44 protein-coding genes and 1 pseudogene are annotated in these 51,723 nt (G+C 66.8%); 25 read left to right on the forward strand and 20 right to left on the reverse strand.

Annotation, left to right across the window (positions count from 1 at the left end):
• Window positions 1–210, forward strand: a pseudogene (gene garD, locus RR928_RS07555) (galactarate dehydratase); the annotation flags it as partial.
• Between the two features lie 65 nt (window positions 211–275).
• The gene (locus tag RR928_RS07560; RefSeq protein WP_332535897.1) at window positions 276–1,271 is read left to right on the forward strand and encodes a Bug family tripartite tricarboxylate transporter substrate binding protein; all 996 of its coding nucleotides are present in this window, start codon (window positions 276–278) and stop codon (window positions 1,269–1,271) included.
• Window positions 1,272–1,333: 62 nt separating this feature from the next.
• On the opposite strand, the gene RR928_RS07565 is transcribed toward RR928_RS07560, so the two are convergent.
• Both RR928_RS07565 and ypfJ read right to left on the reverse strand, forming a co-directional pair.
• A complete protein-coding gene (locus RR928_RS07565; RefSeq protein ID WP_332682028.1) occupies window positions 1,334–2,761 on the reverse strand; it encodes a DEAD/DEAH box helicase in 1,428 nt (475 codons plus the stop codon).
• A 113-nt stretch (window positions 2,762–2,874) separates the two neighbouring features.
• Complete coding sequence (gene ypfJ, locus RR928_RS07570) at window positions 2,875–3,747, reverse strand: KPN_02809 family neutral zinc metallopeptidase (RefSeq protein WP_332535894.1); 873 nt, start codon at window positions 3,745–3,747, stop codon at window positions 2,875–2,877.
• A gap of 256 nt (window positions 3,748–4,003) precedes the next feature.
• On the opposite strand from ypfJ, the gene RR928_RS07575 reads away from it, so the two are divergent.
• On the forward strand, window positions 4,004–5,740 hold the full coding sequence (locus RR928_RS07575; RefSeq protein ID WP_332547796.1) for a sensor domain-containing diguanylate cyclase: 1,737 nt from the start codon (window positions 4,004–4,006) through the stop codon (window positions 5,738–5,740).
• Between the two features lie 15 nt (window positions 5,741–5,755).
• Here the strand turns inward: RR928_RS07575 and RR928_RS07580 are convergent, their stop codons facing one another.
• The 4 genes from RR928_RS07580 to RR928_RS07595 form a co-directional block, all read right to left on the reverse strand.
• Window positions 5,756–6,073, reverse strand: coding sequence for a hypothetical protein (locus RR928_RS07580; protein ID WP_332535891.1), 318 nt, complete (start codon window positions 6,071–6,073; stop codon window positions 5,756–5,758).
• Window positions 6,074–6,253: 180 nt separating this feature from the next.
• Entirely contained in the window at window positions 6,254–6,820 is a 567-nt protein-coding gene (dcd, locus tag RR928_RS07585; protein WP_332535889.1) for a dCTP deaminase, read from the reverse strand.
• 50 nt (window positions 6,821–6,870) lie between these two features.
• Window positions 6,871–8,154 (reverse strand): guanine deaminase, encoded by a 1,284-nt coding sequence (guaD, locus tag RR928_RS07590; RefSeq protein ID WP_332547795.1) that lies wholly within the window; start codon window positions 8,152–8,154, stop codon window positions 6,871–6,873.
• Window positions 8,155–8,195: 41 nt separating this feature from the next.
• Window positions 8,196–9,293, reverse strand: a complete 1,098-nt coding sequence (locus RR928_RS07595) for a BMP family ABC transporter substrate-binding protein (RefSeq protein ID WP_332535885.1) — start codon at window positions 9,291–9,293, stop codon at window positions 8,196–8,198.
• A gap of 165 nt (window positions 9,294–9,458) precedes the next feature.
• Here RR928_RS07595 and RR928_RS07600 point away from each other — a divergent pair, with 165 nt between their 5' ends.
• Complete coding sequence (locus RR928_RS07600; RefSeq protein ID WP_332547794.1) at window positions 9,459–9,899, forward strand: HIT family protein; 441 nt, start codon at window positions 9,459–9,461, stop codon at window positions 9,897–9,899.
• A 177-nt stretch (window positions 9,900–10,076) separates the two neighbouring features.
• On the opposite strand, the gene RR928_RS07605 is transcribed toward RR928_RS07600, so the two are convergent.
• The 7 genes from RR928_RS07605 to RR928_RS07635 form a co-directional block, all read right to left on the reverse strand.
• Window positions 10,077–11,135 carry an adenosine deaminase gene (locus tag RR928_RS07605; protein ID WP_332535882.1) on the reverse strand — a complete coding sequence of 353 codons (1,059 nt, stop codon included), beginning with the start codon at window positions 11,133–11,135 and terminating at the stop codon, window positions 10,077–10,079.
• Window positions 11,135–12,106, reverse strand: a complete 972-nt coding sequence (locus tag RR928_RS07610) for an aromatic ring-hydroxylating dioxygenase subunit alpha (protein WP_332535880.1) — start codon at window positions 12,104–12,106, stop codon at window positions 11,135–11,137. The genes RR928_RS07605 and RR928_RS07610 overlap by 1 nt, the downstream gene beginning before the upstream one ends.
• Before the next feature lie 72 nt (window positions 12,107–12,178).
• A complete protein-coding gene (locus RR928_RS07615; RefSeq protein WP_332682032.1) occupies window positions 12,179–13,336 on the reverse strand; it encodes a BMP family ABC transporter substrate-binding protein in 1,158 nt (385 codons plus the stop codon).
• A 127-nt stretch (window positions 13,337–13,463) separates the two neighbouring features.
• Complete coding sequence (locus tag RR928_RS07620) at window positions 13,464–14,609, reverse strand: BMP family ABC transporter substrate-binding protein (protein WP_332535876.1); 1,146 nt, start codon at window positions 14,607–14,609, stop codon at window positions 13,464–13,466.
• Window positions 14,610–14,647: 38 nt separating this feature from the next.
• Entirely contained in the window at window positions 14,648–15,568 is a 921-nt protein-coding gene (locus RR928_RS07625; protein ID WP_332547793.1) for an ABC transporter permease, read from the reverse strand.
• Window positions 15,568–16,665 (reverse strand): ABC transporter permease, encoded by a 1,098-nt coding sequence (locus RR928_RS07630; RefSeq protein ID WP_332535874.1) that lies wholly within the window; start codon window positions 16,663–16,665, stop codon window positions 15,568–15,570. Before RR928_RS07630 ends, RR928_RS07625 begins: the two co-directional genes overlap by 1 nt.
• Window positions 16,652–18,229, reverse strand: coding sequence for an ABC transporter ATP-binding protein (locus tag RR928_RS07635; protein WP_332535872.1), 1,578 nt, complete (start codon window positions 18,227–18,229; stop codon window positions 16,652–16,654). Before RR928_RS07635 ends, RR928_RS07630 begins: the two co-directional genes overlap by 14 nt.
• A 398-nt stretch (window positions 18,230–18,627) precedes the next feature.
• Here RR928_RS07635 and xdhA point away from each other — a divergent pair, with 398 nt between their 5' ends.
• A complete protein-coding gene (gene xdhA / locus RR928_RS07640) occupies window positions 18,628–20,136 on the forward strand; it encodes a xanthine dehydrogenase small subunit (RefSeq protein WP_332547791.1) in 1,509 nt (502 codons plus the stop codon).
• Between the two features lie 65 nt (window positions 20,137–20,201).
• The gene (xdhB, locus tag RR928_RS07645) at window positions 20,202–22,487 is read left to right on the forward strand and encodes a xanthine dehydrogenase molybdopterin binding subunit (protein ID WP_332535910.1); all 2,286 of its coding nucleotides are present in this window, start codon (window positions 20,202–20,204) and stop codon (window positions 22,485–22,487) included.
• A gap of 226 nt (window positions 22,488–22,713) precedes the next feature.
• Here the strand turns inward: xdhB and RR928_RS07650 are convergent, their stop codons facing one another.
• The 4 genes from RR928_RS07650 to RR928_RS07665 form a co-directional block, all read right to left on the reverse strand.
• Window positions 22,714–24,828: a diguanylate cyclase domain-containing protein gene (locus RR928_RS07650; RefSeq protein WP_332535868.1), complete on the reverse strand. Its 2,115-nt coding sequence runs from the start codon at window positions 24,826–24,828 to the stop codon at window positions 22,714–22,716.
• 130 nt (window positions 24,829–24,958) lie between these two features.
• Window positions 24,959–25,591, reverse strand: coding sequence for a Crp/Fnr family transcriptional regulator (locus RR928_RS07655; RefSeq protein ID WP_332535866.1), 633 nt, complete (start codon window positions 25,589–25,591; stop codon window positions 24,959–24,961).
• A gap of 44 nt (window positions 25,592–25,635) precedes the next feature.
• Window positions 25,636–27,009: a glycerate kinase type-2 family protein gene (locus RR928_RS07660; RefSeq protein ID WP_332535864.1), complete on the reverse strand. Its 1,374-nt coding sequence runs from the start codon at window positions 27,007–27,009 to the stop codon at window positions 25,636–25,638.
• Between the two features lie 44 nt (window positions 27,010–27,053).
• Window positions 27,054–28,301, reverse strand: coding sequence for a urate hydroxylase PuuD (locus RR928_RS07665; RefSeq protein ID WP_332535862.1), 1,248 nt, complete (start codon window positions 28,299–28,301; stop codon window positions 27,054–27,056).
• Window positions 28,302–28,755: 454 nt separating this feature from the next.
• On the opposite strand from RR928_RS07665, the gene RR928_RS07670 reads away from it, so the two are divergent.
• The 5 genes from RR928_RS07670 to RR928_RS07690 all read left to right on the forward strand — a co-directional run bounded on the left by RR928_RS07670 (window position 28,756) and on the right by RR928_RS07690 (window position 33,005).
• Window positions 28,756–29,568, forward strand: coding sequence for an IclR family transcriptional regulator (locus tag RR928_RS07670; RefSeq protein ID WP_332535860.1), 813 nt, complete (start codon window positions 28,756–28,758; stop codon window positions 29,566–29,568).
• 11 nt (window positions 29,569–29,579) lie between these two features.
• Entirely contained in the window at window positions 29,580–30,287 is a 708-nt protein-coding gene (pepE, locus tag RR928_RS07675; protein ID WP_332535858.1) for a dipeptidase PepE, read from the forward strand.
• A 12-nt stretch (window positions 30,288–30,299) separates the two neighbouring features.
• On the forward strand, window positions 30,300–31,226 hold the full coding sequence (locus RR928_RS07680) for a DUF1177 domain-containing protein (protein ID WP_332682037.1): 927 nt from the start codon (window positions 30,300–30,302) through the stop codon (window positions 31,224–31,226).
• A gap of 11 nt (window positions 31,227–31,237) precedes the next feature.
• Window positions 31,238–31,915, forward strand: coding sequence for an AroM family protein (locus tag RR928_RS07685; protein WP_332535855.1), 678 nt, complete (start codon window positions 31,238–31,240; stop codon window positions 31,913–31,915).
• 118 nt (window positions 31,916–32,033) lie between these two features.
• Window positions 32,034–33,005: a Bug family tripartite tricarboxylate transporter substrate binding protein gene (locus tag RR928_RS07690; RefSeq protein ID WP_332535908.1), complete on the forward strand. Its 972-nt coding sequence runs from the start codon at window positions 32,034–32,036 to the stop codon at window positions 33,003–33,005.
• Window positions 33,006–33,027: 22 nt separating this feature from the next.
• On the opposite strand, the gene xdhC is transcribed toward RR928_RS07690, so the two are convergent.
• On the reverse strand, window positions 33,028–33,858 hold the full coding sequence (gene xdhC, locus RR928_RS07695) for a xanthine dehydrogenase accessory protein XdhC (protein ID WP_332547788.1): 831 nt from the start codon (window positions 33,856–33,858) through the stop codon (window positions 33,028–33,030).
• 168 nt (window positions 33,859–34,026) lie between these two features.
• On the opposite strand from xdhC, the gene RR928_RS07700 reads away from it, so the two are divergent.
• Entirely contained in the window at window positions 34,027–34,479 is a 453-nt protein-coding gene (locus tag RR928_RS07700) for a hypothetical protein (RefSeq protein WP_442881457.1), read from the forward strand.
• A gap of 208 nt (window positions 34,480–34,687) precedes the next feature.
• On the opposite strand, the gene uraH is transcribed toward RR928_RS07700, so the two are convergent.
• The gene (uraH, locus tag RR928_RS07705; RefSeq protein WP_332535850.1) at window positions 34,688–35,038 is read right to left on the reverse strand and encodes a hydroxyisourate hydrolase; all 351 of its coding nucleotides are present in this window, start codon (window positions 35,036–35,038) and stop codon (window positions 34,688–34,690) included.
• 93 nt (window positions 35,039–35,131) lie between these two features.
• Between uraH and RR928_RS07710 the strand changes: the two genes are divergently transcribed.
• From RR928_RS07710 to RR928_RS07735, 6 genes are all read left to right on the forward strand, one after another.
• Window positions 35,132–35,809 carry a GntR family transcriptional regulator gene (locus tag RR928_RS07710; RefSeq protein ID WP_332535848.1) on the forward strand — a complete coding sequence of 226 codons (678 nt, stop codon included), beginning with the start codon at window positions 35,132–35,134 and terminating at the stop codon, window positions 35,807–35,809.
• Between the two features lie 11 nt (window positions 35,810–35,820).
• Complete coding sequence (puuE, locus tag RR928_RS07715) at window positions 35,821–36,777, forward strand: allantoinase PuuE (RefSeq protein ID WP_332547787.1); 957 nt, start codon at window positions 35,821–35,823, stop codon at window positions 36,775–36,777.
• A 4-nt stretch (window positions 36,778–36,781) separates the two neighbouring features.
• Window positions 36,782–38,557, forward strand: coding sequence for a 2-oxo-4-hydroxy-4-carboxy-5-ureidoimidazoline decarboxylase (gene uraD, locus RR928_RS07720; RefSeq protein WP_332547786.1), 1,776 nt, complete (start codon window positions 36,782–36,784; stop codon window positions 38,555–38,557).
• Window positions 38,554–39,822: a M20 family metallopeptidase gene (locus tag RR928_RS07725; protein ID WP_332535844.1), complete on the forward strand. Its 1,269-nt coding sequence runs from the start codon at window positions 38,554–38,556 to the stop codon at window positions 39,820–39,822. The genes uraD and RR928_RS07725 overlap by 4 nt, the downstream gene beginning before the upstream one ends.
• Window positions 39,823–40,003: 181 nt before the next feature.
• Window positions 40,004–41,491 (forward strand): nucleobase:cation symporter-2 family protein, encoded by a 1,488-nt coding sequence (locus RR928_RS07730; RefSeq protein WP_332535842.1) that lies wholly within the window; start codon window positions 40,004–40,006, stop codon window positions 41,489–41,491.
• 169 nt (window positions 41,492–41,660) lie between these two features.
• Window positions 41,661–43,958, forward strand: a complete 2,298-nt coding sequence (locus RR928_RS07735; RefSeq protein WP_332535840.1) for an NADP-dependent malic enzyme — start codon at window positions 41,661–41,663, stop codon at window positions 43,956–43,958.
• Window positions 43,959–44,248: 290 nt separating this feature from the next.
• On the opposite strand, the gene RR928_RS07740 is transcribed toward RR928_RS07735, so the two are convergent.
• Window positions 44,249–44,890, reverse strand: a complete 642-nt coding sequence (locus tag RR928_RS07740) for a flavin reductase family protein (protein ID WP_332535838.1) — start codon at window positions 44,888–44,890, stop codon at window positions 44,249–44,251.
• Window positions 44,891–45,247: 357 nt separating this feature from the next.
• Here RR928_RS07740 and RR928_RS07745 point away from each other — a divergent pair, with 357 nt between their 5' ends.
• The 7 genes from RR928_RS07745 to RR928_RS07775 all read left to right on the forward strand — a co-directional run bounded on the left by RR928_RS07745 (window position 45,248) and on the right by RR928_RS07775 (window position 51,624).
• On the forward strand, window positions 45,248–46,273 hold the full coding sequence (locus RR928_RS07745; RefSeq protein ID WP_332535836.1) for an ABC transporter substrate-binding protein: 1,026 nt from the start codon (window positions 45,248–45,250) through the stop codon (window positions 46,271–46,273).
• Window positions 46,274–46,309: 36 nt separating this feature from the next.
• On the forward strand, window positions 46,310–47,338 hold the full coding sequence (locus RR928_RS07750) for an ABC transporter substrate-binding protein (protein ID WP_332535835.1): 1,029 nt from the start codon (window positions 46,310–46,312) through the stop codon (window positions 47,336–47,338).
• 38 nt (window positions 47,339–47,376) lie between these two features.
• Window positions 47,377–48,207, forward strand: coding sequence for an ABC transporter ATP-binding protein (locus RR928_RS07755; RefSeq protein WP_332535834.1), 831 nt, complete (start codon window positions 47,377–47,379; stop codon window positions 48,205–48,207).
• Between the two features lie 22 nt (window positions 48,208–48,229).
• Window positions 48,230–49,000: an ABC transporter permease gene (locus RR928_RS07760; RefSeq protein WP_332535832.1), complete on the forward strand. Its 771-nt coding sequence runs from the start codon at window positions 48,230–48,232 to the stop codon at window positions 48,998–49,000.
• A gap of 50 nt (window positions 49,001–49,050) precedes the next feature.
• Window positions 49,051–49,569, forward strand: coding sequence for a nucleoside deaminase (locus RR928_RS07765; protein WP_332535830.1), 519 nt, complete (start codon window positions 49,051–49,053; stop codon window positions 49,567–49,569).
• Between the two features lie 71 nt (window positions 49,570–49,640).
• On the forward strand, window positions 49,641–50,471 hold the full coding sequence (locus RR928_RS07770; protein WP_332682043.1) for an urease accessory protein UreD: 831 nt from the start codon (window positions 49,641–49,643) through the stop codon (window positions 50,469–50,471).
• A gap of 85 nt (window positions 50,472–50,556) precedes the next feature.
• Window positions 50,557–51,624, forward strand: coding sequence for a 6-phosphofructokinase (locus tag RR928_RS07775; RefSeq protein WP_332535907.1), 1,068 nt, complete (start codon window positions 50,557–50,559; stop codon window positions 51,622–51,624).
• The last annotated feature ends 99 nt before the right edge of the window (window positions 51,625–51,723 follow it).

Genomic DNA, 51,723 nt, shown 5'->3' on the forward strand with positions numbered 1-51,723 from the left:
GCCACGCGCAGCGATCTCGCGCGCCGCTGGCATGACCTGATGGACGTCAACGCCGGACGCATTGCCGACGGCGAGGCGACGATAGAGGACATGGGCTGGGAGCTGTTCCATCTGATGATTGAAATCGCCAGCGGCCGCAAGAAGACCTGGGCCGAGCACTGGAAGCTGCACAACTCGCTGGTGCTCTTCAACCCCGCCCCGGTGACCTGACAACTACATCCCCTGCACGCCTGAAACAACAGGCGGCATTTCATTTCAACCAGGAGACAAATCTCATGCAACGTCGACAACTACTCAAGGCCGCGGCCGCTCCGCTGGCCCTGGCCTGCATGCCTGCGGCCGTGATGGCACAGAGCAACTGGCCCAAGGCCAAGGTCATCACTTACATGGTGCCTTTCGCCGCAGGCGGCACCACCGATCAGCTCGGACGCCTGATTGCCCAGCAACTGGGCCCGGCGCTGGGCACGACGGTGGTCGTCGACAACAAGGCCGGCGCGGGCGGCAGCGTGGGCTCCGAGCTCGCCTCGCGCACCGCGCCCGATGGCTTCACCATCCTGGGCGGCACGATCAGCTCGCATGCGATCAACGTGAGCCTGTACCCCAAGCTGGGCTATGACCCGCTCAAGTCGTTCACGCCGATCACGCTGATAGGCACCAACCCGCTGGTGCTGGTGGTTCCGGCCAACAGCCCGTACAAGAGCCTCAAGGACGTGCTCGAAGCTTCGCAGAAGAAGTCGGGCGGACTGTCGTCAGCCTCGGCTGGCGCGGGCACGTCGCAGCATCTGGCGCTGGAAATGCTGGCCTGGAAGTCGGGCGTCAAGTTCACCCATGTGCCTTACAAGGGCAGCGGCCCGGCGATCCAGGACGTGATGGGCGGTCAGGTCGACATGATGTTCGACACCACCGTGGTTGCCGCACCGCACATCCAGAGCGGCAAGCTGCGCGCGCTGGCGGTGACGTCCAAGCAGCGCATCGAGTCGCTCAAGGACGTGCCCACGGTCGCGGAATCGGGCCTCAAGGGCCTGGGCGACTTCGAGGTCACCTCGTGGCAGGCCATCTTCGCGCCGACCAATACGCCGGACGCCATCGTCCAGCGCCTGCACCAGGAAATCGCCAAGATCCTGGCCACGCCCGACATGCAGGGCCGCCTGAAGACCATGGGCATGGAGCCGTCGACGCTGTCGACCACCCAGGTCGCGGCATTCCAGAAAGCCGAAGTCGCCAAGTGGGCAACGGTGATCAAGGAAGCCAACGTCAAAGTCGATGGCTAAGCCGCCCGCCCAGACACAAAAAAAGCGCCTCACGGCGCTTTTTTTGCGTTGGCGTCAGCCGATCAGGACTGGGCAAGCTCCGGCGCGCGGAACAGGGCCGCGACCTTGCGCTTGGACTTGATCGAAGGGCGCGAAGCGGGCTGGCGCGTGTCGTCCCAGGTGGCCGCGGGGGCCGCGGCCGCAGCCACGTAAGGCCGGTCGAAAAACGGATCGGCCGCGGGGCGCGAGGCCGGACGCGAGGAACGCGGTGCCGGAGCCGGGCGACCAACGACGCCGCGCGCCGTGTCTTCGCCTTCGCCGCGCCAGGCGCGGCGGCCGTCGTTCATGCGGCCCTGCTGGCGCGGCTGCTCGAGCTGCAGCGCCTCGACGTCGATCTTCTTCTTGATCAGCTTCTCGATTTCGCCGACCTGGCGCGCGTCGCGCGAGGACACCAGCGTGACCGCCAGGCCCGAGGCGCCCGCGCGGCCGGTGCGGCCTATGCGGTGCACATAGTCTTCGGCGTTGAACGGCACGTCGTAGTTGAACACCGCGGGCACGTCCTTGATGTCCAGACCGCGCGCGGCGACGTCGGTGCAGACCAGCAGGTCGACATTGCCGGCCTTGAAGGCTTCGAGCGCCTTGAGGCGTTCATCCTGGCTCTTGTCGCCATGCAGCGCCGTGGCGCGCAGGCCGTCGCGCTCGAGCGTGCGCGTCAGGCGGGCGCAGCCCAGCTTGCTGTTCGAGAAGATGAAGGCCTGGCGGATGCCGCGTTCCTTGAGGATCTTGTGGATGGCCAGGCGCTTTTCGTCTTCGTCGGCGGCGCTGAAGAAGCGCTGCTCCACGGTGGACGCGGTCTCGTTGGGCCGTGCGACTTCAATGGTCACCGGGTCCTGCAGGTAGCTGCCGGCCAGGCGCTTGATTTCAGGCGAGAAGGTCGCGCTGAACAGCAAGGTGGTGCGGGTCTTGGGCAGGTAGGACAGGATGCGCTGCAGATCGGGCAGGAAGCCGATGTCGAGCATGCGGTCGGCTTCGTCGAGCACCACGTATTCGACCTGGTTGAGGATGGCGGTCTTGGCCTCGATGTGGTCGAGCAGACGACCCGGCGTGGCCACCAGCACTTCGACGCCCTTCTTGAGCTCGGCCGTCTGGGGCTTCATGTCCATTCCGCCGAACACCACCATGCTGCGCAGCTTGGTGTATTTGGCGTACAGCGCGATTTGCTGGGCGACCTGGTCAGCGAGCTCTCGCGTCGGCAACAGCACCAGCGCACGCACCGGATGGCGCGCGGGCGAAGTCGAACTGTTTTCGTGCTTGAGAAGACGCTGCAGCAGCGGCAGCGAGAACGCGGCCGTCTTGCCGGTACCCGTTTGGGCGGCGCCCATCACGTCCTTGCCAGTCAAGACAACGGGAATGGCCTGCGCCTGAATGGGCGTCATCGACTCATAGCCCATCTCGGCAACGGCACGGGCGAGGGGTTCCGACAGGGATAAATTGGAAAAAGAACTTGTCATTTAGCCTACTATTGTCGCACCTAGCGGCGAACCCACCTATTTGCCCCGGCGATTCAAGGGCTTCATGCGCAGCTTATGCACGACAAACCCCTGCGCGCAGGGGTGTCGTGGCGTCACAGTTGCCTGGCGCTGAACGTGTCGCAGCCCTTGAGTTCGCCGCGTTGCAGGCCGCTGTGGAACCAGCGCTGGCGCTGCGCGCTGGAACCATGGGTGAAGCTGTCGGGCACGACGGCACCGCCCGCGGAGCGCTGCAATGCGTCGTCGCCGATCTTGGCGGCGGCGTTCATCGCCTCTTCCACGTCGCCCTGCTCGAGGATCTGGCGCGCATTCTGCGCATGGTGGGCCCAGACGCCGGCCAGGCAGTCGGCCTGGAGCTCGAGCCGCACCGACAGCTGGTTCTGCTCGGCCTTGCTGACGCGCCCGCGCATGCTGTCGACCTTGTCGGTGATGCCCAGCAGATGCTGCACATGGTGGCCCACTTCATGCGCAATCACATAGGCCTGGGCGAAATCGCCGGGCGCTCCCAACTGGTCCTTGAGCGTCTGGTAAAAGCCCAGATCGATATAGACCTTTTGATCAGCAGGGCAATAGAACGGCCCCATGGCCGACTGGCCCGTGCCGCAGGCAGTCTGCGTCGCGCCGCGAAACAGCACCAGGCGCGGCTGCTGGTAGCTGCCGCCATTCTTGCGAAACAGGTCTCCCCAGACGTCTTCGGTGTCGGCCAGCACGGTCGACACAAAGCGCGCCATGGTGTCGTCGGCCGGCGCCCGGCCCGCCGGCGCGGGCTGCTGCACCGCGACCGGGCTGCCGCCGCCGCTGAGCATGCCCAGCAGCGTCAGCGGGTTGATGCCCAGCACCCAGCCGCCGATCAGCGCCACCACGATCGTGCCTATGCCTATGCTGCGGCCGCCGAAGACCGGTGAGCCGCCTCCCTGGCCGCGTCTGTCTTCGATGTTTTCCGATTCCCGGTTGCCGTCCCAGCGCATAAAAACTCCTTTTGCGCCGGCATGCGCGGCGCGATCAACGGCATATTACGTCGGCGCAGGCCCGGGCGCAGCGCCCGCCGCGCAAATTGCGCCAAGCAGGCCCAAGCTCCTACAAGCGCTGCGGACTTGACCTGTGTACATTCGAGGCCATGCACCTCCTCACTGCCCGCCGCTCAGCGCCGCTGCGGATGTTCCTGCGTGGATACCATGGGGCCGTCGCCCGCGCGGCCCCGGCCGCCGCGATCGGGGTGCACATATGAGCCAGCCCTTGCCGCCGCACTCCCACCCGCCGCCCCCGCGCCGCCCCTGGAGCCTGCGCACGCAGATTGCGGTGGTCTTCGGCAGCCTGGTCGCGCTGGTCGCCGTGCTGCTGTCGCTGGCCTTTGGCGAGCTGCTCAAATGGCGCATACAGCAGGAGGCCGCGGCCTCGCTGCACATGGTCGCCCACAACGCGGCCAAGGTACTTGCCGAAGGCCTGTTCGAGCGCAGCCGGCTGATGCAGGTACTGGGCTCGTCCCAGGACCTCTGGGAAAAAGGCATAGACGCACCGGAAGTGCTGCCGCTGCTGCAGCGCATGCATTCGAGCCGCCCCTACAGCCGCTGGATAGGCGTGGCCGATATCCACGGCCATGTCCCGACCGACTCCAACCGCATTCTGCAAGGCAAGAACGTAGCCGATCAGCCCTGGTTCCAGGCCGGCCTCAAGGATCTCTATGTCGGCGACGTGCATGCTTTCGAAGGGCTGGCCAGCAGACTGCCGCCGAGCAGCAGCGGCGAGCCGCAGCGCTTCCTCGACTTTTCCGCACCGATTTTCCGCCACGGCGAGACCGTAGGCGTGCTGGGCATGCATCTGAGCTGGGACTGGGCGCGCGATGTACTCGAAGAGCTGCGCCCCACCTATGCCGACCATGCACAAATAGAACTGTTCGTGTTCGACCGCCGCGGAGAAATTCTCTATGCGCCCGATGGCCGCATCGCGCCCTATGTGGCGCTGGGCCAGAAACTGCCGCAGACCGAACAGCCGTCCGCGAGCGCACGCGACAGCATGACCACGCCGGGACTCGCGGGCCTGGCGCAATGGGAGGATGCCAGGACAGCTTTCCTGACGGCAGTGACGCGTCTGCCGGCGCGCAACCTCGCCAGCGACCTGGGCTGGAACGTGGTCGTGCGCCAGCCCGTGGCCACGGCTTTCGTCGGCGCCGACACCGCCGTGCTCCAGGCGCTGGCGGGCGGCATCGCGGCCGCCATGCTGGCCGCGCTGATCGCTTCGCTGGCCGCGCGCCGTCTCAGCGAAGACCTCAACAGCCTGTCGCGCGCCGCGCTGCACATCGAAGCCGGCACACCCGGCGCAGTCGTGCCGCAGGCCGACAGCACGCGCGAAGTGCAGCGCCTGTCGCGCACGCTGGATCACATGACGCGCCGCCTGCTGACCATGAACGAAGAGATGGAGGTAGTCGTGCGCCAGCGCACGCTGGAGCTCCAGCACGCAAACCAGGAGCTCGAGCGCCAGGCCAGCAGCGACCCGCTGACCGGGCTGCTCAACCGCCGCGGCTTTGACGCGCGCCTCGCGACCGCGGTCGCGCTGGCCCAGCGCAGCGGCCGCCCACTGAGCGTCATCACCATCGATGTGGACCACTTCAAGCGCGTCAACGACACCTATGGCCACGAAGTCGGCGACAACGTGCTGCGCACGCTCGCGCAGCAACTCAAGACCAGGCTGCGCGCATCGGATGCCGTGGCCCGGCTCGGCGGCGAGGAGTTCATCGTGCTGCTGGCCGACACCGCGCCCGTGACAGCACTCGAGATGGCCGAACAATTGCTGGTGGTCGTCGCGACACTTGCAAGGGACGACGCGGGCACGGTCACCATCAGTGCCGGTGTGTCGGCATTGCGACCCGAAGACGAAAATGGAAACGCGATGTTGCGCCGCAGCGACGCAGCGCTTTATGCAGCCAAGACCGCAGGGCGCAATCGCGCCGTGATGCACCTGTGAATACGGCCCCGCCCTTCAATGGGTTTCGGCGGTACGCGCGCAGGGAGGATGATTGAAATAGGCCGACAGCCGCACGCTCAGTGCGCGCAGTTCTGGACAATCGATCTCGGCGGCCGCAGCGAGCTGCTGGCGCGCGTAGCCCAGATCGCCCAGCATCATTGCCGCATGTACGGCGCGCCCATGGCCAGCCATCTTCAAGATGAAGGTGTCGAGTTCGTGCTGCGGCCAGTAGGCGCTGTGACAGCGCTCGGCGCGCCAGGGATTTTCAGGCGCGGCACGCATGCCGCAGTCGGGGTCCGCAGCGAGAACAGGTGCATGCAGACCGCGGTTCATGGGCGCACGCCACGCAAACTTGAACATCGCCAGCATAAGACCTCCTGATCGTTCCGGCACACCCCATGTCTGCCATATAGACAGTGCATGGTAAGAGTTGTGTGTGACAGAAACATACGGACAAATGCGCTGACCGATGTCGGAAATAGCCTATAGGCGGGCAACGCCCCGGTCAGAGATTCAGGCGCGTGGCAGAGTGACGCCGCTTTGACCCTGGTACTTGCCGCCGCGGTCCTTGTAGCTGGTCTCGCAGACTTCGTCGCTTTCGAAGAACAGCACCTGGGCACAGCCTTCGCCCGCATAGATGCGCGCCGGCAGCGGCGTGGTGTTGGAGAACTCCAGCGTCACATAGCCTTCCCACTCGGGCTCGAACGGCGTCACGTTGACGATGATGCCGCAGCGCGCATAGGTGCTCTTGCCCAGGCAGATCGTCAGCACATTGCGCGGAATGCGGAAATACTCGACGGTGCGCGCCAGCGCGAAGCTGTTGGGCGGAATGATGCAGCTGTCGCCTTCGAAATCGACAAAGCTCTTCTCATCGAAGTTCTTGGGATCGACCACGGTGCTGTGGATGTTGGTGAACACCTTGAATTCGGGCGCGCAGCGGATGTCGTAGCCATAGCTGCTGGTGCCGTAGCTGATGATCTTGCGGCCTTCGGCCTCGCGCACCTGGCCGGGCTCGAAGGGCTCGATCATTCCGGTGCTTTCCGCCATGCGACGGATCCACTTGTCGCTCTTGATGCTCATGGGAATTCCTGCAAATACTGCTCAGACGCCTGAAAACCAAGCGTAACAGGCTATTTTGCTTGAGAAATAATGGTTTGCTCGACCACCCGGTCATCTCCGAGCACGATCAGCGCGAACAGCAGTTCATCGAGATTGCGCGCGGCGCGGGTCTTGCGCGCCAGCAGCGGCGTGGCTTGCGGGTCGAGCACCACGAAGTCGGCTTCGCAGCCCGGCAGCAGATTGCCGACCACGCCGCCCAATCCCATGGCCGCGGCCGCGCCGCCCGTGTGCTGCCACCACAGATCCGCGGGCGCGAGGCTCAGCCCGCGCTTGGTCTGGCCTTCGCGCCCCACCGCATAGGCCGCGAGCATGGTGTGAAACGGCGAAAAGCTCGTGCCCGCGCCGACATCGCTGGCCAGGCCATGGGCAAAGCCGGCCTCGCGCGCGCTGGCATAGTCGAAGAAACCGCTGCCCAGGAACAGGTTGCTGGTCGGGCTTACGGCGGCGGCCGCGCCGCGCGCGCGCATCAGCGCGCGGTCCTCGGCGTCGAGATGGATGCAGTGCGCATAGACCGCGCGTTCGCGCAGCAGACCGAAGTCGTCGTAGACCGACAGATAGCTGCGCGCCTGCGGAAACAGCGCGCGCACCCAGCTTATCTCGTCGAGGTTCTCGGCGACATGCGACTGTATCCAGACATCGGGATAGCGCGCCGCGAGTTCGCCCGCGCCGCGCAGTTGAGCCTCGGAGCTCGTCGGCGCAAAGCGCGGCGTGATCGCGTAGCCGAGCCGGTCCACGCCGTGCCAGCGCTGTATCAGCGCCTCGGTGTCGAGCAGGCTTTGCTCGGTCGCATCGCGCACGCCGTCGGGCGAATTGCGGTCCTGCAACACCTTGCCCGTGACCAGGCGCATCTGCGCTTTCTGCGCCGCGCCCATCAGCGCATCGACCGAGGCGGGATGGCTGGTGGCGAACGCCAGCGCCGTGGTCACGCCGTTGCGCAGCAGTTCGGCAATGAAGAAATCGGCGACTTCCGCGCTGTAGGCGGCGTCGACGAAACGCTGCTCGTGCGGAAAGGTGTAGTTCTCCAGCCAGGGCAGCAGGCCGTCGGCGGGCGCGCCGATCACATCGGTCTGCGGGTAGTGGATATGCAGGTCGACAAAACCCGGCGCGATCAGCCGCCCGGCAAAGTGCTGCACGGGCAGGCCCGCATAAGCGGGCGACAGCGCAGCCCAGCTGCCCGATGCCTGCACGCGCGCGCGGCCATCGGGCGTGCGCGCCACGGCCAGCAGCCCGTCTTCGTCGTACAGGGGCTGGCCTTCGGGGGTGAAGCGCAACAGGGCGCCGCGATAGATATGCATGCGAGAAGCTTAACGGCAGGCGGTGAAAAACCGTGTTGTATTCAATGGCCCAGCGTGCCTTGCACGCCCTCGACCAGCCATTTCATGTCGAGGATCTGCGCATCGCTGAGCTGGCTGCCCTTGGGGATCACCACATGGCCGGCGTTGTCGCGCACATCGGCCTTGGCAGCGGCAAACGGCTGGATACGGCCCTGTGCCATCAGCTGCTGCTGCGCCAGCACTTCCTTTTGCACGGCAGCGGGCACCTTGCGGCCAAACGCTTCGAGGCGGATCATTCCGTCCTTGACCCCGCCCCAGACATCGCCGCTGGTCCAGCTGCCGTCGCGCACGGCGCGCGCGCGCCGCGTGTAGTAGTCGCCCCACTGGTGGGTCACGGCCAGGATCTGCGCATCGGGCGCGACCTGGCGCATGTCGGAGTGGTAGGCGATGGCGAACTTGCCGCGCTCCTGCGCCGCGACCATGACCGCATTGGTCGCCGAATGGAACGCGAGCACGTCCGCGCCCTGGTTCATCAGCGTCATCGCCGCATCGCGCTCCTTCGCGGGATCGAACCAGGTGTCGAGCCAGATCACCTTGACCTGGGCGTTCGGCTTGACCGAGCGCATTCCCAGCGTGAAGGCGTTGATGCCTTGCAGCACCTCGGGGATGGGAAAGCCCGCGACATAGCCCGCGACGCCGCTCTTGCTCATGCGCGCCGCGGCAATGCCCGACAAATAGCGGCCTTCGTAGTAGCGCGCATTGGCCGTGGCGACATTGGCCGTGCGCTTGTAGCCCGTGATCGATTCGAATTTCACATCGGGAAAATCGCGCGCCACGCGCAGCGCGGGCTCCATGTAGCCGAAGCTGGTGGTGAAGATCAACTTGTGGCCATTGCGCGCGAGATCGCGCAGCACGCGCTCGGCGTCCGGCCCTTCGGCGACATCGGCGACCACGGTGGTCTTGAGCTGCCCGCCCAGCGCGGCCTGCGCCGCCTTGCGGCCCGCGTCGTGCTGGTGCGTCCAGCCGGCGTCGAACACCGGCGTGACATAGACGAAGGCCGCCCACAAGGGCTTGTCGGCGTCGATCTTGGCCGCAGTCTGGGAAGAAACGGGAGCGAAAAAACAGGCGGCCGCGAGCGCGGCTGCGAGGTTTTTGTACATGGTGGTCCTCTACATGGCCCGGAAAAAACAAGGCCTGCCCCAGCGGGCACTGGAAGCAGGCGGGGCGGATTCTAGCCTGCGCCGCAGATGCCGACCGGCGCAGGGTTTCTGCGCTGGCACGGCGGCCACGGCGCGTCCTATCCTCAAGCCAAAGGAGATAGAAACATGCCTGAGTTTGTCGACCGTTCGCCCCCGGGCGAGTGCATTTTCTGCCGCATCGTGCGCAACGAACTGCCCGCGGCGCGCGTGCATGAAGATGCACTGACGCTGGCCTTCATGGACATAGGCCAGGTCACGCCCGGCCATGTGCTGGTCGCCACCAAGCGCCATGCGGCCACGCTGCTGGACCTGACCGAGGCCGAGGCCGCGGCCGTGATGCAGACCGCGCAGCGCCTGGCCAGGGCCCAGCAGGCCGCGTTTTCGCCCGACGGCATCACCTTGCTGCAGGCCAATGGTGCAGCCGGCGGCCAGACCGTGGGCCACTTCCATGTGCATGTGGTGGCACGCCACACCGGCGACGGCGTGAGCTTTGCCTGGCCGCGCAAGGAGCCGGGGCCGGAGGTGATTGCGGGCTATGCGGCCCAACTGCGTGCGGCGCTGGGCTGAGCCCCGGACAGCCAGTCCTCATTCCCGAAGCGCAGGGCGAAGTGGGAAAGCCGTTCATGGTGAGCCTGTCGAACCATGAACGCCCGATCCTCAAGCCGCCAGGCCGTTCATCCTTTGAGGCGGCCAGCGAGGCAAGCCAGGGACCAATGAATCAACCATTCTCCCAAGCCCAACGCTTCACTGCGCGGCAATCGCATCCTCGGCGCCATGGCGCACAAAGCACTCGTCGAGCTGTTCGATCCAGGCGCGCTTGCGCGCCTCGCCGACGAAGCTGGCCTCGAGGCTGTTGCGCGCCAGCTGGTAGGCCTGGGCCGCGCCCATGCCGGTGGCGGCAAACAGCTGCGCGAAGTTCTCGTTGATGTAGCCGCCGAAATACGCCGGGTCGTCGGAGTTCACCGTGACCATCAGGCCGGCGTCCAGCATCTGCGGCAGGTTGTGCTGGGCGAGATCGGGAAACACCTGCAGCTTCTGATTGGACAGCGGGCACACGGTGAGCGCAATGCGCTCGCGCGCCAGGCGCTGCATCAGCGCGCTGTCGTGCTGCGCCTGCACGCCATGGTCTATGCGTTCCACCTGCAAGGTGTCGAGCGCGCCCCAGATATAGGCCGGTGGCCCCTCTTCGCCCGCATGGGCGACAAGGTGCAGGCCCAGCTCGCGGCATTGCGCGAACACGCGCGCGAACTTTTCGGGCGGGTGGCCCAGCTCGCTGCTGTCCAGGCCCACGCCGATGAAGCGGTCGCGCAGCGGCATGGCCTGGGCCAGCGTCTTGAACGCATCGTCCTCGCTGAGGTGGCGCAGAAAGCTCAGGATCAGCGCGCAGGAAATGCCCCAGTCGCGCTCGGAGTCGCGGCAGGCGCGGTACAGGCCGTTGATCACCGAGGCCATGGGCACGCCGCGCGAAGTATGGGTCTGGGGATCGAAGAAGATCTCGGCATGCACGACATGGTCGCTGACCGCGCGCGCGAGATAGGCGCGCGCCATGTCGTAGAAGTCCTGCTCGTGCAGCAGCACGCTCGCGCCCGCGTAGTAGATGTCGAGAAAGCTCTGCAGATCGGTGAACGCATAGGCCCGGCGCAGCGCCTCGACGTCGGCGTAAGGCAGCTCCACCTTGTTGCGCGCGGCCAGCGCGAAGATCAGCTCGGGCTCGAGCGAGCCTTCGATGTGGATATGCAGCTCGGCCTTGGGCATGTCGCGCAGCAGGGCCGCCAGGGACGCATCGGTCAGGGCATGGGACATCAGCAGACTCCAAAGGAAATGCCGCGCGACTTGAGATAGCGGCGATAGGCAACCGACATGCGGTCGGCGGCGGAGTTCAATTCTGCGCGCGGATCGAGCGGCAGGCATTTGGGTTGTTGCGATTCCAGCACCGGCTGGTCCTGCGTGAAGATGGTGTGCTGGAACGCCTGCAGCTGCGCGTCGGCGGTCTCGAAGTCGGCGACCGCGAGACGGAACCAGACACGGCTGGATTCGGGCGTGACCGGGCAGATGAACAGGCCTATCGATTCATACCAGCCATCCTTGCTCGTGCCCTCCTCGGGCAGCTTGTTGAGCAAGGCCGTGTAGGGATCGGTGACTTCGTAGGTGTAGTGCACGTCGGCCGCGGCCGTGGAATGCAGGTTCGACTGCGGCTGGCGCACCTTGCAGTTGGTTGCCTTGACGCCCGTGGGCGTGGTCTCGACGCCATAGCGCTCCATGGCCGTGGCGTCGCGCGAGCCCAGCCAGCCTTCGTGCACGAAGCCGAAGTGCGACATGTCGAGGAAGTTCTCTATGATGCGCGGCGCGCTCGCGGCCACGTCGTAGGGGCCGCAGTTGAGCTTGCGCAGGCGCGCGTCGTCTTCCGCGGGAAACTGCGGCAGCGGGATCTCGGCGGCTTCGAGCTGCACCCAGACCAGGCCATGGCGCTCCTGCAGCGCAAACGCGCGCACGCAATGCGCGGGCGGCGGCACGAAGTCGGGCACGGCAGGCACTTGCGCGCAATGGCCGTCGCCTTCGAACTGCCAGCCGTGGTACGGGCATTCGAGCCGGTCGGCCTGCACGCGGCCCATCGACAGCCGCGCTCCGCGGTGCGGGCAGCGGTCGACAAACGCATGGGCCTGCCCGGCCAGATCGCGCCACAGGACCAGGTCCTGTTCCAATAATCGCACGGCCAGCGGCGCATGCACGACGGCTTCGGTCAGAGCCACCGGATGCCAGAGAGATTTTTCCATCGCGCCGAGTGTATTCGCCAAGCATAAGGGCTGCCGACGGCAGCCCTTATGACCTGGCGTTCAGGTAAAGACTTACTTCTTGTCGCCGCCGGGAACGTTGCCTTCCACGCCCTTGACGTAGAAGTTCACGCCCGACAGGAACTTGTCATCGGCCACGGTGTCGGCGGCAACGACGGGCTTGCCGTCCTGGCCGACGATGGGGCCCTTCCAGATCGTGAAGCTGCCGTCCTTGAGGCCGGCCTTGACTTCCTCGACCTTGGTCTTGATCTCGGCCGGCACGTCTTCGGCGATGGACACCAGGTCGATCGCGCCTTCCTTCACGCCCCACCAGCTCGAACCCGTGGCCCAGCTGCCGTCCAGCGCTTCCTTGGTGGCCTTGCTGTAGTAAGGCGCCCAGTTGATGATGGCCGAGCCCAGGTGGGCCTTGGGGCCGTAGGCGGTCATGTCGGAATCCCAGCCGAAGGCGCGCTTGCCTTTTTCCTGCGCTGTCTTGAGCACGGCGGGCGAGTCGGTGTTCTGGAACAGCACGTCGGCGCCGCCGTTGATCAGCGAAGTCGCGGCTTCGGTTTCCTTGGGCGGGCTGAACCATTCGTTGACCCAGACCACCTTGGTCTTGATCTTGGGATTGACCGACTGCGCGCCCAGCGTGAAGCTGTTGATGTTGCGTATCACTTCGGGAATCGGCACCGAGCCGACCACGCCCAGCGTGTTGCTCTTGGTCATCGCGCCGGCAATGATGCCCGCCAGATACGCGCCTTCGTAGGTGCGGCTGTCGTAGGTGCGCACGTTGGCCGCGGTCTTGTAGCCCGTGGCGTGCTCGAACTTCACGCCCGAGAAATCGGGAGCGATCTTCTGCAGCGCTTCCATGTAGCCGAACGTGGTGCCGAAGATCAGCTTGTTGCCCTGGCCGGCCATGTCGCGCAGCACGCGCTCGGCGTCCGGACCTTCGGGCACGCTCTCGACATAGCTGGTCTGGATCTTGTCGCCGAACTCCTGCTCGAGCTTCTTGCGCGCCTGGTCGTGGGCATACGACCAGCCGCCGTCGCCGACCGGACCGACATACGCAAACGCGATCTTCAAGGGCTCGGGCTTGGCCGGCGCAGCGGCTTCGGGCGCGGCCACGGGCGCGGGCGCGGGCTCTTCCTTCTTGCCGCAGCCGGCCAGGGCCGCGGCGGCGACGGCCGTGAGCGCCGCCAGCTTGAACATCGAACGCTTGTGCAGATCAGTCATATTTCTTCCTTGGAAAAAAGCAAAGTCAAAACAACGGGAACATGGCCGGAGCCCGGGCCGTGGGGCGCGCCCCTGCCAGGTCGCCTGGATGCAAAGCAACTAGCAAGTAACGCGCCTGCCATGGCAGTTACTTGGTGGCTCCGGGCACGTTGCCGTCGATGCCGGCCACGTAGAAGTTGATGCCGCTCAGGAAGGCATGGTCGCCGTTGGCGCCTTCGGCCAGCAGTTCCTTGCCGGTGTTGTCCTTGAGCGGGCCCTTCCAGATGTGGAAGCTGCCGTCCTTGAGGCCGGCCTTGGCGGCGGCGACCTTGTCCTTGAGGTCCTGTGGAACGTCTTCGGCAATGTTCACCAGATCCATCGCGCCTTCCTTCACGCCCCACCAGTCCTGGCCCGTGGTCCAGGTGCCGGCCAGCGTGTCCTGCGTGATCTTCTTGTAGTACGGCAGCCAGTTGATTTCCGCCGAAGCCAGGTGGGCCTTGGGCGCGTAGGCGCTCATGTCCGAATCCTTGCCGAAGGCGCGCACGCCGCGCTCCTGGGCGGTCTTGAGCACCGCGGGCGAGTTGGTGTTCTGGTAGAGCACGTCGACGCCGCCGTTGATCAGCGTGGTCGCGGCTTCGGATTCCTTGGGCGGGCTGAACCATTCGTTGACCCAGACCACGCGCGCCGTGATCTTGGGGTTGACGCTTTGCGCGCCCAGCACGTAGCTGTTGATGTTGCGCAGCACTTCGGGAATCGGCACCGAGGCGACGACGCCGATCTGGTTGGACTTGGTCATGCCGCCCGCAATGATGCCGGCCAGGTAGGCGCCTTCATAGGTGCGCGCGTCATAGGTGCGCACGTTGTCGGCGGTCTTGTAGCCCGTGGCGTGCTCGAACTTCACGCCCTTGCTGTCGGCAGCGACTTTCTGCACCGGCTCCATGTAGCCGAAGCTGGTGGCAAACACCAGCTTGTTGCCCTGGCCCACCATGTCGCGCAGCACGCGCTCGGCGTCCGGGCCTTCGGGCACGCTTTCGACCAGCGAGGTCTGGATCTTGTCGCCGAACTCGGCCTGCAGCGCCTGGCGCGCCTTCTCATGCTGGAAGGTCCAGCCGCCGTCGCCCACCGGGCTCACGTACATGAAGCCGATCTTCAGCGGTTCGGCGGCAGCGGCCGCCACGGGTGCGGCAGCGGGCGCAGCGGCCTCTTCCTTCTTGCCGCAGCCGGCCAGCACGGCCAGGCTCACGGCCGACAGCGCGGCGGCTTTGAGAAGGGAGCGTTTTTGCAGGTTCGTCATTCTTGTTCCTCGGATTGCTTGTTATGGAAAGTACCGCTTCAGGAGCCGGGGTAGAACGGCTTGCCCAGCGAGGCCGGCATGTTCGCACGAATCCAGGCCGGATTGCGCGAAATCAGCACCAGCACGACGATGGTCGCGAGGTACGGCAGCATGCTCAGCAGCTGGCTGGCCAGCTGCACGCCCGAAGCCTGAAGATGGAACTGCAGCATGGTCACGCCGCCAAACAGATACGCGCCCAGCAGCACGCGCGCCGGCCGCCAGGTGGCGAAGGTGGTCAGCGCCAGCGCGATCCAGCCGCGCCCGGCCACCATGCCCTCGACCCACAGCGGCGTGTAGACCACGGAGATGAAGGCCCCGGCCAGGCCGCACATCGCGCCGCCGAACATCACCGCCGCCAGGCGTATGCCGCGCACGTTGTAGCCCAGCGCATGCGCCGACTCGGGCGACTCGCCCACGGCGCGCAGCACCAGGCCGGCGCGCGAACGGTAGAGGAACCAGATCATCGCGATCGCCAGCAGCACCACGATGTAGACCAGCGGATGGTGGCGAAACAGCGCGGGGCCCAGCAGCGGAATGTCGGCCAGGCCGGGAATCGCGTACTTGGGCAGCTCGGGCAGCTTGGCCTGCACATAGTTGAGGCCGGCAAACGCCGAGAAGCCGGCGCCGAACAGCGTCAGCGCCAGGCCCGTGGCCTGCTGGTTGGTGTTGAGCCAGATGACCAGCAGACCGAACAGGCCGGCAAGCAGCGCGCCCGCGGCCATGCCCGCGCCAAAGCCCACCCAGGTGTTGCCCGTGTGGACCACGGCCGCGAAACCGGCAATTGCCGCGCACAGCATCATGCCTTCGGCGCCCAGGTTGATGATGCCGGCCTTCTCGTTGATCAGCAGGCCCAGGGCCGCCAGGGCCAGCACGGTGCCGGCGCTCAGCGTGGAGCCGAACAGCAATGCATACGACTCCATTACGCGCCTCCCTTGGCCACGGCGGCGGCTGCCGCGCGCGGCGTGCGCTGCCAGCGCAGGCGGTAGCTCACCAGCGTGTCGCAGGCCAGCAGCGCGAACAGCAGCAGGCCCTGGAACACGCCGGTCAGGGATTTGGGCAGGCCCAGGCGCGACTGCGCGAGCTCACCACCGATATAGAACATGCTCATGAGAATGGCGGAGAAGATCATGCCCACGGGGTGCAGACGCCCGACGAAGGCCACGATGATGGCGGCGAAACCGTAGCCGGCGGGAACATAGGGAGTGAGCTGGCCCATGGGGCCGGCGACTTCGAGCGCACCGGCAAGTCCCGCCGCGCCCCCGGAGATCAGCAGCGCGGTCCAGAGCGCGCGGCGCGAGGAAAAGCCCGCATACAGCGCGGCCGCCGGCGCCAGGCCGCTGACCTGCTGGGCAAAGCCGGCACGCGTGCGCGCCAGGAACGCCCACAGCAGGCCCGCGCCCAGCAGCGCCAGGATCACGCCGATGTTCATGCGCATGCCGTCGATCAGCTTGGGGATCTGCGTCACGCGCTCGAAGGTCTTGCTCTGCGGAAAGTTGTAGCCCTGCGGGTCCTTCCACGGGCCGTAGACCAGATAGCCCAGCACCAGGATGGCGACATAGACCAGCATCAGGCTGACCAGGGTTTCATTGGCGTTGAAGCGGTCGCGCAGGAAGGCGACGATGCCGGCCCAGACCATGCCGCCGAGCACGCCGGCCACGAGAATCGCCGGAACGATCCAGGGCCCGGTGTTCTTGTCGGCCAGCAGCGCCAGCCCGCCCGCGGCAATCGCGCCCATGACGAACTGGCCTTCGGCGCCGATGTTCCAGACATTCGAGCGAAAGCACACGGCCAGGCCCAGCGCCACCAGCAGCAGCGGCGTGGCCTTCATCACCAGTTCGCCCAGCGCATAGCCCGACTTGATCGGTTCCCAGAAGAACGCCTGCAGGCCGCGCACCGGGTCCTTGCCCAGCAGCATGAACAGCGCCACGCCGATCAGCACGGTGATCGCCAGCGCCAGCACCGGCGAGGCATAGGTCCAGACCTTGGAGACCTGGGGGCGGGGTTCAAGCTTGAGCATGTGCACCTCCCGCGGCCGCGCCATGCGCGGGTTCGTCATGCCACAGCCCGCTCATCCATTCGCCTATGCGCTGCACCGTGGCCTGGGCCCGGGGCACGGAAGGCGACAGCTGGCCCTTGGCCACGACATGCAGTCGATCACAGATTTCAAACAATTCGTCCAACTCCTCACTGAGCACCAGCACGGCGCAGCCCGCATCGCGCAGCGCCAGGATTTCGCCGCGGATCTGCGCGGCCGCGCCCACGTCCACGCCCCAGGTCGGCTGCGAGATGATCAGCAGCTTGGGCCTGGCTTCGATCTCGCGGCCGACAATGAATTTCTGCAGGTTGCCGCCCGACAGCGACTTGGCCGCCGAATGCGGGCCGCCGGCCTTGACCTTGAAGCGCTCGATGATGCCGCGCGCCTGGCTGTGCAGCACATCCATGCGCAGCCAGCCGCCGCGGCCCACGGCGTCGTCGCGCGTGAGCAGCAGGTTGTGCGCCAGGCTCATCGACGGCACGGCGCCCCGGCCCAGCCGCTCCTCGGGAACGAAATGCAGGCCCAGCGCGCGGCGCTGGCGCGGCGACATGCGGCCCGCGTCCCGGCCCGAGACCTGGACCATGGCCGGCGCGGCGCGCCGGTCTTCGCCCGACAGGCTGTAGAGCAGCTCCTTCTGGCCGTTGCCCGAGACGCCCGCGATGCCCACGACTTCGCCGGCGCGCACTTCGAAATCGATGCCGGCGAGATCAACGCCGAAATGGTCGGTGCGCGCCAAGGTGAGGCCCTGCACGCGCAGCACGGTGGCGCCGGTGGCGACTTCGCGGTGCGTGAGCGCGGGCGGCTCGGCGCCAATCATCAGCCGCGACAGCGAGGCGTTCGATTCCTCGCCCGGACGGCATACGCCCGTGACCTTGCCGCCGCGCAGCACCGTGCAGCTGTCGCACAGTTCGCGGATTTCATGCAGCTTGTGGCTGATATAGAGAATGCTGCAGCCTTCGGCAGCGAGTTTGCGCAGCACCACGAACAGCTTCTCGACGGCTTGGGGCGTAAGCACCGAGGTGGGCTCGTCGAGAATCAGCACGCGCGGGCGCGTGAGCAGCGCGCGGATGATTTCAACGCGCTGCATTTCACCGACCGACAGGCTGTGCACCGGGCGCTGCGGGTCTATGGACATGCCGTAGAGGCTCGCGGTTTCGTCGATGCGGCGCACCACTTCGGCCAGCGCGATCTGCTTGTCGAGGCCCAGCCAGACGTTTTCCGCCACCGTGAGCGTGTCGAACAGGCTGAAGTGCTGGAACACCATGGCAATGCCCAGCTGGCGCGCTTCCTGCGGATTGCGGATCTGCACCACCTTGCCATCGACCTGCAGCAGGCCTTCGTCGGGCTTGACCGAGCCGTAGATGATCTTCATCAGCGTCGACTTGCCCGCACCGTTTTCGCCCAGCACGGCATGCACTTCGCCGGGCTGCACCGTCAGCGAGACTCCGCTGTTGGCCACGACGGCCGGGTAACGTTTGGTAATGCCCGTCAATTGCAAGCGCGGCGGTGGCATGCCGGGCGCGGAATTTGTTTCAGGGGGATTCATGGGCGCGATTGTCTCTCAATTTTGCAAACACATTCCATAAGATATCCTGCAAGTGCTTGCCTGGCTTAGCCAATAAGCTATTAAAAATATAGCAACAAAGTCACGCTTCGCATTGCACGGCGCACTCCTTCGCCCGCCTCGAAACAGCGTGTCCAGCGGCCGGCATGCAGGGTGCTTGCCGGACAACTGCGCCCGCAACCGTGCGTAAACGCGCAATCGGCCAGTCTGCTGCAAGCAAAACCCGTGCGCATCGGTGCTTTACCGTAGCGTTGGCCCGCGCCTCGGGTGCGGCACCGATGGACGCGGAGCGCGCGGCGCATGAAAATTGCTAGGTAACAGAGCCATGGCACCATGGCCCCACCCCCGATGTTTCCCCGCTGCTTTCTCCACGTCGATCCATGACCCTCTCTGCCTTGCAATTCATACGCCGCGGCCAGACCGTGACACTGCACGCTGTGCCGCCCGAACGCACGCTTCTCGAAGTCCTGCGCGAAGACCTGGGCTGCACCGGCACCAAGGAAGGCTGCGCCGAAGGCGATTGCGGCGCCTGCACGGTGGTGATAGGCGAGGCCGTGGCCTCGGCCGAAGGCGAGCAGCTGCGCTATTCGGCCATCAACAGCTGCATACGCCTGGCGCATTCCGTGCACGGGCTGGCGCTGTGGACCGTGGAGGATCTCACGCGCGACCCGCTGATCGCGCGCGACCCGGCCGCCAGCATCCACCCGGCCCAGGAAGCCATGGTCAGCTGCCACGGCTCGCAATGCGGTTTTTGCACGCCGGGCTTCGTGATGAGCCTGTTCGGCATGTACCAGAACCGCGTGTGCCAGGGCCAGGCCATCACGCGCGAGCAGGCCCAGCATGATCTTTCGGGCAATCTGTGCCGCTGCACCGGTTACCGCCCCATTCTCGACGCCGCCCAGCAGATGGCCGATCTGCCGCGCGCCCGGGTCGACGAGGCCGCGCTGCTCGCTCAGCTGCACCAGCTGGCCGCGCCCGCGCTTGAAGGCGCCGATTACCTTGCGCCGCGCACGCTGGCCGAACTGCTGCAGGCACGCGCCGCACATCCCCAGGCGCAGATCGTGGCCGGCGGCACCGATGTAGGCCTGTGGGTCACCAAGCAGTTCCGCGAGTTCGGCCAGGTGCTCGACGTGACGCGCGTCGCCGAGCTGCGCGAGATAGACGCCAGCGGCGAACAGCTGGTGATAGGCGCGGCGGCAACGCTGACCCAGGCGTTTGCGGCGCTGCAGGCGCTGTGGCCGCAGCTCGATGAATTTGCCGCGCGCTTTGCCGGACTGCCGGTGCGCAACGCGGGCACACTGGGCGGCAACGTCGCCAACGGCTCGCCCATAGGCGACTCGATGCCGCTGCTGATCGCCCTGGGCGCCCAGGTGGTGCTGGCCAGCCTGCGCGGCCAGCGCCGATTGCCGCTCGAAGACTTCTACACCGGCTACCGCAAGAACCAGCTGGCCGCCGACGAAGTGCTGACGCACATCGAAGTGCCCAAGCCGCGTGCCGGCGAACTGCTGCGCGCCTACAAGGTCTCCAAGCGCACCGACGACGACATCTCCGCGGTCTGCCTGGCGATACAGCTCACGCTGCGGGATGGCCAGGTGCAGGCGGCGTCGATTGGCGTGGGCGGCGTCGCGGCCACGCCGGTGCGCGCGCGCGCCACCGAAGCCGTGCTGACCGGCGCCCCTTGGAGCGAGGCCACGCTGGCGCGCGCCGCCGACAGCTTGCGCAATGAGTTCCAGCCGCTGTCCGACATGCGCGCCAGCGGCGAGTACCGCCGTGCGCTGCTCGCGCATCTGCTCGAACGCTACTGGCTTGAAAGCACGGGTTCAGGACCCGTGCTCGCCACCCTCATTCCGCTGGCACAAGCGGCCGCCGTCCAGAAAGCCAAGGCATGAAAGTCCTTCACCCGCTCTCCCCCGAAGTCGCCGCGGCGCTGGCGCCCGCGCGCGCTCTGCCCGCCATGGGCCAGTCGCATTTCCACGAAAGCGCCCGCGCCCAGGTGCTGGGCACGGTGAACTACATCGATGACCTGCCCGAAACCAAAGGCACGCTGTATGCCGCGCCCATCCTGTCGAAAGTCGCCCACGGCCGGCTGCGCGGCGTCGACAGCCGGGCGGCCCAGGCGCTGCGCGGCGTGCGCGGCGTGGTGCTTTCGCCCGACGTGCCCGGCGACAAGCTGCTGGCCGCGTTCGGCCACGACGAGCCGGTGTTTGCCATCGACAGCGTGCAGCATGTGGGCCAGGTCATAGGCCTGGTCATTGCCGACAGCATGCGCCAGGCGCGCCGCGCCGCGCGCCTGGTCGAATGCGATATCGAGGCCCTGCCCGCGGTGCTCGATGTGCACAGCGCGCATGCGCAGCAAAGCTATGTGCTGCCACCGGTGTTCGTGCGCCGCGGCGACGCCCAGGGCGCGCTGATGCGCAGCGAGCACCGGCTCAGCGGCCGGCTCGAAGTCGGCGGCCAGGAGCATTTCTATCTCGAAGGCCAGATTGCCTATGCGCTGCCGCTGGAGCAGGGCCAGTGGCAGATCCTGTCGAGCACCCAGCACCCGGGCGAAGTCCAGCATTGGGTCGCGCACGCGCTGGGCCTCGAGAATCACGCGGTCAAGGTCGAATGCCGGCGCATGGGCGGGGGCTTTGGCGGCAAGGAAACCCAGGCCGGCCACCTGGCGGTCTGGGCCGCCGTGGCCGCGCACAAGTTCGGCTGCCCGGTCAAGCTGCGGCTGGACCGCGACGACGACTTCATGATCACCGGCAAGCGCCACCCGTTTGCCTACGAATACGATGTGGGCTTCGACGACAGCGGCCGCATCACCGGGCTGCAGCTGGAGATGCTGGTCAACTGCGGCTTCTCGGCCGACCTGTCGGGCCCGGTCGCCGACCGCGCGATCTTCCACGCCGACAACGCCTATTTCCTCAGCGACGTGGAGATCGCCTCCTACCGCTGCAAGACCAACACCCAGAGCCACACGGCGTTCCGCGGCTTTGGCGGCCCGCAGGGCGTGATCGTCATCGAGGCCATCATCGGCGACATCGCGCGCCAGCTGGGCCGCGATGCGTTCGACGTGCGCCTGCACAACCTCTACGACGCCGACCCGCAGGGGCCGCGCAGCCTCACGCACTACCAGATGCGCGTCGAAGACAACATCCTGCACGCGCTGCTGCCCACGCTGGCCGAGTCGGCCGACTACCGCGCACGCCAGGCCGAGATCGCGGCCTGGAACGCCGGCCAGCCCATCATCAAGCGCGGCCTGGCGATCACGCCCGTCAAGTTCGGCATCAGCTTCACGGCCACGCTGTTCAACCAGGCGGGCGCGCTGGTCCATGTCTACACCGACGGCAGCGTGCAGGTGAACCATGGCGGCACCGAAATGGGCCAGGGCCTGAACACCAAGGTGGCGCAGATCGTCGCCGACGAACTGGGCGTGCCGTTGGCGCGGGTGCTGGTCACGGCCAGCGACACCAGCAAGATTCCCAACGCCAGCGCCACGGCGGCCTCCAGCGGCACCGATCTGAACGGCCGCGCGGCGCAGTACGCGGCGCGCACCGTGCGCAACAACCTCGCGGCATTCGTCGCCGGCCTGGACCACTGCGGCGCGGGCGCGGTGGATTTCGTCGGCGGCCTGGTGCGCACGCCCAAGAGCGAACGCCGCTGGGAAGATGTGGTCGGCGAAGCCTTTGCCAACCGCATCCAGCTGTGGAGCGACGGCTTCTACCGCACGCCCAAGATCCACTACGACAAGCACACGCTCACGGGTCGGCCGTTCTACTACTTCGCGTATGGCGCGGCCTGCACCGAAGTGGCCGTCGACACGCTGACCGGCGAGAGCCGCGTGCTGCGCGTGGACATCCTGCACGACGTGGGCCACAGCATCAACCCGGCGATCGATGTCGGCCAGATCGAAGGCGGCTTCGTGCAGGGCATGGGCTGGCTCACGACCGAACAGCTGGTCTGGAACGACAAGGGCTTGCTGACCACGCACGCTCCCAGCACCTACAAGATTCCCACGGCCGGCGACATTCCCGCGCATTTCCGCGTCGACCTCTGGCCCGAGGCCAACCGCGAAGACAACGTGGGCGGCAGCAAGGCCGTGGGCGAGCCGCCGTTCATGCTGGCCATCAGCGTCTACGAAGCCCTGCGCAATGCGATCGCGGCGACGCGCAGCGGCGCGCTGGCGCGCCAACCGCTGGCGCTCACGGCGCCGGCGACGGCGGAGAATGTGTTGCGGGCGCTGGGGAGGGTTTAGGGGCGGGCCTGGCGTTGGTCACAGACCTAAGCCAGTGAATAGTGCTTCCAAACCGTTCATGGTGCGCTGGCCTGGCCGGGCGTGTCGAACCCGACCCGTCCTCATGTTTTGAGTGCAGGCCGTTCATCCTTCGGGCTCAGGACGAACGGCGAAAAAGTACTGCGTCCAGGACTGGCCTGCGTGAGCGGCCGCCTCGCCGTAACCTCTCCACGAACGTGCAAAAGGCTCAATCCGGCGCCACGTTCTCCGCCAAGGCCTTTGAATGCTGGTGCACGCGCCCCCGGCCCTGGCGCTTGGCTTCGTAGCAGGCCATGTCGGCCGCGTGCAGCACAGCCGCGATATTGGCCTGGCGCGCGTCAAGCACCACCATGCCTATGCTCACGCCCAGCCAGAAGCGCTGGCCCTGGTATGACGCCTCCCAGGCGCTGGTGGCCTGGCACAGCTGGTCGGCCTGGGCCAGGCCTTCGCGCACGCTGGCGTCGGGCAGCAGCACGGCGAACTCGTCGCCGCCCAGACGCGCGACCATGCCGGGTTGACGCACCATCGTCTCCAGAAGGCGCGCGAAATGGCGCAGCAAGGCATCGCCTGCATCGTGGCCGGCAAGATCGTTGACGCTGGCGAAGTGATCGAGATCGAGAAACAGCAGCACCCCGCCTTCGCCCGGCGCAGGCTGGGCCTGGTCGCGCAGCGGTTTGCGGCGTTCGTCGAGCCAGTGCTGCAGCCACAGCGTCAAGGATTCGCGATTGGGCAGCTGCGTCAACGCATCGTGCTGGGCCAGCCACTGCGGCTGGGTGCGCGCCGCGCGCTGATCGGTCACATCCCTGACCATCCAGACCACGGCCGCCACCGCGCCCGCCTCGCGCCGCAGCGCCGAAGTGACGCGCCGGCCCTGCAGACGCAGCCACACCGGGCTGCCGTTCTTGCGCATCAGGCAGACTTCGCCATCGAACTGGCCGTAGGCGCGCATTTCCCAATGAATGCGTTCCATCAGCCGGCGGTGCTCGGCGTCGCTCGCGCAGAGCTGGCGTATGGGATAGCCCTGGAGTTCCTGCGGCGCGTAGCCCAGCATGTGCGCGGCCTGCGTGCCCAGCAGCTCCACACGGTCGTGGCGCGTGACCACGATGGCCACCGGAGCCTCTTCGAGAATGGTCACGGTCTGCGCCTGAAAGCGCGCCGCACGCCGCGCCAGCGTATCGCGCTGGCGTGACAGCGCGTGCAGCGCGCGCCACAGCACCGCGACTTCGCCCCAGGCATGGGCCAGCGCCGGCATGCGGGCCAGCCGCGGCGCGCCGCCGGGCCCATGGCGCTGCAGCATCTGCGCCGCGCGTGCCGTCAAATCCATCCAGGGCTGGGCCAGCAGCACCATGACAGACGCGGCCAGCAGCGCGATCAGCGCCGCACCGAGCAGCGCCGCGCTGCCCCAGCCTGCAGCCCCCCAGAGCGGCGGCGCGGCCAGCCGTGTGACGCGCACCAGAAACCATTGCGGCAGCGGCATGCCGGCCAGCGTGTAGAGATAGTCGCCCTGGGTCTGGCTGGCGCTGCGTATCTGCACCGGCAGCTGCTGCTGCAGCATGCGCGCGAAAGGCAGGCCCAGACCGGCTTCGTCGCGCACATGGCCCAGCCAGCGCGCGGGGTTCGAGTGGGCCACGATGCCGCCGTCGGGCGCAACCAGCATCAGCCGGCTCGCGGTCCAGCCGTCGGCGGCCGCGGGCGGCAGCAGCGCCTGGGACGACAGGCGCATGCCGCCGGCCATCACGCCCATGACCTCGCCCGCGCTGGTGCGCAGCGGCGCGGTGAACAGCAGCCGCAAGTCATCGTTCTCGGTCTGCAGCACCGTGCCGACCATGGGCTTGCCGCCGGCCAGCGTGCGCCGCAGCAGTTCGCGTTCATTCGCGTCCAGCGAATCGAGCGGAAGATCCTTGCCCGCGCGCATATAGGCCATGAGGCGGCCGTCGGCCAATGCCACGCTCACCGAGTCGAACCAGTCGACCAGCGGCAGCTCCTCGTGCAGCGCCAGGCCCAGCGCCTGGCTGTCCTCCAGGCGCGACAGCGGCATCGCGTCGGCCAGGGTCAGCAGCACTTTCTGCTGCTGCTCGACGCGCGCGGCCAGCAGGCGCGCCACGAGTTCGACTTCGTCGGTCTGCTGGTCGCTGGCGTGGGTGAGTGCCTCCTGGGCCACGCCGCGGTGCACATACCAGGCCGTGCCCGCGCTGGCCAGCAGCACCGCCAGGACCAGCAGCAGCAGCAGGCAGCGCAGCAGCGGTCCCAGTCGTGCACGCGGCAGCAGACGGCCCTCGTCAGAGAGGCCTGCAGCGCGGGAGAGATCGGCATCAAGGGCCATGGGCTTAGGGCGAACCAATGTGCAGCCAATATAAGCAGCCGCTGTGGCCCGCCCTAGGGGTGGAACCCTCATACCTCCACGAAAACATTTGTAACCCGTCGGCCCGCCGACATTCGGCGCCGCGCCGGGCTCAGGGCAGATGGCTGGCGAGCTCGCGCAACGCTTCAGGCCTGGGCAGTTGCAGCAGATTGCCGCGGCCCGCGATCAGACCCTGGTCGCGCAGCCGGCCCAGCGCGCGCGAGAACGTTTCGGGCGCGATGCCCAGTTGCGCAGCAATGTGGCGCTTGCGTTCGCCCAGCACCACCTGCTGGCCGCCTGCGGGCGTTCCCTGCGCGTGCTGCAGCAGCCACTGCGCGCAGCGCCCTTCGGCGTCCTGCAGCAGGCGACTGATCGCCAGATCGGTCTGTTCGCAATAGGCCTGGGCCATGTCGTCAACCAGGCCGCGCAGCAGCGGCGGCAGGTCTTTGAGCCCGGCTTCGAACGTGCGCAGCGGCACGCGGCGCAATTGCACCGCGCCTTCGGCGACCATGTCCAGGCTGCAGCAGCGTCCGCGCAGCACAAAGGCCGCGTCCAGCCAGGCCGGGCCCACGACGCTACCCAGCCGGTGGCGCAATCCGCCCTGCGGCTCGCGGATTCCCAGCGCGACCCGGCCGCTGTCGAGGTACAGCACATCCTCGCAGCGCATGGCGCGCGCACGCAGCAACGCGCCGGCGCTGCGCCGTTCAGCCGGAGAGAAAACGTCGATGCGGGACAGGGGCAACATTGCGCCACTGTGCCGCAGCGCGCCGGCGCGCGACTTGCGCCAGGTCAAGAATCGTCTGCGTCGGCACCGAGAATCAGCAGCGCGCGGAAATCGTTGACATTGGTGAACGTGGGTCCCGTGACAACGAGATCATCGAGGCCGTTGAAATAGGTCCAGGCATCATTGCGGTCGAGATGGTCCTGCACCGACAGGCCCAGTGCGCGCGCCCGCGCCAGCGTATCGGGCGTCACGCGCGCACCGGCATTGTTCTCCACGCCGTCGATGCCGTCGGTGTCGGCGGCCAGCGCCCAGACGCCGGCCTGGCCCTGCAGCGCCTGGGCCAGGCCCAGGCAGAACTCGCCGGCCCGCCCGCCCCGGCCCTTGGCCGCACCGGGCGCGCGCGCGCGCACCGTGACCGTGGTCTCGCCGCCGCTGAGCAGCACGCAGGGTGTCTTGAACGGCTGGAAAACCTGGCCCGGGCGCGCCGCGGCACGCGCCAGCGCCGCATGCACGCGGCCGACTTCGCGCGACTCGCCTTCGATTTCATCGCTCAGCACCCAGGCATCGATGCCGGCCGCGCGCGCCTGGGCCGCAGCGGCTTCGAGCGCCTGCTGGGGCGCGGAAATCACGGCCAAGGTGTGGCCGGCGAAACAGGCGTCGCCGGGCTTGGGGGTCTCGAGCGTGCCATCCCGCAGCGCCGCGCGCACGCTGTCAGGCAAGGCAATTCCCAGCCGGTCGATGATGGCCAGCGCCTGGGCGCAGCTGCCGGCATCGGCCACGGTGGGACCGCTGGCGATGGTTGCGGGATCGTCGCCGGGCACATCGCTGATGGTCAGCGTGACCACGCGCGCCGGCGCGCAGGCCGCGGCCAGGCGCCCGCCCTTGATGCGCGACAGATGCTTGCGCACGCAGTTCATCTCGGCGATGTCGGCGCCGCTTTCGAGCAACTGGCGGTTGATGCGCTGCTTGTCTTCGAGCGTCAGGCCTTCGGCCGGCAGCGTCAGCAGCGACGAGCCGCCGCCCGAGATCAGGCACAGCACCAGATCATCTGCCGTCAGGCCCTGGACCAGCGCCAGGATGCGCTGCGCGGCGCGCATGCCGGCCGCGTCGGGCACGGGATGCGAAGCTTCGACGACTTCTATGCGTTCGGCCAGGCCCGCGGGGCGCACGGGGATATGGTCATAGCGCGTCACGACCAGGCCGCTCAAGGGCGCGTCGGCGGGCCACAGCGCCTCGACCGCCTGGGCCATGGAGGCCCCGGCCTTGCCAGCACCAATCACCACCGTGCGGCCGCGCGGCGGCGCGGGCAGGTGTTCGGCGATCGCATGCAGCGGCAGCGCGCTGCGCACCGCGGTGGCGAAAAGGGCGTTCAGGAATTCGCGCGGCTGCCGGTGTGGATCGGGCAGCGCGCTTGTCTCGCAAAGAGTTTTTGTGGTCATGGCCCCGGATTGTGCATGGCATGCAGGTCCGAGACCAGAGGCGTTCATCGAACGGGTGCGCCGCCTTCGTACCAGCGCTTGACCAGGTCGCGCTCCGCGTCGCTGAGCGCGCCCGGATTGCCAAACGGCATCTTGCGCAGCACCACGACCTGCTGGTAGATCTGGTTCGCATGCAGCTTGACTTCGTCGGGCGCGTCGAGCTTGACGTTCTTCTGCGCCAGCGTCGCGGAGCTGTGGCAGACCACGCAATGCTGGGTGAACAGCGGCGCCATGGCTTCATAGCCGGGAACACCGGCTGCCGCCGCCACCGGCGCTGCGGCCGGCGCAGTGGAGGCCGCAGCAACCGCCGCGGCCGCCTTGGGAACGGGCTTGAGCCAGACGGCGGTTGCCACCAGCACCAGCACGCCGGCCAGCGCATAGGGCCAGGGGTGGGCGTTGCGGCCCAGCTTGAAGCCGTGGCGCATGACGAAGAACTGGCGAATGGCTGCGCCCGCGAACATCATCAGTATCAGCACCAGCCAGTTCTGCGCATGGCTGTGCAGCCAGCCGTAGTGGTTGGACAGCATGGCGAACAGCACCGGCAGCGTGAAGTAGGTGTTGTGCACGCTGCGCTGCTTGCCGCGCTTGCCGTGAATCGGATCGACCGGCCGGCCTTCCTTGAGATCCTTGACCACGGTGCGCTGGCCGGGAATGATCCAGAAGAACACGTTGGCGCTCATCGAGGTCGCGAGCATCGCGCCCATCAGCAGGAAGGCCGCCTGGCCCGGGAAGATCTGGCACGCAAGCCAGGCCGCGAAGCAGACCAGCACCAGCACCAGCGCGCCGACGATGGCGTCGCCGCGCTCGCGCTGGCCGAAGATGCGGCAGATGCCGTCGTACAGCAGCCAGAACACCACCAGGAAAGCGAGCGCCGCGGCAATTGCCGCGTGCGGATGCAGCGCGTGCGGATTGGACGGATCGACCAGGTAGATATTCGCGTTCCACAGGTACGACACCGTGAGCAGCGCGAAGCCGCTGAGCCAGGTCGTGTAGCTTTCCCAGTAGAACCAATGCAGATGGTCGGGCAGCTTGGGCGGCGACACCGCGAACTTCACCGGATGGTAGAAGCCGCCGCCGTGCACGGCCCAGAGTTCGCCGCTCACGCCCTGTTTCTTGAGGTCTTCGTCCTGCGGCGGCGTGAGGCTGCTGTCGAGAAACACGAAGTAGAACGAGGACCCGACCCAGGCAATTGCAGTAATGACGTGCAACCACCGGAGCAGCAGATTGGCCCAATCGAGAATGTAGCTTTCCATAGCCTCAACCCTGGCAGCGTGGGGCTGCCGTGAAGATCCACCTGCCCACCACTGCGGGCGCTCTGGGCAGGAGAAGATCGCGCACCTGCAATGGTTGAACCACCGCTACGGCACCGCTGCGACCAGTCTGTACTGGCGGCAAGTGTATACAAAAAGTCACGAAATCTGGACCAAAAAGTGGCTGCACTGCATGCGCGCAACGCGCACTGCCTCGGTGCGCGGCAATTCACAGGCTTGGTGCAGCATTTCTCCAGGGTTTACACCAGGACTTAAATCTGACAGCAAGCGCTCACATAAAACATGATATTTCACCAATCAATAGTCAATCCCTACTAACTCCTGCGTTGACGATTGATGCAATTGCCATGCAGGCGACCACCGTTATCCATGCGCATCCCGTATCATGAACGTAAATACCGAACATGGTTCCAAAAAACCGAACAGAGACTTCGACATGAGCATTCTGGAAAACGTACAGCGCCTGCTGACGGTGTATGCCCAAGGCGTCGCCGACCTGAGTTTCAGCGAGGTGGCCGAGCAATTGGACCTGCCCAAGAGCTCGGCTTCGCATCTTCTGCACCAGATGCACCGCTTCGGCCTGCTCGAACAGAACCCGCGCACGCGACGCTACCGCACCAGCACGCTGCTGGCCCAGGCCTCCCAGCCCCAGGGCCAGAACGCCTCCTGGGATGCACTGTGCTGGCAGGTGCTGGAGCATCTGTCCGAGCGCACCGGCCTGACCGCCTATCTGTCCACGCTCAATGGCGCGCAGACCATGGTCATACAGCGGCTTGATGGGCGCTCGCCGGTTCAGGTCGTCTCGCCACCGGGATCGCTGCGCGCGGCCTGCGACACCGCCATGGGCCGGGCCATGCTGTCGCGCCTGACGCAGGAAGAATTCGAGACACTGTATGGCAACGATGCCCAACGCCCCATCGAACCGCCGAGCCAGGCGCGGCTGGCCAATGTGGGCGCGCTGATCGCGGAAGTGGCCGTGGCCACGCGCCAGCACCATGCGGTGCTGGTCGACGCCGCGCTGCCGGGTGTGGGCGCGGTCGCGGCTGCGGTGCGCCACCCGATGAGCGGCGAACTGCGCGGCTTTTGCGTCTCGTTCGTCGCTGGCGTGCACGCGCCCATGGATCTGCCCTCGATCAACCGCTACCGCCAGCTGATGCTCGACGAAGTCGGCACGCTGGGGCGGCGCGTCGGCGACCGCTTCTGGACCGAACCCGCACTGCCCAGCGCGCAGTGGTCTCCCACCCTTTAAGGCCTGCCACCATGCAACTCCTGCTTCTGAGCAACTCCACCAGCCCCCTTGGCTTTCTGACCCACGCGCTGCCGGCAATCACCGAATGGGCCGCAACGGGAAGCGCACGAGCGCGCGTGCTGTTCGTGCCCTATGCCGGCGTGACGCGCACCTGGGACGCCTACGAAACGCTGGTCGCTGATGCGCTGCGCCCCGTGGGCCTCGACGTGCAATCGCTGCACCGCGAAGCCACGCCGCTCGAAGCCATTGCGCGCGCCACGCATATCGTGGTGGGCGGCGGCAATACGTTCGCGCTGGTGCGCCAGTTGCGCCAGACGGGCCAGCTCGCGGCGATTGCCGAGCGCGTGCGCTCGGGCGGCGCGTGCTACCTGGGCTGGAGCGCGGGCGCCAACCTCGCCTGTCCGCGCCTGAGCACCAGCAACGACATGCCGATTGTCGACCCGCTGGGCTTCGACACGCTGGGCCTGGTGCCGTTCCAGATCAACCCGCACTACACCGAAGCCCACCCCGAAGGCCACCGCGGCGAGACCCGCCAGCAGCGGCTGCGCGAGTTCGCGCTGCTCAACCCCGGCGTGCCTGTGCTGGGCCTGCCCGAAGGCACGGGCCTGCGCGTGGACAACGACAACTACACCTTGCTGGGCGATGCGCAGACGCCGGCCCGCTGGTTCACCGCTACCGAGGCCCCGGCAATCCTGCCCATGGGCGCCTGGAAATTCTGAAGTTCTGACGCCATGAAACACGTATCCCATCTCATCGACCTCCTGTCCAGCGCCCATGTGAGCGGCGCCAGCATCGCAGAATTTCTCGGCAGCTTCGGCGTGGGCAGCATCACCGTCACGCCCGTGAGCCAGGACGGGCTGTCGACCGACTTCATCGCGATTGAAGTTCCCGGCAGCAACCCTGCGGCGCCACGCCTGGGCATTGTCGGGCGCCTGGGCGGCGTGGGCGCGCGCCCCAGCGTGACCGGCCTGGTCTCCGACAGCGACGGCGCCGTGGTGGCGCTCGCGGCCGCGGCCCAGCTGATGGAAATGCACAAGCGCGGCGATGTGCTCGAAGGCAGCGTGATCATCCACACGCATATCTGCCCGGCCGCGGGCACGCGGCCGCAGCACCCGGTGCCTATGATGAAGTCGCCGTTCGCGATGCGCGAAATGATGCGCCACGAAGTCAGCCAGCGCATGGATGCGATCCTGGCCGTCGACACCACGCGCGGCAACCGGCTCGTGAACCAGCGCGGCGTGGCACTCACTCCCGTGGCCAAGCAGGGCTATCTGCTGCCGATTCCCGATCTGATGCTCGATCTCATGGGCTGGGTCAGCGGCCAGCTGCCGCTGACGCTGCCGCTGACGACGCAGGACATCACGCCTTACGAAAACGGCCTGCCGCATGTGAACTCCATCATGCAGCCGACGATCGCCACCGACGCCCCCGTGGTCGGCGTGGCGCTGACCGCCCAGACCACGGTGCCGGGCTGCGCCACTGGTGTGACCAATGCCTGGGACACCGATGTCGCGATGCGCTTTTGCGTCGAAGTCGCCAAGATGTTCGGCGCGGGCAAGCTGCCTTTTGTGCATGCCGAACATTGGGCCGAGCTGCAGGCGCGCTACGGCTCGCTGGCCCATCTGCAGACCGTGGGCAACGTGCCCGCGAACGCATAAAGGCAGCCGCCATGGCACGCCGCATCGCATTCTTCACCATCGGCGAATCGCCGCGCTCCGACGTCGTGCCTGAAATGGCGCTGTGCCTGGGCGAGCATGTACGCATAGACGAGTTCGGCGTGCTCGACGGCCTCGACGCCGCGCAGCGCGCCGCGCTCGCGCCCCGGCCCGGCAGCCACCGCTTTGCTTCGCGCCTGCGCGACGGCACGCCGGTAGAGCTGGACCACCACGCGACCGAGGCGCGCCTGGCGGCGCTGATGCAGCAGGCCGACGACCAGGGCTATGACGCGCTGGTGCCGCTGTGCACCGGCACGGTGATCGAGCGCATGCGCAGCCTTGTGGTCGAGCCGCAGCAGGTGGTAGACCACCATGTCGCGGCGCTGTCGGCGCATTGCACCACGCTGGGTCTGATCGTTCCGCTCGCGGCCCAGGTCGCGACTTTTCACCTGGCCCAGCCCGTGGCCTGCGCGGTCAGGACCGTGCATGCTTCGCCCTACGAAAGCGATGCCGGCGTGGCCGCCGCGGCGTTTGACGCCGCCGGCCGCGCGCTGGCCGACTGCGATCTGATCGTCATGCATTGCATGGGCTACGGCCAGGCAATGCGCGCGCGCGTGGCCCAGGCCAGCGGCCGGCCGACGCTGCTGTCGAACCGCATCGTCGCCGATGCGCTGGCGCAGCTGCTGGCCTGAAGTTGATCCGCTCATCCTGAGCCTGTCGAAGGATCGTTCCGAGCCTGCCTCGCCGGCCGCGTCGAAGGTCCGTTTTTTTCACTGTGAGTTTGAGGAGTTTTCCATGTCGATTCGTCCCATGATCCATGCCGGTGTCTGCGCTTTGACCCTGGCCACCACCGCCCTCGGCTCCACCGCGGCCCTCGCGCAGTGGAAACCCGAGCGTCCCGTCAAGCTGCTCGTGGGCTTTGCGCCCGGCGGCTCGGCCGACACGCTGGCGCGCCTGATCGCGGAACCGCTGGGCCGCAAGCTGGGCCAGCCGGTGGTGGTCGAGAACGTCCCGGGCGCGGGCGGCAACATCATGGCCCAGCGCCTGTCCACGGCCCCGGCCGACGGCTACACGCTGGGCATGGGCGCGGCCGGCTCGATGTCGGTGACCTTTCACCTGAACCCCGCGGCCACCAAGTACAAGCCCGAGAGCTTCGCTCCCGTGACGCTGCTCGCGACCCAGCCCAACGTGGTGATCGTCAACAACAACGTGCCCGCGGCCAACATCAGCGAGCTCAAGAGCTACATCCAGAAGAATCCCCAGGCCAGCTACGGCATCGCGGGCATAGGCATCTCCAACCACCTGATTGCCGAGTCCATGCTCAGCCGCCTGGGCGTGAAGATGGAAGCCGTGGCCTACAAGGGTGCGGCGCCCGTGATCACCGACCTGCTGGGCGGCCACATTGCCATGACCGTCGACAACATCACCACCGCCGCGGCGCTGGTCAAGGAAGGCAAGGTCAAGGCCCTGGGCGTGACCACCGCCAAGCGCGCGCCCCAGCTGCCCGAAGTCCCCACGCTGCAGGAGCAGGGCATCAAGAACTTCGACATGCCCACCTGGCAAGGCCTGTTCGCGCCCGCCGGCATGCCTGCCGACGTGATGGGCAGCTATTTCCAGGCCGTGCAGGAAGTGCTCAAGGATCCGGCAACGCGTGAAAAGATGGCCCAGCTCGGCTCCGAGCCGGTGATAGGCGTGTCGTCGGCCGACTTCGTGAAGTACCTGGCAAACGACCGCCAGCACTGGGCGCAGACCATCAAGGCGGCGAACATTCAGCCCCAGTAAGCGCTGTCAGGCAGCGGCAGGCTCAGCCCCGCCGCTGCAGCAGCTGCGCGGCCACGGCCACGGCAATCACTTCGGGCTCCTTGCCCGTGATGCCGGCCAGGCCTATGGGGCATGTGACCTGGTCCATCTCCTGTTCGCTGAAGCCGCGTTGCGCCAGGCGTTTGCGGAACACCGCCCACTTGGTCGCGCTGCCTATCAGCCCGATGAAATCGAGGTCGGCGCGCTCGCGCTGGCGCTGCAGGCAGGCGGCCACCACTTCCAGGTCTTCGGCATGGCTGAAGCTCATGATCAGCACCTGCGAATGCGCGGCAAGATCGGCCACTGCGCCCTCGACCGGCGCGGAATGCTCGCACACCACGGCTGCGCCGCTTTCCTCCACCCACTGCGTCTCGAACACCGCGTCGCGGCTGTCGATCCAATGCAGTTTGCAGGGCAGCGTGCTCAGCAGCCGCACCAGTGCATGGCCCACATGGCCGGCGCCGAACAAGGCCACCTGCAGCGCGGGCGCGAGACGCTGGCCGGCACGCGCGGCCAGCGCCTGCAGTCCGGCCAGCTCGCCCCGGGCCAGCGGCTCGAAGCGCAGCCACACGACGCCGCCGCAGCACTGGCCCAGGCTGGGGCCCAGCGCATAGCGCTGCTCCAGGGCCGTGCCGCCCTGGGCAAGCAATGCTCGCGCCTGCGCCATGGCCTCGAACTCGAGGTGGCCGCCGCCTATGGTGCCTACCAGTTCGTCGGCCAGCACCAGCATCCAGGTGCCGGCTTCGCGCGGCACCGATCCCTGCGATCGCAGCACTTCGACCCAGCAGGCCGGCGCGGCCGCCAGCTTGTCACAGGCGGTTTTTAATGTATTCAAACGAAAATCCTTCCCCACTTTGCCAGCGCAGTGCATGGTTTTGGACGTTGGCGTCCCTGGACCCGCAGGCTTTCAGGATAACCTCGCGGCATGCCAGATAAGCGTTCCCCCTCTTCCCCTGCAGCCGCGGACAGCGGCCGCCCGCGTTCCTGGCTCTGGGCCAGCCTGATGGCCGGTGTCGCCTCGCTGGTTGCCGCCTGCAAGTCGCCACCCGTGCCGCCCGAGCCCGGCCCGGGGCCCGGACCCGCCCAGCAGGGCCAGGCCAGCGTCGCCCCCATGCCTTCGGGCGCGGCCACGCCGCGCGCCTACCGCGCCGATGCGGCCAAGCATCTATACGCCAACAACGCGCAGCGCATCTACAAGGGCCAGCTGCCGCCCATGCTCTATGCGGTCGGCGTGCTCGAAGTCGACATTGACCGCAACGGCCGCGTCCAGCGCCTGAGCTGGATGCGCGCGCCCAAGCACGCGCCCGAGGTCATTGCCGAAATCGAACGCACGGTGCGCAGCGCCGCGCCCTACCCCGTGCCCGCGCGCATGGGCAAGGTGACCTATACCGATACCTGGCTCTGGGACAAGTCGGGGCAGTTCCAGCTCGATACGCTGACCGAAGGCCAGCGCTGAGCGCCTGCTTTTCCGCGCATGAATGGCTGATGGCCGTCTGCCCCTGGCCTGTCGAAGCGCGTCTGCGTTCTCGGCCAGTGCGGCCTGCAGCGCGCGCTTCTCGCAACAGCACAAAAAAATACCGCGGCTTAGACAGGCTCAGCCCGAACGGGTTGTGTGAGCGCGCCTTGAACCACCGTCGCCCTGGCCAAATTCACGGCCTACACAATCACGACCCGCGATAAGTCGAATAGCTCCACGGGCTGACCAGCAGCGGCACGTGGTAGTGCTGATCGACGTGGGCGACGCCGAAGTCCAGGCTCACGCGGTCGAGAAAGCTGGGTTCGGGCAGCGCCACGCCACGCGCCTTGAAATACGCGCCCACGTCGAAAGTCAGGCGGTAGGTGCCGGCCTGCAGGCTGGCGTTGTCGAACAGCGGCGCGTCGGTTCGGCCGTCGCTGTTGAGCACCAGCTGGCGCAGCAGCGTGGCCTGATCGCCTGCGGTGCGATAGAAAGATACGGCCATGCCGGCCGCGGGGCAGCCGTGCATCGTGTCGAGAACGTGGGTACTCAGGCCCATAGGGAATCTCCTGTGTGCAAAAGCCTTGCCGGATGGAGGCCTGTGACACAAAATTGTATACAAATTTTGTTCTACACCCGCTAAGATTGCGCCATGGAATCCACGACCACCCGCACGATCGCCGAGGCCCTGACCCGCGCCATCGTGGAGCACAAGCTGCGCCCCGGAACCAAGCTGGGCGAACAAAAACTCGCAGACCATTTCGGCGTGTCGCGCACGCTGGTGCGCCAGGCGCTGTTCCAGCTCACGCAGAACCGCCTGGTCACGCTGGAGCCGGCGCGCGGCGCCTATGTCTCCACGCCATCCGTGCAGGAAGCGCGCCAGGTGTTTGCCGTGCGCCGCATGCTTGAAACCGAAATGACGCGTGCCTTTGCCGCGGGCGTGACGCCCGCCAAGATCAAGGCGCTGCGCACCCATGTGGCCGCCGAGCAGGCCGCGATGGACCGCTCCGACGTCGGTGAGCGCACCGAACTGCTGGGCGACTTCCACGTGCGCATGGCCGAACTGATGGGCAACGAAGTGCTGGCGCAGATGATTGCCGACCTGACTTCGCGCTGCGCGCTGATCATGCTGATGTACCAGTCGGACTCTGCCGCGGAACACTCGCACGAGGAGCATGCGGAGATCGTCGCGGCGCTGGCCGCCAAGGATGCCGATCTGGCCGTGCGCCTGATGCAGGAACATTTATTGCATGTCGAGGCCGGGCTCACGTTCGACCGCGAGATGCCCGCCAACGACCTGTCCCAGGCCCTGTCCTCACTTTCTGTTTGAAGCTCCCGCGCATGCTGTACGACGCCACCGCCCCCTATCCCCGTGACCTCGTCGGCTACGGCCCCAGGCCGCCCCACGCCCAATGGCCGGGCCAGGCCCGGATTGCCGTGCAGTTCGTGCTCAATTACGAGGAAGGCGGCGAGAATGCCGTGTTGCACGGCGACCCGGCCAGCGAACAGTTCCTGTCCGAAATGTTCAATCCCGCGGCCTATCCCGAGCGCCACATGAGCATGGAAGGCATCTATGAATACGGTTCGCGCGCCGGCGTCTGGCGCCTGCTGCGCGAGTTCGAGAAACGCGGCCTGCCGCTGACGGTGTTCGGCGTCGCGTCGGCGCTGCAGCGCCACCCCGACGTGACCCGGGCGTTTGTCGAGCTGGGCCATGAGATCGCCTGCCATGGCCTCAAGTGGATCCACTACCAGGGCGTTCCCGAGGAAGTGGAGCGCGCCCACATGCGCCAGGCCATGGAGATCTTCCAGCAGCTGCTGGGCGAGCGCAGCGAACACGGCCTGGGCTGGTACACGGGCCGCGACAGCCCCAACACCCACCGGCTGGTCGCCGATTACGGCGGCTTTGCCTACGACAGCGACTACTACGGCGACGACCTGCCGTTCTGGATGAAAGTCGCGAAAAGCGATGGCAGCAGCGCAAACCAGCTGATCGTGCCCTATACGCTCGACTGCAACGACATGCGCTTCGCCCTGCCCCAGGGCTTCTCGCACGCCGACCCGTTCTTCCAGTACCTCAAGGACACCTTTGACGTGCTCTACGCCGAAGGCGACCCCGCGGGCGACAACGCGCCCAAGATGATGAGCATTGGCATGCACTGCCGGCTGCTGGGCAAGCCCGGTCGGATCACCGCGCTGCAGCGCTTTCTCGACCATATCCAGCAGCATGAAGCCGTCTGGGTATGCCGGCGCATAGACATCGCTCGCCACTGGGCGCAGACCCACCCCTGCCAGGATTGAACTCATGCCCTTGACGCTGGAACAACTGAATCAGGCCGACCCGGCCCAGGCCCTCGCGCTGCTCGACGGTCTGTACGAACATTCGCCATGGATTGCCGCGGCCGCGCTGAACGAGCGGCCGTTCCGCTCGCTGGACCATCTCAAGCACGCAATGGTCAAGGTGCTGGCCGATGCCTCGCCGCAATCGCGCATCGATCTGATACGCGCCCACCCCGAACTCGCGGGCAAGGCCATGGTGGCGCGCAGCCTCACGGCCGAATCGACCAACGAACAGAACCGCGCCGGACTCACGCAGTGCTCGCTGGAGGAATTCGCGCGCATCCAGCAGCTCAATGCCGACTACAACGCGCGCTTCGGCTTTCCCTTCATTCTCGCGGTGCGCGGGCCGCGCGGCCTGGGCCTGGCCAAGCAGGAAATCATCGACACGTTTGCGCGCCGCCTGCACAACCACCCCGATTTCGAATGCGCTGAAGCCATACGCAACATCCACCGCATCGCCGAGATCCGTCTGAACGACAAGTTCGGCCATGTGCCCACGCTGGGCAACGATGTCTGGGACTGGCAGGAATCGCTGGCCCGGCATTCGGACCCGGGCTTTGCCGAACTCGGCCAGCTCACCGTGACCTATCTGACCGACGCCCACCGCGCCTGCGCCCAGCGCATCAGCGGCTGGATGCGCGACTGCGGCTTCGACGAAGTCGCGATCGACGCCGTCGGCAATGTCGTCGGCCGCTACCACCCGAACGCCGCGGACGGCCGCTACCTGCTCACGGGCAGCCACTACGACACCGTGCGCAACGGCGGCAAGTACGACGGCCGGCTGGGCATCTTCGTGCCCATGGCCTGCGTGCGCGAGCTGCACCGCGCGGGCCGCAGGCTGCCGTTCGGCATCGAAGTCGTGGCCTTTGCCGAAGAGGAAGGCCAGCGCTACAAGGCCACGTTCCTGGGCTCGGGCGCGCTGATCGGCGACTTCAAGCCCGAATGGCTGGACCAGGAAGACGCCGACGGCATCACCATGCGCGCCGCAATGCAGCATGCCGGCCTGTGCCCCGACGACATTCCCGCGCTGCAGCGCGACCCGGCCCACTATCTGGGCTTTGTCGAAGTGCATATCGAGCAGGGCCCGGTGCTCAACGAACTCGATCTTCCGCTGGGCGTGGTCACCTCGATCAACGGCAGCGTGCGCTATCTGTGCGAGATGACCGGCATGGCCAGCCATGCGGGCACCACGCCCATGAACCGCCGGCGCGACGCGGCCACGGCGGTTGCCGAACTCGCGCTGTTCGCCGAACAGCGCGCGGCGCGCGACGGCGACTCGGTGGCCACCATAGGCCAGTGGCAGGTGCCCAACGGCTCGATCAATGTCGTGCCCGGGCGCTGCCAGTTCAGCCTCGACATGCGCGCCCCCACCGATGCCCAGCGCGACGCGCTGGTCGCCGACATCCTTGCCGAGCTGCAGGCGATCACCGCCCGCCGCGGCCTGCGCTGCAGCACCGAGCTGGCCATGACCGCGGCCGCCGCGCCCAGCGACCCCGCATGGCAGCAGCGCTGGGAACGCGCCGTCGAGGCCCTGGGCCTGCCGGTGTATCGGCTGCCCAGCGGCGCCGGCCATGACGCCATGAAACTGCATGAAATCATGCCCCAGGCCATGCTGTTCGTGCGCGGCCTCAACGCCGGCATCAGCCACAACCCGCTGGAAAGCAGCACCGCCGACGACATGCAGCTCGCAGTCGACGCCTTCACCCATGTACTGAACCAATTGAGCGACGCAGAGCAATGAGCCAAGAAACCATCTACAAGGCCCTCGACACCTGGATCGATGCCCATTTCGACGCCGAAGTGCGCTTCCTGCAGGCGCTGGTGCAGGTGCCCACCGACACTCCGCCGGGCAACAACGCACCGCACGCCGAGCGCACCGCCACGCTGCTGCAGGACTTCGGCATGCAGGCCGAGAAGCACGCCGTGCCCACGCCTGAAGTGCAGGCCTACGGCATGGAATCGATCACCAATCTGATCGTGCGCCGGCCCTACGGCCCCGCGGGTTCGGGCCGCACGATTGCGCTCAACGCCCATGGCGATGTCGTGCCGCCGGGCGAAGGCTGGAGCCGCGACCCCTACGGCGCCGAGATTGCCGAAGGCAAGCTCTACGGCCGCGCCTCGGCCGTGAGCAAGAGCGATTTCGCCAGCTTCACGTTTGCCGTGCAGGCGCTCGAAGCCGTGGCCCGGCCCCAGCAGGGCGCGATCGAGCTGCATTTCACCTACGACGAGGAATTCGGCGGCGAACTCGGCCCGGGCTGGCTGCTGAAGAACCAACTCACCAAGCCCGATCTGATGATTGCCGCGGGCTTCAGCTACGAAGTCGTCACGGCGCACAACGGCTGCCTGCAGATGGAAGTCACGGTGCACGGCAAGATGGCGCATGCGGCCGTGCCGCATACCGGTGTCGACGCGCTGCAGGCCGCGACCGCGCTGATGAACGCGCTTTACGCCGAGAACGCCAAGTACCGCAAGATCACCTCCGCGGTGCCGGGCATCACCCACCCTTACCTGAACATCGGCCGCATCGAAGGCGGCACCAACACCAACGTGGTGCCGGGCAAGGTGCTGCTCAAGCTCGACCGGCGCATGATTCCCGAGGAGGATCCGGTGGCGGTCGAAGCCAGCCTGCGCGCCGTGATCGCCCAGGCTGCGGCCGACTTCAATCAGCTGCATGGCTATGCAGGCGAGGACGCGGTGCGCATCGACATCCGGCGCATCCTGCTGGCGCGCGCCATGACGCCGCTGGCCGGCAACCAGCCGCTGGTCGATGCCATCCAGCAGCATGGCGAAGCCGTGTTCGGCGCCAAGCCCCCGGCCGTGGGCACGCCGCTCTACACCGATGTGCGCCTTTATGTCGAGCACGGCATTCCGGGCGTGATCTATGGCGCCGGCCCGCGCACGGTGCTTGAATCGCATGCCAAGCGCGCCGACGAACGCCTGGATCTCGAAGACCTGCGCCGCGCCACCAAGGTCATTGCGCGCAGCCTGCACGACCTGCTGGGCTGAGCCCCGCCCCGCCCCGTTCCAGGCCCTGTTTCCCCAGGGCCTTTTTCATGTCTTTATGGCGACGCGATTAGGGTAATCGCCATCCAATTTCAAGAGGTCTTGCGGTTCAATCTGTATACACATTCTGTATGGAAATTGAACCCCGGCGCAGCAGCCCTCGCTGCCTGTGCAAAGGACCCCCATGGAACCCACGATTCACCCTGTCGACGAAAAACTGCCCATGGGCCGCCTGACGGCCCTGGGCCTGCAGCATGTACTGGTGATGTATGCCGGCGCGGTCGCCGTGCCGCTGATCATCGGCCGCGCGCTCAACCTGCCCGCCGAACAGGTGGCGATGCTGATCTCGGCAGACCTGTTCTGCTGCGGCCTGATCACGCTGATCCAGGCCATGGGCGCAACCCAATGGTTCGGCATCAAGCTGCCGGTGATGATGGGCGTGACGTTTGCCAGCGTTGCGCCCATGGTGTCGATGGCCCAGAGCACGTCCGGGCCCGCGGGCGCGGGGCTGATCTTCGGCTCGGTCATAGGCGCAGGCGTGGTGTCGCTGCTGCTGGCTCCGGTCATCAGCCGCATGCTGCGCTTCTTCCCGCCCGTCGTGACCGGCACCATCATTTTGGTGATCGGCATCAGCCTGATGCGCGTGGGCATCAACTGGATCTTCGGCAATCCCGTGGGGCCGACCGCGCCCAGCGTGCCCAATCCCGAACACATCAAGTGGCTGGCCGAAGCCCAGGCCGCGGCCGGCGCGCCGGGCAGCTCGCTGCCGCCCGTGCCCAAGGGCTTTTCCGTCGTTCCCACGCTGCCCAATCCGCGCTACGGCGACCTGACCGGTGTCGGCATTTCCACGCTGGTGCTGGTGTCCATTTTGCTGATCGCGCGCTTCGGCAAGGGCTTCATCGCCAACATCTCGGTGCTGCTGGGCATCGTGATCGGCGGCATCGCCACCGCCTCCATGGGCCTGATGGACTTCCACAAGGTCGCCGAAGCCCAGTGGTTCAACGTGGTGCTGCCGTTCGAGATAGCGCTGCCGGTGTTCGACCCCATGCTGATACTGACCATGTCCCTGGTGATGATCGTGGTGATGATCGAGTCCACGGGCATGTTCCTGGCGCTGGGCGAGATGACAGGACGCAAGATCAGCCAGGACGACCTCACACGCGGCCTGCGCACCGACGGCCTGGGCACGCTGATAGGCGGCATCTTCAACACCTTTCCCTACACCAGCTTCTCGCAGAACGTGGGTCTGGTCGCGGTCACCGGCGTCAAGAGCCGCTGGGTCTGCGTCGCCGGCGGCGTGATCCTGGTGGTGCTGGGCCTGCTGCCCAAGATGGCCGCGCTGATCGAATCCCTGCCCACGGTGGTGCTCGGCGGCGCGGGCCTGGTGATGTTCGGCATGGTGGCTTCCACCGGAATCCGCATTCTGAGCAACGTGGATTTCCAGAAGAACCGAAACAATGCCATGATCGTCGCGGTGTCCATAGGCGTGGGCATGGTGCCGCTGGTCGCGCCCAATTTCCGCCAATGGATGCCGCATGCCATCCATCCCCTCATTGAATCCGGTATCCTGCTGGCCTCACTTGCCGCTGTGGCATTGAACATTTTCTTTAACGGAACGCGCGGCGACACTGCCGACGTTGTGCGAGCTGCCCGCCAAGCCGACGCCCACTGAGCGAAGCACAGGCCCGCAGCCGCCGCCGGCTACCGCCGGCCCTCCTCCCCCCTGCCGCGAGGCTCGGGGGATTTGTTTTCCCTGCCAGCGGGACATGGTCATCGAGGCCATGACCCGTGCTGCCATCAGGTAAGCTAGCAGTAAGCCATTTGTTGTCGAGAATTTTCGTATGACCCAGAACCTGTCCACCGCCGAGCAAGCCCTGCGCGATGCTGCGCGCGAATACCACCGCAGCCCCAACAAGGGCAAGATTTCGGTCACTCCGACCAAGCCGCTGTCCAACCAGCGCGACCTGTCGCTGGCCTACTCGCCCGGCGTCGCCTATCCCTGCCTCGACATCGAGGCCGACCCTTCGCTGGCCGCCGAATACACCGCGCGCGGCAACCTCGTGGGCGTGATCACCAACGGCACGGCCGTGCTGGGCCTGGGCGACATCGGCCCGCTGGCGAGCAAGCCGGTCATGGAAGGCAAGGGCTGCCTGTTCAAGAAGTTCGCCGGCGTCGATGTGTTTGACATCGAACTCGCCGAACGCGATCCGGACAAGCTGATCGACATCATTGCCGCGCTCGAGCCCACGCTGGGCGGCATCAACCTCGAGGACATCAAGGCCCCCGAGTGCTTCTACATCGAGCAGGAGCTGTCCAAGCGCATGAACATTCCGGTGTTCCATGACGACCAGCACGGCACGGCCATCATCTCCAGCGCCGCGCTGCTCAACGGCCTGGAACTCGTGGGCAAGGACATCGACAAGGTCAAGATCGCCGTCTCGGGCGCGGGTGCCGCGGCAATCGCCTGCGTCAACGTGATGGTGGGCCTGGGCGTGAAGCGTGAAAACGTGTTCATGTGCGACTCCAAGGGACTGATCTATGAAGGCCGCCCCGGCGGCTTCGACGCGTCCAAGGCACAGTACGCGCAAAAGACCGAAGGCCGCACGCTGGCCGACGCGGTCAATGCCGCCGACGTGTTCCTCGGCTGCTCGGCTCCCGGCGTGCTCACGGCCGAAATGGTCAAGACCATGGCCGACAAGCCGATCATCCTGGCGCTGGCCAATCCCGAGCCGGAGATCCGCCCCGAACTGGCCAAGGCCATTCGCCCCGACTGCATCATCGCCACCGGCCGTTCGGACTACCCGAACCAGGTGAACAACGTGCTGTGCTTCCCCTACATCTTCCGCGGCGCGCTCGATTGCGGCGCCACCAAGATCACCGAGGAAATGAAGCTCGCCTGCGTGCGCGAAATTGCCAACCTGGCCAAGGCCGAGATGAGCGACGAAGTCGCCGCGGCCTACCAGGGCAAGGAACTGTCGTTCGGCCCTGATTACCTGATTCCCACGCCGTTCGACGTGCGCCTGATCCTGCGCATCGCGCCCGCCGTGGCGCGCGCTGCCGAAGCTTCGGGTGTCGCCACGCGCCCGATCGCCGACTACGACGCCTACCGCGAAAGCCTCACGCGCTTCGTCTACTCGACCAGCATGTTCATGCGCCCGGTGTTTGCCGCGGCCAAGCAGAACCTGCAGCGCGTGGCCTACGCCGAAGGCGAAGACGAGCGCGTGCTGCGCGCGGTGCAGGTCGCGGTCGACGACGGCCTGGCCAAGCCCATCCTGATCGGCCGCCCCGCGGTGATCGCCACGCGCATCGCCAAGGCCGGCCTGCGCCTGCAGCCGGGCAAGGATGTCGAAATCTGCGACCCCGAAGACGACCCGCGTTTCCGTCAGTACTGGGAGACCTATCACAAGCTGATGGGCCGCAACGGCGTGACCCCCGAGAACGCCAAGGTTGCGGTGCGCCGCTCCAACACCCTGATCGCCGCGCTGATGGTGCATCTGGGCGATGCCGACGCCATGCTCTGCGGCCTGGTCGGCCGCTTCGACAGCCACCTCGAGCACATCGAGAAGGTGCTGGGCCTGAAGGACGGCGCGCCCGGTTTCGCCACCGTGAACGCGCTGATGCTGGAAAGCCGCACGCTGTTCATTGCCGACACCTACATCAACGACAACCCGGACGCCGAACTGCTGGCCAGCATTGCCCAGATGGCGGCCGAGGAAGTCGCGCGCTTCGGCCTGCCGCCCAAGGTCGCGTTCCTGTCGCACTCGAACTACGGCTCGTCGACCCGCCCCTCGGCGCTGAAGATGCGCGCCGCGCGCGAGCTGTTCTCCCAGAACGTTCCGCACATCGAGTGCGACGGCGAAATGCACGGCGATGCCGCGCTGTCGCCCGAAGTGCGCGCCCGCGCGCTGCTGGAAAGCTCGCTCGACGGTGAAGCCAACGTGCTGATCTGCCCCAACCTCGACGCGGCGAACATCCTGTTCAACGTGCTCAAGACCACGGCCGCCCATGGCACGACCATTGGCCCCATGCTGCTGGGCAGCGCGGCCGCCGCGCATGTGCTCACGCCTTCGAGCACCGTGCGCCGTGTGGTCAACATGACCGCATTGGCCGCCGCGCAGGCACAGGCACTGCGCGCCTGAGCCGGCACCCTGCGAGTGCAGGGTCTGGAATGAAAAATGCACGCCTTCGGGCGTGCTTTTTTTTTGCGCCGGGGCTTTCCCTGGAGCTGAATGCCGGGGCGTTCACCCTTCGACGCGACCGGCCCTCAAACTGGAGATCTGGACGTTCACCCTTCGACAAGCTCAGGGCGAACGGGGACAGTGTTCATGGTGGGAGCGCCTCGGCGGCCCCCTCGAACCATGAACGGCCACCCGCTCGAACCCGAGTTCTGGACGTTCACCCTTCGATCAACTCAGGACGGACGGGGTTGCTAGATCTCGTCGATTGCCGTGCTGGCCTGCGCCACCTGGGCGGCATCGCCGGTGATCGCAAAGCGGTCGCGGCAGGTCACATAGAAGCTCGCGCCGAAACGCCCCACGGGAAAGTAGTCCTGCAGGGACACGCGCCACTTCTCGGTGTCGACCAGGCCGTCGCGCACCGCGAGCCAGACCACGCGGCCTATGAACACATAACGGCTTTCGGTTTCCATCACTTCGTGCAGCCGGCACTCGAAGGCCACGGGCGCTTCGGCGATGCGCGGCGGCTGCACGCTGTGCGAAGGCACTGAGCTCAGGCCCACATGCACCAATTCGCTCTGCGTGACCGGCAGCCGGTCACCACAGCGGTGCATGGCTTCGGCAATCGCTTCGTCGGCGATATGCACCACGAATTCGCGCGTGCGCAGTATGTGCGCCGCGGTGTCCTTGAGGTGGCCGTCGCTGAGCTTGTTGATGCTCACCATGACGATGGGCGGGTCCTCGCCCACCATGTTGAACATGCTGAACGGCGCGGCGTTGACGGTGCCATCTTCGGCCAGCGTGGTGATCAGCGCGATGGGACGCGGCACGATCAAACTGGCCATCAGCTTGTAGCGGGCATAGCTGTCTATCTGGGTGAAATCGATTTCGGTCATAACGGGCCTTGGGGAATGTCGGGGGCAAGCGCTGCGGTGCCAGCACGGGGAATCAAGGAATTTTCGCAATAAGCATGCCGCAATGGCCCCCACGCTGGCTCGCTGCGCGTAGCTGCGCTGCCCCCCAAGGGGGCCGTCTTGCCTTGGGGCGGCCCGGCGGCAAGACAACCGCCCAGCAAATACGCACCAACTCGGCGCACAAAGTCGCGGCCTGGAGTGTATGCACGCACTGTATGCAAATTCTGCCGCACCGCATCGGTGCGGTCACGCCGCCGCAACGCCACTCAGGAGCCTTTGCAAGCTGGCATTGTTTTTGCGCTGTCATGGTTACTTGCCTTATTCGTTTCAAGGACCACCATGCAAAAGCGTTTCTTCCTGAAGGCCAGCGCGGCCGCCCTCGCCCTGACGTGCGCTGCCGCGCATGCGGCCGACACGCCGATCAAGTTCCAGCTCGACTGGCGCTTCGAGGGCCCGGCGGCGTTCTTCCTGCAGCCGGTGGCCAAGGGCCACTTCAAGGCCGAAGGCCTGGACGTGCAGGTCGATGCGGGCAGCGGTTCGGGCGGAGCGGTGCAGCGCGTGGCTTCGGGCACCTATGACATGGGCTTTGCCGATCTCGCCGCAGTGATGGAATTCCACGCGAACAACCCCGACGCGCCCAACAAGCCCGTGGCCGTGATGGTGGTCTACAACAACACGCCGTCGTCGGTGATGGCGCTCAAGAAAAGCGGCATCAAGACGGCCGCGGACCTCTCGGGCAAGAAGCTCGGCGCGCCGGTGTTCGATGCCGGGCGCAAGGCCTTCCCGATCTTCGCCGCCGCCAACAAGGTCGGCAACGTCGCCTGGACGTCGATGGACCCGCCGCTGCGCGAAACCATGCTGGTGCGCGGTGACATCGACGCGATCACGGGCTTCACCTTCACTTCGCTGCTCAACCTCGAGGCGCGCGGCGTCAAGCCCCAGGACGTGGTGGTGCTGCAGTACGCCGACTACGGCGTGAAGATGTACGGCAACGTGATCATCGCCAGCAGCAAGCTGATCCAGGAGAACCCCGAAGCCGTGCGCAAGTTCCTGCGCGGCTTCACCAAGGGCGCCAAGGAAGTGATCGCCAAGCCCGCCGACGCGATTGCCGCCGTCAAGGCGCGTGACGGCATCGTCAACGTGCCGCTGGAAACGCGCCGCCTGCAACTGGCGATCGACACCGTCGTCAACAGCCCCGACGCGCGCGCCGAAGGCTTCGGCCAGATCAACGCTTCGCGCATGGCGCTGATGGCCTCGCAGGTCTCGGACGTCTACGCGACCAAGCAGCGCGTTCCCACGGCCACGGTCTGGAACGGCAGCTTCCTGCCCACGGCAGCGGCCCTCGACATCCTGCCGCGCAAGTAAGTGCAGCGCGCCGCCCCACCTCACCAGGAACTTCCAGTGAACAAACGCTCATTCCTCCAGACCGCCGTTGCCGTCGCAACCCTGACCGCCTCCGCCTGGAGCATTGCCGCAGCGCCCACGCCGCTGAAATTCCAGCTCGACTGGCGCTTCGAAGGCCCGGCCGCATTCTTCGTGCATCCGGGCGCCAAGGGCTACTACAAGGACAACGGCCTGGACGTGACGGTGGAGGCGGCCAGCGGCGCGGGTGCGATCCAGCGCGTGGCCTCGGGCACGCATGACCTGGGCTTTGCCGATCTGTCGGCGCTGATGGAATTCCACGCCAACAACCCCGACGCGCCGATCAAGCCCGTGGCCGTGATGGTGATCTACAACACCACGCCGGCCTCGGTGATGGCGCTGAAGAAAAGCGGCATCAAGACAGCGGCCGACCTCACGGGCAAGAAGCTGGGCGCGCCCATCTTCGACGCCGGACGGCGCACCTTCCCGCTGTTTGCCCAGGCCAACAACGTGGGCGAAGTGCAGTGGACCACCATGGACCCGCCGCTGCGCGAGACCATGCTGGTGCGCGGCGATGTCGATGCAGTCACGGGCTACACCTTCACCAGCCTGCTCAACCTCGAGGCGCGCGGCGTCAAGCGCGAGGACATCGTCGTGCTGCCCTATGCAAGCCACGGCGTGAAGCTCTACGGCAACGTGATCATCGCCAGCCCCAAGCTGATCGCCGAGAAACCCGAAGCGCTCAAGGCCTTCCTGGCGGCGTTTGCCAAGGGCGCCAGGGAAGTCATTGCCCAGCCCGCGGCGGCAATCGCCTCGCTCAAGGCCAAGGACGGCCTGGTCAACACCGACGTCGAGATCAAGCGCCTGCAGCTGACCATTGAAACCGCCATTGACGGCCCGGGCGCGCGCGAGGAAGGCTTCGGCCAGCTGCGCCTGCCGCGGCTGCAGCTGATGGCCGAACAGGTGGCCAAGGCCTATGGCACCAAGAACCCGGTGCCGGCCAACGCCGTCTGGAACGGCAGCTTCCTGCCCCCGGCCGCCGCGCTCGACGTGCTGCCCAAGAAATGATGCCCGCGGGCTGACATCCCTCCAAAGAAAAGAACCGCATGACGGACTCCGCACCTCCTTTTGTCGACTTCCGCAATGTCTGGCTCGCCTACAACGAAGAGCTGCGCGCGCAGAACCATTTCGCCGTCGAAGCCATCGACCTGCAGCTGCAGCAAGGCGAATTCATTGCCATCGTCGGGCCTTCGGGCTGCGGCAAGTCCACCTTCATGAAGCTGGCGACGGGCCTGCGCATGCCCTCGATTGGCCGCATCCTGATCGACGGCCAGCCCGTGACCGGGCCGCTGAAGATCTCGGGCATGGCGTTTCAGGCGCCGTCGCTGCTGCCCTGGCGCACCACGGTCGAGAACGTGCTGCTGCCGCTGGAAATCGTCGAGCCCCACCGCAGCCAGTTCAAGGCGCGCCGCGCCGAGTACGAGGAACGCGCGCGCCGCCTGCTGCAGAAAGTCGGTCTGGCCGGCTACGAAGACAAGTTCCCCTGGCAGCTGTCGGGCGGCATGCAGCAGCGCGCCAGCATCTGCCGCGCGCTGATCCACGAGCCCAAGCTGCTGCTGCTCGACGAGCCGTTCGGCGCGCTCGACGCGTTCACGCGCGAGGAGCTGTGGTGCATTCTGCGCGATCTGTGGACCGAGCAGAAATTCAATGTGATCCTGGTGACGCACGACCTGCGCGAATCGGTGTTCCTCGCCGACACGGTCTATGTGATGAGCAAGAGCCCGGGGCGCTTCGTCGTCAAGCGCGAGATCGAGCTGCCGCGCCCGCGCGACCTCGAGCTGACCTATACCAAGGAATTCAGCGACATCGTGCACGAGCTGCGCGGCCACATCGGCGCGCTGCGCCACAGCGCGCCCAGCACCACCGCCAGCGTTTGAGACGCCGCAAGAAAGTCACACCATGAAAATCTCTCCGCGCGTCGAACGCTGGTCCCCCTGGCTGCTGATGCTGGCCATCGTCATCCTGTGGCAGGTCATCTGCTCGGCCTTCCAGGTTTCCGAATTCATCTTCCCCAGCCCCTGGCTGATCCTCACGCAGTTCGTCGAATTCAGCGGCGTGATCGCCATGCATGCCTGGCGCACCTACTGGGTGACCATGGCCGGCTTCGGCCTGGCCATCGTCGTCGGCGTGCTGCTGGGCTTTCTGATCGGCAGCTCGCGCCTGGCCTATGCCGCGCTGTACCCGCTGATGACGGCGTTCAACGCCCTGCCCAAGGCGGCGTTCGTGCCTATCCTGGTGGTCTGGTTCGGCATTGGCGCGGGCCCGGCGATCCTCACGGCGTTCCTGATCAGCTTTTTCCCCATCATGGTCAACATCGCCACCGGACTGGCCACGCTGGAGCCCGAACTCGAGGACGTGCTGCGCGTGCTCGGCGCCAAGCGCTGGGACGTGCTGACCAAGGTCGGCCTGCCGCGCTCGCTGCCCTACTTCTACGGCTCGCTCAAGGTCGCGATCACGCTGGCCTTCGTCGGCACCACGGTCTCGGAAATGACGGCCGCCAACGAAGGCATTGGCTATCTGCTGATCTCGGCGGGCTCGTCGATGCAGATGGGCCTGGCGTTTGCCGGCCTGCTGGTCGTCGGCGCGATGGCGATGGCGATGTACGAACTGTTCAGCTGGGTCGAGAAGCGCACCACCGCCTGGGCCCACCGCGGCTCGAACAACCACTGAGCATACGCACGAGCGCCGCCATTCCATGCCGCCCCTAACGGAGACATGCCTTGACCCTGCCTGCCCCACACCCGCCGCAACCTTCACTTGCACCACAGGCCAGGGACGAGGACTTGCTGCGGCTGGCATTCCAATGGGCGGCGACGGCGCGCGCGCGCGGCAACCGGCCGTTTGGCGCGGTGATCGTCGCGGCAGACGGCCAGTTGCTGGCCGAGGCCTATTGCAACATCAGCGAAAGCGGCGACTGCACGGGCCATGCCGAAATCAATGCGCTGCGCCAGCTGCGCACGCCGGCGCAGCTTGAAAGCCTGGCCCAGGCGACGCTCTATGCCTCGGCCGAGCCCTGCATGATGTGCGCCGGCGCCATCCTGTGCAGCGGCATACGGCGCGTGGTGTTCGGCCTGGCCAACGACCATCTGCGCCAGCTGTGCGGCCAGCGCATCGACAGCTTTCGCAGCAGCATGGCCGCGGCCGAACTGCTGGCGCTCGCGCCCCAGCCCATTGCCTGCATCGGGCCCCTCCTGACCGAAGAGGCGCTCGAACCGCACGCGGGCTACTGGGGCAACTAGCACCACAACAGGGCGCAGGGCGCGCTTCTTGCTTGTCATCGGGCATCATCTGGATCTGTTTGGATTTCCCCATGCCCTGGCTTGCGCAACTTGAACTCGACTATGCCGTCTCGCACGGCCGCAGCGTGGTGCACCACCGCCACAACGGCCCGCTGCGCGTGCTGCGCAGCCTCTACCCCGAAGGCGATGCGGTCTGCCACAACGTGCTGGTGCACCCGCCCAGTGGCCTGGTCAGCGGCGACACCCTCGACATCCGCGCGCGCGTCGCCAGCGGCGCCCATGCGCTGCTCACCACGCCGGGCGCGACGCGCTTTTACCGCACCAATGGCGCGCCCGCGCTGCAGGACACGCGCCTGACGCTGGACGCAGGCGCGCGCCTGGAATGGCTGCCGCTGGAAACCATTGCCTACAGCGGCTGCGATGGCCACAACCGGCTGCAGCTGCAGCTTGCACCCGGGGCCGAACTGATAGGCTGGGACATCACTGCGCTGGGCCTGCCGCATGCGGGACTGCCGTTTGTCACCGGCCGCTACACCCAGCACCTGGAGCTGCCCGGCCAATGGCTGGAACATGGCACGCTGGCCGCGGGCGATGCGCTGCTGATGGACGGCCCGCTGGGCCTGGCCGGCCAGCGCTGCCTGGGCTCGATGTTCTTCGTCACCGGCAGCGCGATCGCGCGCGAGCGCCGCGAAGCCGCGCTGGAGATGACGCGCGCGCTGATCGAAAGCCATGCGCTCGCGCCGCGCTGCGGCGTGACCAGCCCGCACGACCAGGTGATCGTGCTGCGCGCGCTTGCGCCCATGGTCGAGCCCGTGATGCAGCTGTGGCAGCAGGTATGGCGGCTGTGGCGCGCGCACTTCTGGGAGATGCCGGCCATCGCTCCGCGAATCTGGGCGATGTAGCGCGCTCCCGCACCAAGGCCTGTCCCGGACTGGCGCAGAATGCAGCACTCCCCATCCAACACGTTCCATGAGAAAGCCTTCTGATATGCGCGTAGCCATCCTTACTGGCGGCGGCGACTGCCCCGGCCTCAATGCCGTCATCCGTGCGGTCACCAAATCGCTGATACACCACGGCAATGCCGAAGTGCTGGGCATTGCCGACGGCTTCGAAGGCCTGATGGGCGAGAACCCGCGCGTCAAGCCGCTGGCCTGGGACGAGGTCTCGGGCATCCTGCACCAGGGCGGCACCATTCTTGGCACCAGCAACAGCGCCAACCCGCTGCGCGACGCCGCGACGCTGGAGCAGACCGGCAGGAACATCCAGGCGCTGGGCCTGGACGTGGTCGTGGCGATTGGCGGCGACGGCACGATGAGCCTGGCCCACGGGCTGGAGAAAGTCGGCCTGCGCTGCGTGGGCGTGCCCAAGACCATAGACAACGACATCGCCAACTGCGAACGCAGCTTCGGCTTCGACACCGCCGTGGCCACCGTGACCGAAGGCCTGCGGCGCATAGAGAGCACGGCGATGAGCCACCACCGCGTGATGATCGTCGAGACCATGGGCCGGCACGCGGGCTGGCTGGCGCTGGAATCCGGCATCGCGGGCGCGGCCGACATCATCCTGCTGCCCGAAATCGACTATGACCTGCAGGCCGTGATCGATGTCTGCCGCGCGCGCGAGGAGCGCCAGCGCTACACCATCATCTGCATAGGCGAAGGCGCCAAGGAAAGCGGCGCCAGCCAGACCGTGCGCGAACGCGTGGCCCACAGCCCCGACCCGGTGCGCCTGGGCGGCGTAGGCCATGTGCTGCGCGAGCGGCTGCAGCCGCATCTCAAGAGCGAAGTGCGCACCACGGTGCTGGGCCATGTGCAGCGCGGCGGCGACCCCACGCCGTTCGACCGCGTGCTGGCCACGCGCTTTGGCCACCACGCGGCGCAGCTGGTGATACGCGGGCAGTTCGGCCGCATGGTCACGCTGCAGGGCGGCGAGATCACCAGCGTTGAAATCTCGGCAGTGGCCAACGTTCAACGCACCATCGCGCTGGATCACAGTCTGCTGGTGATGGCCAGGGATATCGGGATTTCGCTGGGGGAGGCGGGACCGGGGGGCTGATTTCCGGCTACCCGTTCGTCCTGAGCCTGTCGAAGGATGAACGGCCTGCGCTCAAGTCATGAGGATTGGGCGTTCATGGTTCGACGGGGCCGCCGAGGC

It is taken from the genome of Comamonas sp. (genome assembly GCF_036666375.1).
In the GTDB taxonomy this organism is placed as follows: Bacteria; Pseudomonadota; Gammaproteobacteria; order Burkholderiales; family Burkholderiaceae_C; genus Comamonas.

Bases quoted from the DNA above. Each gene is read 5' to 3' on its own strand.
- RR928_RS07560 (WP_332535897.1), top strand. From the start codon at position 276: ATGCAACGTCGACAACTACTCAAGGCCGCGGCCGCTCCGCTGGCCCTG.
- RR928_RS07565 (WP_332682028.1), bottom strand. From the start codon at position 2,761: ATGACAAGTTCTTTTTCCAATTTATCCCTGTCGGAACCCCTCGCCCGT.
- ypfJ (WP_332535894.1), bottom strand. From the start codon at position 3,747: ATGCGCTGGGACGGCAACCGGGAATCGGAAAACATCGAAGACAGACGC.
- RR928_RS07575 (WP_332547796.1), top strand. From the start codon at position 4,004: ATGAGCCAGCCCTTGCCGCCGCACTCCCACCCGCCGCCCCCGCGCCGC.
- RR928_RS07580 (WP_332535891.1), bottom strand. From the start codon at position 6,073: ATGAACCGCGGTCTGCATGCACCTGTTCTCGCTGCGGACCCCGACTGC.
- dcd (WP_332535889.1), bottom strand. From the start codon at position 6,820: ATGAGCATCAAGAGCGACAAGTGGATCCGTCGCATGGCGGAAAGCACC.
- guaD (WP_332547795.1), bottom strand. From the start codon at position 8,154: ATGCATATCTATCGCGGCGCCCTGTTGCGCTTCACCCCCGAAGGCCAG.
- RR928_RS07595 (WP_332535885.1), bottom strand. From the start codon at position 9,293: ATGTACAAAAACCTCGCAGCCGCGCTCGCGGCCGCCTGTTTTTTCGCT.
- RR928_RS07600 (WP_332547794.1), top strand. From the start codon at position 9,459: ATGCCTGAGTTTGTCGACCGTTCGCCCCCGGGCGAGTGCATTTTCTGC.
- RR928_RS07605 (WP_332535882.1), bottom strand. From the start codon at position 11,135: ATGTCCCATGCCCTGACCGATGCGTCCCTGGCGGCCCTGCTGCGCGAC.
- RR928_RS07610 (WP_332535880.1), bottom strand. From the start codon at position 12,106: ATGGAAAAATCTCTCTGGCATCCGGTGGCTCTGACCGAAGCCGTCGTG.
- RR928_RS07615 (WP_332682032.1), bottom strand. From the start codon at position 13,336: ATGACTGATCTGCACAAGCGTTCGATGTTCAAGCTGGCGGCGCTCACG.
- RR928_RS07620 (WP_332535876.1), bottom strand. From the start codon at position 14,609: ATGACGAACCTGCAAAAACGCTCCCTTCTCAAAGCCGCCGCGCTGTCG.
- RR928_RS07625 (WP_332547793.1), bottom strand. From the start codon at position 15,568: ATGGAGTCGTATGCATTGCTGTTCGGCTCCACGCTGAGCGCCGGCACC.
- RR928_RS07630 (WP_332535874.1), bottom strand. From the start codon at position 16,665: ATGCTCAAGCTTGAACCCCGCCCCCAGGTCTCCAAGGTCTGGACCTAT.
- RR928_RS07635 (WP_332535872.1), bottom strand. From the start codon at position 18,229: ATGAATCCCCCTGAAACAAATTCCGCGCCCGGCATGCCACCGCCGCGC.
- xdhA (WP_332547791.1), top strand. From the start codon at position 18,628: ATGACCCTCTCTGCCTTGCAATTCATACGCCGCGGCCAGACCGTGACA.
- xdhB (WP_332535910.1), top strand. From the start codon at position 20,202: ATGGGCCAGTCGCATTTCCACGAAAGCGCCCGCGCCCAGGTGCTGGGC.
- RR928_RS07650 (WP_332535868.1), bottom strand. From the start codon at position 24,828: ATGGCCCTTGATGCCGATCTCTCCCGCGCTGCAGGCCTCTCTGACGAG.
- RR928_RS07655 (WP_332535866.1), bottom strand. From the start codon at position 25,591: ATGTTGCCCCTGTCCCGCATCGACGTTTTCTCTCCGGCTGAACGGCGC.
- RR928_RS07660 (WP_332535864.1), bottom strand. From the start codon at position 27,009: ATGACCACAAAAACTCTTTGCGAGACAAGCGCGCTGCCCGATCCACAC.
- RR928_RS07665 (WP_332535862.1), bottom strand. From the start codon at position 28,301: ATGGAAAGCTACATTCTCGATTGGGCCAATCTGCTGCTCCGGTGGTTG.
- RR928_RS07670 (WP_332535860.1), top strand. From the start codon at position 28,756: ATGAGCATTCTGGAAAACGTACAGCGCCTGCTGACGGTGTATGCCCAA.
- pepE (WP_332535858.1), top strand. From the start codon at position 29,580: ATGCAACTCCTGCTTCTGAGCAACTCCACCAGCCCCCTTGGCTTTCTG.
- RR928_RS07680 (WP_332682037.1), top strand. From the start codon at position 30,300: ATGAAACACGTATCCCATCTCATCGACCTCCTGTCCAGCGCCCATGTG.
- RR928_RS07685 (WP_332535855.1), top strand. From the start codon at position 31,238: ATGGCACGCCGCATCGCATTCTTCACCATCGGCGAATCGCCGCGCTCC.
- RR928_RS07690 (WP_332535908.1), top strand. From the start codon at position 32,034: ATGATCCATGCCGGTGTCTGCGCTTTGACCCTGGCCACCACCGCCCTC.
- RR928_RS07700 (WP_442881457.1), top strand. From the start codon at position 34,027: ATGGCCGGTGTCGCCTCGCTGGTTGCCGCCTGCAAGTCGCCACCCGTG.
- uraH (WP_332535850.1), bottom strand. From the start codon at position 35,038: ATGGGCCTGAGTACCCACGTTCTCGACACGATGCACGGCTGCCCCGCG.
- RR928_RS07710 (WP_332535848.1), top strand. From the start codon at position 35,132: ATGGAATCCACGACCACCCGCACGATCGCCGAGGCCCTGACCCGCGCC.
- puuE (WP_332547787.1), top strand. From the start codon at position 35,821: ATGCTGTACGACGCCACCGCCCCCTATCCCCGTGACCTCGTCGGCTAC.
- uraD (WP_332547786.1), top strand. From the start codon at position 36,782: ATGCCCTTGACGCTGGAACAACTGAATCAGGCCGACCCGGCCCAGGCC.
- RR928_RS07725 (WP_332535844.1), top strand. From the start codon at position 38,554: ATGAGCCAAGAAACCATCTACAAGGCCCTCGACACCTGGATCGATGCC.
- RR928_RS07730 (WP_332535842.1), top strand. From the start codon at position 40,004: ATGGAACCCACGATTCACCCTGTCGACGAAAAACTGCCCATGGGCCGC.
- RR928_RS07735 (WP_332535840.1), top strand. From the start codon at position 41,661: ATGACCCAGAACCTGTCCACCGCCGAGCAAGCCCTGCGCGATGCTGCG.
- RR928_RS07740 (WP_332535838.1), bottom strand. From the start codon at position 44,890: ATGACCGAAATCGATTTCACCCAGATAGACAGCTATGCCCGCTACAAG.
- RR928_RS07745 (WP_332535836.1), top strand. From the start codon at position 45,248: ATGCAAAAGCGTTTCTTCCTGAAGGCCAGCGCGGCCGCCCTCGCCCTG.
- RR928_RS07755 (WP_332535834.1), top strand. From the start codon at position 47,377: ATGACGGACTCCGCACCTCCTTTTGTCGACTTCCGCAATGTCTGGCTC.
- RR928_RS07760 (WP_332535832.1), top strand. From the start codon at position 48,230: ATGAAAATCTCTCCGCGCGTCGAACGCTGGTCCCCCTGGCTGCTGATG.
- RR928_RS07770 (WP_332682043.1), top strand. From the start codon at position 49,641: ATGCCCTGGCTTGCGCAACTTGAACTCGACTATGCCGTCTCGCACGGC.
- RR928_RS07775 (WP_332535907.1), top strand. From the start codon at position 50,557: ATGCGCGTAGCCATCCTTACTGGCGGCGGCGACTGCCCCGGCCTCAAT.